Origin of the sequence: Bacillus mesophilum, assembly GCF_008923265.1 — a bacterium.
In the GTDB taxonomy this organism is placed as follows: domain Bacteria; phylum Bacillota; class Bacilli; order Bacillales; family Cytobacillaceae; genus Cytobacillus; species Cytobacillus mesophilum.
Genome location: NZ_WBOT01000011.1, coordinates 1 through 56,559, shown reverse-complemented (window position 1 = coordinate 56,559; position 56,559 = coordinate 1). Strand labels below are relative to the sequence as shown.

Here is a 56,559-nt window from a genome sequence, read left to right as displayed (position 1 = left end):
AAATTGTCATGACTGATGACTCTTGGTATGTTGTCAGAAATACACCAGGTGTAACAGGTTTCGTAGGTTCTGCTGGCTCAGGGTCAAAACCAACCCCATTGCTGCCGGAAGAAGTCCAGGTCATCCTTAAGCGCATGGGTGTGGACGAAAAACGAGTGGATGTTAACTTCGAGCTTGGTGAAACGGTACAAGTTCAAGAAGGTCCTTTTGCTAACTTTACAGGTACGATCGAAGAAATTGATAAAGATAAAGCAAAAATAAAAGTGCTTGTTAACATGTTTGGCCGTGACACTCCAGTCGAACTTGATTTTTCTCAAATTGAAAAAATTTAAGTTCAGCGTTTCTGCGGGTTTTTAAGAAAGAAAGTGGCGTTTTTCCTTTTTTTAGGGCCTTGTGCAGATGGGTAACTTCATATATTTTCAAAAAAACTTGAAATCAGTTTAGGAAAGTGGTAGAATTTCAAAGGTCAGTATGTCTCGGAACGAGACCGGACAATTGTTAGTTCTTTATCTTAATATAAAGAATATGAGTTGAGTGGGAGGGTTTATTCCCTATTACCACATCACGGACTTTAAGGAGGTGTGTCTCGTGGCTAAAAAAGTAATCAAACTTGTTAAGTTGCAAATTCCTGCAGGTAAAGCGAATCCAGCACCGCCGGTAGGTCCTGCACTTGGTCAAGCCGGTGTTAATATCATGGGATTCTGTAAAGAGTTTAACGCTCGTACAGCTGAACAGGCTGGCTTAATCATTCCTGTTGAAATCACGGTGTTTGAAGACCGTTCATTTACATTTATTACGAAAACTCCGCCCGCTGCTGTTCTTCTTAAGAAAGCTGCAGGAATTGAGTCTGGTTCTGGTGAACCAAACCGTAATAAAGTAGCAACAGTCAAGCGTGACAAGGTACGCGAGATTGCTGAAACAAAAATGCCTGATCTAAACGCTGCAAGTGTTGAAGCTGCAATGCGTATGGTTGAAGGTACTGCACGCAGCATGGGTATTGTTATCGAAGACTAATCCCTGCTGTAATTAATGAGGTTGCGACGCTGAATTTGGTTTCACGCGCAACCTTTATTAGTGCGGACGCTTTATAAGTTGTCCGGACGCTTTCTTCTAATGAGAAAGCTGTTTCGTCACGTGGGAGGTTATTCCGCTAAAACCACAATATAGGAGGAAATATTAAAATGGCTAAAAAAGGTAAAAAGTTTATCGAAGCTGCGAAGCTTGTAGATAACACTAAAGCATACCCGGTTGTTGAAGCAATCGAGCTTGTTAAAAAAACAAACTTTACTAAATTTGATGCAACTGTTGAAGTGGCATTCCGTTTAGGTGTAGATCCTAAGAAAGCTGACCAGCAAATCCGTGGAGCTGTTGTGCTTCCAAACGGAACTGGTAAAACTCAACGCGTTTTAGTTTTCGCTAAAGGTGAAAAAGCAAAAGAAGCAGAAGCTGCTGGTGCAGATTATGTTGGCGATGCTGAATTCATCAACAAAATCCAACAAGGCTGGTTCGAGTTCGACGTAATCGTTGCAACTCCAGACATGATGGGTGAAGTTGGTAAACTTGGACGTGTATTAGGACCTAAAGGCTTAATGCCAAACCCTAAAACTGGCACAGTAACATTTGACGTTGAAAAAGCGGTAAATGAAATTAAAGCTGGTAAAGTTGAATACCGTGTTGATAAAGCTGGAAACATCCACGTTCCAATCGGAAAAGTATCTTTTGAAGATGCTAAACTAGTTGAGAACTTCAACACAATCTTCGATACTATGCTTAAAGTTAAACCTTCTGCTGCTAAAGGCACATACATGAAGAACGTTTCTGTTACTTCAACAATGGGCCCTGGCGTTAAAGTAGATCCATCTTCTGTAACAGTTAAGTAAGTTTACGAAGTTGGATAAAAAAGGATTTGACAAACAATAATACATTTAGTAATATGTATTTTGTTGTAAAAAATAAATAACCATTTGTACCGAAGACAGCAGGTGCTATTAGCTTAATTCCCTGCCGAGGTCATACGATAGATTGATATGCTTACATTAGCTATTGTATACTTCCTCCATGTCTGTTTCGGATATGGAGGTTTTTTATAGCCGGTATAAATGTAGAATTTCTACAGGAGGTGTAAGGATGAGCAGCGTAATCGAACAAAAGAAACAAATCGTAGAAGAGATTGCTGATAAATTTAAATCAAGTTTATCAACAGTTGTTGTTGACTACCGTGGTCTTTCTGTTGCAGAAGTAACTGAACTTCGTAAACAGCTTCGTGAAGCTGGCGTAGAATTTAAAGTTTACAAAAACTCTTTAACTCGCCGTGCAGCTGAAGCAGCTGAGCTTAGTGGCTTAAACGAGTCACTTACTGGCCCGAATGCAGTAGCATTCAGCACAGAAGATGTTGTTGCTCCAGCGAAAATCCTTAACGATTTCGCGAAAAAGCATGAAGCATTAGAGATCAAAGCAGGTGTTATTGAAGGCACAGTTGCTACAGCAGAAGATGTTAAAGCTCTTGCGGAACTACCATCCCGCGAAGGTTTACTATCTATGCTACTCAGCGTACTTCAAGCTCCAGTCCGCAACCTTGCTCTTGCTGCAAAAGCTGTTGCAGATCAAAAAGAAGAACAAGGCGCGTAAGTTAGAATACTCGTTAAACTAATAGATTCAAACCAAAAATAAGGAGGAAACATACTCATGACTAAAGAACAAATCATTGAAGCAGTTAAAAATATGACTGTTTTAGAACTTAACGACTTAGTAAAAGCAATCGAAGAAGAATTTGGTGTAACTGCTGCTGCTCCTGTAGCAATGGTTGGCGGAGCTGCTGCTGGCGGTGCTGCTGAAGAGAAAACTGAATTTGATGTAGTTCTTGCTTCTGCAGGAGATCAAAAAATCAAAGTTATCAAAGTTGTTCGTGAAATCACAGGCCTAGGTCTTAAAGAAGCGAAAGAACTTGTTGATAACACTCCTAAAGCTCTTAAAGAAGGCGTTTCTAAAGAAGAAGCTGAAGAAATCAAAGCTAAGCTTGACGAAGTTGGAGCTGGCGTAGAAGTTAAGTAATAATGTTTAAAAAGCCCGCTTTTATAGCGGGTTTTTTCTACTTTTCATATATTTTCTTCTATAATATATGAATTTCTCCGTCCTAGATTGTATGATCATTCTTCATTTTATTCCCCGCCGGAGGTGATATTGTGTCTGAGCATTACTATTCCCAAACTCAAAAGGTAGAAAGTCAGCCGAAAACATGGCGTTATACATTGAATGGAAGGTCTTTTGTTTTTAAAACAGACAATGGTGTCTTTTCAAAAGCAGAAGTTGATTTTGGTTCTAAGCTGCTGATCGAAACATTTGTTGAGCCTCAAATAGAGGGCAACATTCTTGATGTTGGCTGCGGTTATGGACCAATTGGTTTGTCGGTAGCTCAAAAGTTGAGTGATCGTACAGTCCACATGGTTGATGTAAATGCAAGAGCTCTTGGTCTTGCTAAGGAAAATGCTGAGTTAAATCACATTGAAAATATTAATGTGTATGAAAGCGACCGCCTTGAAAAAGTAAAAGGCAATAAGTTTGCTGCTATTTTAACAAACCCGCCCATTCGTGCAGGAAAAAAAGTAGTACATGATATTTTTGAACAGAGTTTTGAAGCATTACTTCCGGGAGGAGAGCTCTGGATTGTCATTCAGAAAAAGCAGGGGGCACCTTCAGCGATTGAAAAATTAAGCGCGCTTTTCCCTGAAGTAGAGACAATTGAGAAGAAGAAGGGCTATTTTATTATTAAAGCAAAAAAAGATTGACTTGACATTTTCGCTATGATAGTATTGTAAAATGCCAACATATTATATTTCTGATATAAACTAAATTAATCAACTCTTGTATAAATTTGGTTTTATTGGAAATGCTAATAAAATAATAGTCGTATTGTGGAAATGTGGTTTTATGACTAAAACCCTTTTTCTTTTTGTCTTATGAGTATCGGCTTGCTTGCGGTTCAAAAGGTGTTTTATATACTAAAACATATTTTACAGCAAGTGTTTATGTATTAGAAGAATAAGTATGAATCTGATTAGTGCTTTTGTGCCTCGGTTTTCTGAAACTAAGATCCAGCGTGTAATAAATAATATCGCTGGATATCATTATGTGTTTCGAGCCAATGCGGGTACCTTGCGCTTTTCTAAATAAATTAGCTTGATTTGAGGGGTGAATCAGTTGACAGGTCAACTAGTTCAGTATGGACGACACCGCCAACGTAGAAGTTACGCGCGAATCAGTGAAGTTTTAGAATTACCAAATCTAATCGAAATCCAAACCTCTTCTTATCAATGGTTTCTTGATGAGGGTTTACGTGAAATGTTTCATGACATTTCACCGATTGAAGACTTTACTGGTAATTTGTCGCTTGAATTTATTGATTACAGCCTTGGCGAACCAAAATATTCCGTTGAGGAATCGAAAGAACGAGATGTTACATACTCTGCACCACTGCGTGTAAAAGTGCGTCTTGTAAACAAAGAAACAGGCGAAGTGAAAGACCAGGATGTCTTTATGGGTGATTTCCCGTTAATGACAGAGACAGGTACGTTCGTAATTAATGGAGCGGAACGTGTCATCGTTTCCCAGCTTGTGCGTTCTCCTAGCGTATATTACAGCGGGAAGCTTGATAAAAATGGAAAGAAAGGTTTTACTGCGACAGTAATTCCGAACCGCGGCGCTTGGCTTGAGTATGAAACAGATGCCAAAGATGTCGTATACGTTAGAATAGATCGTACTCGGAAACTGCCCGTTACGGTTCTTTTGCGTGCACTTGGGTTCGGCTCTGATCAAGAGATCATTGATTTAATTGGGGATAATGAATACATCCGCAATACGCTTGAAAAAGATAACACGGAAGGGATCGATAAAGCGCTATTAGAAATTTATGAGCGTCTCCGTCCGGGTGAACCGCCAACTGTTGAAAATGCTAAAAGTCTTCTATTGTCAAGATTCTTTGATCCGAAGAGATATGATTTGGCAAATGTTGGTCGTTACAAGATTAATAAAAAGCTTCATATTAAAAATAGATTATTTGGTCAGAGATTGGCAGAAACTCTTGTTGATCCAGAAACTGGCGAAATTATCGCGGAAAAAGGTGCGACTTTAGACCGCCGTACATTAGACCGTATTTTGCCTAACCTTGAAAAGAATATCGGTTTCAAATCTGTAAATCTTTTAGGCGGAGTTATTTCAGATGATGTAGAACTTCAGTCTATTAAAATTTATGCACCTAATGAAGATGGGGAAAAAGCTATTAACGTCATTGGAAATGCATACGTTGAGGAAGCAGTGAAGAACATTTCACCTTCTGATATTATTGCGTCCATCAGTTATTTCTTTAACCTGCTGCATGGTGTAGGTGATACAGATGATATCGATCACTTAGGAAACAGACGTCTGCGTTCTGTTGGAGAATTGCTTCAAAACCAATTCCGTATTGGTTTATCCAGAATGGAACGTGTGGTTCGTGAAAGAATGTCAATTCAGGATACAAATACGATTACTCCACAGCAGTTAATCAATATTCGTCCTGTTATTGCATCTATTAAAGAGTTCTTCGGAAGCTCTCAGCTTTCCCAGTTCATGGATCAGACAAACCCATTAGCAGAATTGACACATAAACGCCGTTTATCTGCCCTAGGGCCTGGTGGTTTGACACGTGAGCGTGCAGGCTTTGAAGTTCGTGACGTTCACTACTCTCACTACGGCCGTATGTGTCCAATTGAAACACCAGAGGGTCCGAACATCGGTTTGATCAACTCTCTTTCATCTTTTGCAAAAGTAAATCGTTTCGGCTTTATTGAAACACCTTACCGCCGTATCGACCCTGATACAGGTAAAGTAACATCCCGAATCGACTATTTAACAGCTGATGAAGAGGATAACTATGTTGTTGCACAGGCAAACGCTGTTTTAGGCGAAGATGGCTCTTTCCTTGATGAAGAAGTTGTTTCTCGTTTTAAAGGTGAGAACACAGTTGTAAGCCGAGATCGCATCGATTACATGGATGTATCTCCTAAACAGGTTGTTTCTGCCGCAACAGCATGTATTCCGTTCCTTGAAAACGATGACTCTAACCGTGCCCTTATGGGAGCGAACATGCAGCGTCAAGCGGTTCCTCTTATGCAGCCGGAAGCTCCTCGTGTAGGAACAGGAATGGAATATGTATCAGGGAAAGACTCTGGTGCTGCTGTCATCTGTAAGCATGAAGGTATTGTTGAGCATGTGGAAGCACGCGAGGTTTGGGTGCGCCGCATTAATGTCGTAGATGGCCAAGAAGTAAAAGGCGATCTTGATAAGTACAGAATGTTAAAATTCATTCGTTCCAACCAAGGAACTTGCTATAACCAGCGCCCAATCGTTGCTGTAGGAAACCGTGTAACAAAAGGGGAAATCCTTGCTGACGGTCCATCTATGGAACTTGGGGAATTAGCATTAGGACGAAATGTTCTTGTAGCGTTTATGACTTGGGATGGATATAACTACGAGGATGCTATCATTATGAGTGAGCGCCTTGTAAAAGATGATGTATATACTTCTATTCATATTGAAGAATATGAATCAGAATCTCGTGATACAAAACTTGGACCTGAAGAGATTACAAGAGATATCCCTAACGTTGGGGAAGATGCTCTTCGCAACCTCGATGAACGCGGAATTATCCGTACAGGTGCAGAAGTAAAAGATGGTGATCTTCTTGTTGGGAAAGTAACTCCTAAAGGGGTAACAGAACTAACGGCAGAAGAAAGATTATTACATGCGATCTTTGGTGAGAAAGCTCGTGAAGTCCGTGATACTTCTCTTCGTGTGCCACATGGCGGCGGCGGAATTGTATTGGATGTAAAAGTATTTAATCGTGAAGATGGAGACGAACTGCCTCCAGGTGTAAACCAGCTCGTTCGCGTCTATATTGTTCAGAAGCGTAAGATTTCTGAAGGAGATAAAATGGCCGGACGCCACGGAAACAAAGGGGTTATATCCAGAATCTTACCAGAAGAGGATATGCCTTACCTTCCAGACGGAACACCTGTTGACATCATGTTAAACCCACTTGGGGTTCCATCTCGTATGAACATCGGTCAGGTGCTTGAGCTTCATCTTGGTATGGCTGCAAGAGCATTAGGCATCCACGTTGCATCTCCAGTATTTGATGGAGCAAACGAGGAAGATGTTTGGGAAACAATTGAAGAAGCTGGTATGGCAAGAGATGCTAAAACGGTTCTTTACGATGGCCGTTCAGGTGAGCCTTTTGACAACCGTGTATCTGTAGGTGTCATGTACATGATTAAACTTGCACACATGGTTGATGATAAGCTCCATGCCCGTTCAACAGGACCATACTCTCTAGTTACGCAGCAGCCGTTGGGCGGTAAAGCTCAATTCGGCGGACAGCGTTTCGGTGAGATGGAAGTTTGGGCACTTGAAGCATACGGTGCAGCCTATACACTTCAGGAGATCTTAACGGTTAAATCTGATGATGTTGTAGGCCGTGTGAAAACATACGAATCAATTGTTAAAGGTGAAAATGTCCCTGAGCCAGGTGTACCTGAATCGTTTAAAGTATTAATCAAAGAACTTCAAAGCTTAGGTATGGATGTAAAAATCCTATCTGGTGATGAAGAAGAAATTGAAATGAGAGACCTTGAGGACGAAGAAGAGATTCAGCAAGCTGAATCCCTTACAATTGCTCCAGATACAGCAAACGAAGAATCTGAAAAGGTTGCTGCAAAAGAATAATGAAGTATGCGGAGTGAGGGCGATCACGTCCTCCTCCATTCCATAATAATTTAGGCAAAATGGGTAAAATCCGGAGATCAAAAGGGAGGTAGGCCCCTTGCTAGATGTAAATAATTTTGAGTATATGAAAATAGGTCTAGCTTCACCTGACAAGATTCGTTCTTGGTCACATGGTGAGGTAAAAAAACCTGAAACGATTAACTATCGTACATTAAAGCCAGAAAAGGACGGTTTGTTCTGTGAACGCATTTTTGGTCCTACAAAAGACTGGGAATGTCATTGCGGAAAATACAAACGAGTTCGATACAAAGGTGTAGTTTGTGACCGATGCGGCGTTGAAGTAACGCGTGCAAAAGTCCGTCGTGAAAGAATGGGTCATATTGAGCTTGCGGCTCCTGTTTCTCATATTTGGTACTTCAAAGGGATCCCTAGCCGTATGGGTCTTGTTTTGGATATGTCACCGCGTGCATTGGAAGAGGTTATTTACTTCGCATCCTATGTAGTGACAGATTCTGGTGATACAGCGCTTGAGAAAAAGCAGCTGTTATCCGAAAAGGAATACCGTGCATACCGTGAAAAATACGGAACAAAGTTCCAAGCATCAATGGGTGCTGAATCCATTAAAAAACTTCTTTCAGATATCGACCTAAATAAAGAGGCTGATACCCTTAAAGAAGAACTGCGCACTGCTCAAGGGCAGCGTCGTACACGTGCAATTAAAAGATTAGAGGTAATTGAAGCATTCCGTGGTTCTGGCAATGAACCTTCTTGGATGATTCTTGATGTTCTTCCTGTTATACCACCAGAGCTTCGCCCAATGGTACAGTTAGATGGCGGACGTTTCGCAACTTCTGACTTAAACGATCTTTATCGTCGTGTTATCAACCGTAATAATCGTTTAAAACGTTTATTAGACCTTGGTGCTCCAAGCATCATTGTTCAAAACGAAAAACGTATGCTTCAAGAAGCGGTTGATGCATTAATCGATAATGGCCGTCGCGGCAGACCGGTCACTGGACCAGGTAACCGCCCATTAAAATCATTGTCACATATGCTAAAAGGTAAGCAAGGACGTTTCCGTCAAAACCTTCTGGGTAAACGTGTTGACTACTCAGGCCGTTCCGTTATCGTTGTAGGACCGAATCTGAAAATGTATCAGTGCGGATTACCAAAAGAAATGGCATTAGAGCTATTTAAGCCTTTTGTTATGAAGGAATTGGTTGAAAAAGGTCTTGCTCATAATATTAAATCGGCAAAACGCAAAATTGAAAGAGTACAGCCGGAAGTTTGGGATGTGCTAGAAAGTGTTATTAAAGAACATCCAGTTCTTCTTAACCGTGCCCCAACTCTGCATAGACTTGGAATTCAGGCATTTGAGCCTACACTTGTAGAAGGCCGTGCAATCCGTCTGCATCCGCTCGTATGTACAGCTTATAACGCTGACTTTGACGGTGACCAAATGGCAGTTCACGTTCCGCTTTCTTCAGAAGCTCAAGCTGAAGCAAGACTTCTAATGCTAGCGGCACAAAACATCTTGAATCCGAAAGATGGAAAACCAGTTGTAACACCTTCTCAGGATATGGTTCTAGGTAACTACTACTTAACTCTTGAAAGAGAAGGAGCAGTTGGAGAAGGAATGATCTTTAATGATACGAGTGAAGCTCTATTAGCATACCAAAATGGATATGTTCATCTTCACACGAGAGTAGCAGTTAATGCTTCTTCATTAAACAATCAAACCTTTACAGAAGAGCAAAACAACCAGCTATTAATTACGACAGTTGGAAAACTGATCTTTAATGAGATTTTACCTGAGACATTCCCATTCATTAATGAGCCTACAAAAACAAACTTAGAAGAAGAAACACCTAAGAAGTATTTTGTAGATCCTGGTACAGACGTACCTGCAGCAATCAAGGAAATGCCGCTTGTAGATCCGTTCAAGAAGAAAATTCTAGGTAATATTATCGCCGAAGTATTTAAACGCTTTAAGATTACTGAAACATCCAAAATGCTTGACCGCATGAAAAATCTTGGATTCCGCTACTCTACAAAAGCCGGTATTACAGTTGGTGTATCCGACATCGTAGTATTAGGTGATAAAGAGCAGATCATCCAAGAAGCACAAAACAAGGTTGATAATGTCACAAAGCAATTCAGACGTGGTTTAATCACAGAAGATGAGCGTTATGACAGAGTTATTTCCATCTGGAGTGCTGCGAAGGATGATATTCAATCAAGATTGATGAAATCCCTTGATAAATCGAACCCGATATTCATGATGAGTGATTCCGGAGCCCGTGGTAACGCGTCTAACTTTACACAGCTTGCTGGTATGCGCGGACTAATGGCCAACCCGGCTGGACGTATCATTGAACTTCCGATTAAATCAAGTTTCCGTGAAGGTCTAACAGTATTGGAATACTTCATCTCCACTCACGGTGCGCGTAAAGGTCTTGCCGATACAGCTCTTAAGACAGCTGACTCCGGTTACTTAACACGCCGTCTTGTTGATGTTGCTCAAGATGTTATCGTTCGTGATGATGATTGTGGTACTGACCGCGGTCTTGAGATTTCAGCCTTAAAGGATGGAACAGAAGTAATTGAAGCACTTGACGAGCGTTTAATTGGACGTTATGCAAGAAGAACTGTGAAACATCCTGAAACAAAAGAAGTAATGGTCGCTGAGAATGATCTAATTACAGAAGACATCGCCGTTCAAATTATTGATGCAGGCATTGAGACTGTATGGATCCGTTCAGCATTTACTTGTAATACTCGCCACGGTGTATGTAAGAAGTGTTATGGCCGCAACCTTGCAACAGGTCAAGAGGTTGAGGTTGGAGAAGCAGTTGGTATCATTGCTGCTCAATCCATCGGTGAGCCAGGTACACAGTTAACAATGCGTACATTCCATACAGGCGGGGTTGCGGGAGACGATATCACACAAGGTCTACCGCGTATCCAGGAGATCTTTGAAGCGCGTAATCCTAAAGGTCAGGCAGTCATTTCTGAAATTGATGGTGTGATCGTAGGCATTAATGAAGGCCGCGACCGCCAGCATGAAATCGTTGTTCAAGGTGAAGTTGAATCACGCACTTATAATGCGCCATACACAGCGCGTTTAAAGGTTGCTGTCAACGATCGAGTTGAACGCGGACAGGAATTAACAGAAGGTTCAATTGACCCGAAAGAGTTAATCAAAGTCAAAGATGTTACAGCAGTTCAAGAATACTTACTGCGTGAGGTACAGAAAGTTTACCGTATGCAAGGGGTTGAAATTGGGGATAAGCATATCGAAGTAATGGTACGCCAAATGCTTCGTAAAGTTCGTGTCATTGATGCGGCTGAAACAGATGTGCTTCCAGGTACATTGCTTGATATCCACCAGTTCACTGATGCAAACGAAAAAGCTCTTCTTGCAGGGAAAATTCCTGCGACTGGCCGCCCAGTATTGCTTGGAATTACAAAAGCTTCACTCGAAACGGATTCATTCTTATCTGCTGCATCCTTCCAAGAAACAACAAGAGTTCTTACGGATGCTGCAATTAAAGGAAAACGTGATGAGCTGCTTGGCTTGAAGGAAAATGTTATCATCGGTAAGCTTGTACCTGCCGGAACAGGCATGCAGCGTTACCGTACAGCAGAGCCCTATACTGCCAACGAAGCTGCTGAAGATGCAGTAACAGTTGAATAAATAATAGAAATGCGGTATTTGCTTTCTCGAGCAAATACCGCATTTAAATGATATTTATCTGCCCAGTTTGAAATCTTTGTTGACATTAAGTTTTAAAGATGCTAATATAGCAAAGGTGCTCCTATTAACTGGATACTTTGGAGGATATGAATGATGTCTTATGAAAAAGTATTGCAGGCAAAAAACTTTGTAGTAGGAACAAAGCAAACAGTAAAGGCTCTAAAAACAGGAACAGTCCAAGAAGTTATATTGGCTGCTGATGCTGATCGACATGTACTGGCAAAAGTAGAGAATACAGCGAAGGAATTACTTGTTCCGATTCAATATGCAGATTCGATGAAAAAACTCGGAAAAGCATGCGGAATACAAGTTGGAGCAACTGCTGTTGCGATAATTAATTAAAAACTGTTTTTGCGGAAGACTTCTGCAAGAACTTTGTTTTTGCTTCAAAATGAACCACCTGGATGTGTGGGCTTACACGAAAAGATGAAGGGAGGAAAACAATCATGCCTACTATTAACCAATTAGTGCGCAAGCCTCGTAAAACGAAAGAGGAGAAGTCAAATTCACCTGCGCTTAACAAAGGTTACAACAGCTTCAAAAAAGTACAAACAAATGTTTCTTCACCACAAAAACGCGGTGTATGTACACGTGTTGGTACAATGACTCCAAAGAAACCGAACTCGGCGTTACGTAAATATGCACGTGTTCGTTTAACAAACGGAATTGAGGTTAACGCTTATATTCCTGGTATCGGCCACAACCTTCAAGAACACAGCGTTGTTCTTATCCGTGGAGGACGTGTAAAAGACTTACCGGGTGTACGTTACCACATCGTACGCGGTGCTTTAGATACAGCTGGTGTTAACAATCGTATGCAAGGCCGTTCTAAATACGGTGCTAAGCGTCCGAAAGCAGCTAAGAAATAATAAAACAAACAACCTAAAATACAACCCTTTCTGAAAGGAGGAAAATTAAATGCCACGTAAAGGTCCTGTAGCAAAAAGAGACGTATTGCCAGATCCGATTTACAACTCAAAGCTTATCAGCCGTTTAATCAACAAAATGATGATCGATGGTAAGAGAGGGAAAGCGCAAGCGATCCTATATTCTGCATTTGATACTATTCAAGAACGCACTGGCAAAGAGCCAATGGAAGTTTTTGATCAAGCGTTAAAAAACATCATGCCTGTACTTGAAGTTAGAGCGCGCCGTGTTGGTGGAGCTAACTACCAAGTACCAGTTGAGGTGCGTCCTGACCGCCGTACGACTTTAGGTCTTCGCTGGTTAGTGAACTACTCACGTCTTCGCGGTGAAAAAACAATGGAAGAGCGTTTAGCTAACGAAATCCTTGATGCAGCTAACAACACTGGTGCATCTGTTAAGAAACGTGAAGATATGCATAAAATGGCTGAAGCAAACAAAGCGTTTGCTCACTATCGCTGGTAAGATAACCTTATTAAATAAAATAACCCTTATACTAGGAAGGAGAAAGACCCAATGGCAAGAGAGTTCTCCTTAGAAAATACTCGTAATATTGGTATCATGGCTCATATTGATGCTGGTAAAACAACAACAACTGAACGTGTACTTTACTACACTGGCCGTATTCACAAAATCGGTGAAACACATGAGGGTGCTTCACAGATGGACTGGATGGAACAAGAGCAGGAGCGCGGAATTACAATTACTTCCGCTGCTACTACTGCTCAATGGAAAGGTCACCGTGTAAACATCATCGATACACCGGGACACGTAGACTTCACTGTTGAAGTTGAACGTTCACTTCGTGTACTTGATGGTGCTGTAGCAGTACTTGATGCTCAATCTGGTGTTGAGCCTCAAACTGAAACTGTTTGGCGTCAAGCAACAACATATGGCGTTCCACGTGTTGTTTTCGTAAACAAAATGGATAAGCTTGGAGCTGACTTCTTATACTCTCTAGGCACATTGCATGACCGTCTGCAAGCAAACGCTGCAGCTATTCAATTACCGATTGGTGCTGAAGATCAATTCGAAGGTATCATCGACCTAATTGAAATGAAAGCTACGTTCTATGGCAATGACCTTGGTACAGATATCGAAGACCGTGAAATTCCTGCTGAATACATGGATCAAGCTGAAGAATACCGTGAAAAGTTAATTGAAGCGGTAGCTGAGCTTGATGAAGAATTAATGGAGAAATACCTTGGTGGAGAAGAAATCTCTAACGAAGAGCTAAAAGCGGTAATTCGTAAAGGTACAGTAAACGTAGAATTCTACCCTGTAATCTGTGGATCAGCTTTCAAAAACAAAGGTGTTCAAAAAATGCTTGATGCAGTAATTGATTACCTTCCATCTCCAGTAGATGTTCCTGCAATTAAAGGAACTCTTCCTGATACTGATGAAGAGGTAACTCGTCCTTCTAGCGACGATGCTCCATTTGCTGCACTTGCATTTAAAGTAATGACTGACCCTTATGTTGGTAAGTTAACATTCTTCCGTGTGTATTCTGGAACATTGAATTCTGGTTCATACGTACAGAACTCTACAAAAGGTAAGCGTGAGCGCGTTGGACGTATCCTGCAAATGCACGCTAACTCTCGTGAAGAGATCTCAATCGTACACGCTGGAGATATCGCAGCAGCTGTAGGTCTAAAAGATACTACAACTGGGGATACTCTATGTGATGAAAAAGAATTAGTAATCCTTGAATCTATGGAATTCCCAGAGCCGGTTATTCAACTATCTATCGAGCCGAAATCTAAAGCCGACCAAGATAAGATGACAACTGCTCTACAAAAACTACAAGAAGAAGATCCAACATTCCGTGCGCATACTGACCAGGAAACTGGACAAGTTATTATCGCAGGTATGGGTGAGCTTCACTTGGATATCCTAGTTGACCGTATGCGTCGTGAATTTAAAGTGGAAGCAAACGTTGGTGCACCTCAGGTTGCATACCGTGAAACTTTCCGCACTTCTGCTCAAGTAGAAGGTAAATTTGCACGTCAATCTGGTGGACGCGGACAATTCGGACACGTTTGGATTGAATTCTCTCCAAACGAAGAAGGAAAAGGCTTTGAATTCGAAAACGGCATTGTTGGTGGTGTAGTTCCACGTGAATACATCCCTGCAGTTCAAGCTGGTCTTGAAGACTCTCTAGATAGAGGGGTTCTTGCTGGATATCCACTTGTTGATATTAAAGCTAGATTATTCGATGGATCTTACCATGATGTTGACTCATCTGAAATGGCGTTTAAAATTGCTGCATCAATGGCACTTAAGAATGCTGCTTCAAAATGTAACCCAGTAATTCTTGAGCCGATTATGAGAATAGAAGTAATCATCCCTGAAGAATACCTTGGAGACATTATGGGTAACGTTACATCACGTCGCGGACGTGTTGAAGGTATGGATGCTCGTGGAAACGCACAAGTAGTTCGTGCAATGGTTCCACTTTCAGAAATGTTTGGTTACGCAACTTCATTGCGTTCTAGCACGCAAGGTCGCGGTGTGTTCTCAATGCACTTTGATCACTATGAAGAAGTACCAAAATCAATTTCTGAAGAAATCATCAAAAAAAATAAAGGTGAATAATTGATTTTACCTTTTCAATCAAGTATAACTACTATTGTAGGCTATTAGACTGCCGGGAGTTATCTTCCGGCCGTCATTAAAAAATACTTAACTTTTACAATCCGAAGGAGGACTTTTAAAATGGCAAAAGCTAAATTTGACCGTTCAAAACCCCATGTTAACATCGGTACTATCGGACACGTTGACCATGGTAAAACTACTTTAACAGCTGCTATCACTACTGTTCTTTCAAAAGCAGGCGGCGGTGAAGCACGCGGATATGATCAAATCGACGCAGCTCCAGAAGAGCGCGAGCGTGGAATCACAATCTCAACTGCACACGTTGAGTACGAAACTCCAAACCGTCACTATGCACACGTTGACTGCCCAGGACATGCTGACTATGTTAAAAACATGATCACTGGTGCTGCACAAATGGACGGCGGAATCCTAGTTGTTTCTGCTGCTGACGGCCCAATGCCACAAACTCGTGAGCACATTCTTCTTTCTCGTCAAGTAGGTGTACCTTACCTTGTTGTATTCATGAACAAATGTGACATGGTAGATGACGAAGAGCTTCTTGAGTTAGTAGAAATGGAAGTTCGTGACCTTCTTTCTGAATATGAGTTCCCTGGCGATGACATCCCAGTTATCAAAGGTTCTGCTCTAAGAGCTCTTGAAGGAGATGCTCAATGGGAAGAGAAAATCAACGAGCTTATGGCTGCTGTTGATGAGTATATCCCAACACCAACTCGTGACACTGACAAGCCATTCATGATGCCAGTTGAGGATGTATTCTCTATTACTGGACGTGGAACAGTTGCTACTGGACGTGTTGAGCGTGGAGTAGTTAAAGTTGGAGACGTTATCGATATCACTGGTTTCACTGAAGAGCCAAAATCAACAACTGTAACAGGTGTTGAAATGTTCCGTAAGCTTCTTGATTATGCTGAAGCTGGTGACAACATTGGTGCACTTCTACGTGGTGTTGCACGTGAAGATATCCAACGTGGACAAGTACTTGCTAAGCCAGGTACTATCAAGCCACACACAAAGTTCAAAGCAGAAGTTTACGTATTATCTAAAGAAGAGGGTGGACGTCACACTCCATTCTTCACAAACTACCGTCCTCAGTTCTACTTCCGTACAACTGATGTAACTGGTATTTGTAACCTTCCTGAAGGCGTAGAAATGGTTATGCCTGGGGATAACATCGAAATGCACGTTGAGCTAATCGCTCCAATCGCTATCGAAGAAGGTACTAAGTTCTCTATCCGTGAGGGTGGACGTACTGTAGGTGCTGGAGTAGTAGCTACAATCATTGAATAATTAAACTAAGAGCCGGGAGGGATTCTCCTGGCTCTTTTTTACAAAAAAACTTCATTATTCTTTTAGCTGCAGCCCCTATAACAGGAGCTGCAGCTTTTTTTACTTTATATATGTAATAAAGCAAAAGGAAAACAAGCTCTATCATTTCATAATTAACGACATAAATTATTCCTTGACTGTTTTAATTAAAGAAAAGCTAAAAGGATAATATCTATACGTAAAACTTTGAAGAGTCACTTATACTTGTGTAATGATATGTACAATGATCTAATGAGAAAAATAAACTGGCGCACATTAATTCTATTCTGAATAGAAAATTCTCAATGTATCTATAACTTATATTAATAAAAAGGAAAACCGTCTTGAAGAAGGATCTGCGAACTAAGGGATATAAAGTTATGGTATTTATGCAACTATTATATAGAAGAAACACATCAATATTCTGATGATAAAATAGAAATTGCTGTTAGTTGAAAGAACTACTTGAAATAAGGTTCATAAGTAGATATAATTAAAAAAGTGCGCGAAACGGAAATGAATCAATATTTATGTTGCATTTCATTTATAGTTTCTGTATAATAGACAATGTTGGTCTTTGACTGCGATGAAGTGAAAGGTTGCTGACACACCCGGCCGCTTTGCCATGGCGAGTGTGTGGGAAATTTTCACGGAGAATGTCTATATTAAAATAGGCGAAAAGGAGGGAAAATAATGGCAAAACAAAAAATTCGTATTCGTTTAAAAGCGTATGATCACAGAATCCTTGATCAATCTGCTGAGAAAATTGTAGAAACTGCAAAACGCTCTGGTGCGGCTGTATCTGGTCCAATCCCATTGCCAACTGAAAAGTCAATCTACACAATTCTTCGTGCGGTGCATAAGTATAAAGATTCTCGTGAGCAATTCGAAATGCGTACGCATAAACGTCTAATCGACATCATTAACCCAACACCACAAACGGTTGATTCTCTAATGCGTTTAGATCTGCCATCTGGTGTGGATATCGAAATTAAGCTTTAATTTAATAAATAACTAACATATTGTAGGAGGTGTGACTGAAATGACCAAAGGAATCTTAGGAAGAAAGATTGGTATGACTCAAGTATTTGCTGAAAACGGTGATCTAATCCCGGTAACAGTTGTTGAAACTGCTGGAAACGTTGTTCTTCAAAAGAAATCTGCTGAAACAGACGGATACGAAGCGATCCAAATCGGTTTCGAAGACAAACGCGAAAAGCTTTCAAACAAACCTGAAAAAGGTCACGTTGCAAAAGCAAGCACTGCTCCTAAGCGCTTCGTTCGTGAATTCCGCGACGTAAACTTAGCTGAGTATGAAGTTGGTCAAGAAGTCAAAGTAGAAATTTTCGCTGAGGGCGAAACTGTTGATGTAACAGGAATCTCAAAGGGTAAAGGTTTCCAGGGTGCTATCAAACGCCACGGACAATCTCGCGGGCCAATGGCACACGGTTCACGTTACCACCGTCGTCCTGGTTCAATGGGTCCTGTAGCTCCAAACCGTGTATTCAAAGGTAAATTATTACCAGGACGCATGGGCGGCGAGCAAATCACAGTTCAAAACCTTGAAATCGTTAAAGTGGATGCAGAACGCAACCTTCTTTTAATTAAAGGAAATGTGCCAGGTCCTAGAAAAGCACTTCTTAAAATTAAAAGCGCGGTAAAAGCGAAGTAATTACACTGGAAAGGAGGAAACATAAATGCCTAAAGTAGCATTATATAACCAAAGCGGTTCTAAAGTTGGTGATATCGAACTTAACGAATCAATCTTTGGTATTGAGCCTAATAACCACGTAATGTTCGAAGCAGTAGTTATGCAAAGAGCTTCATTACGTCAAGGAACTCATAAAACTAAAATTCGTTCTGAAGTAGCGGGCGGTGGACGTAAGCCATGGCGCCAAAAAGGTACTGGCCGTGCTCGTCAAGGATCTATCAGATCTCCACAATGGCGCGGAGGCGGTACTGTATTCGGTCCTGTACCACGCAGCTACAGCTATAAATTACCTAAAAAAGTTCGCCGTTTAGCAATTAAATCTGCACTTTCTTCTAAAGTATTAGATGAAAATGTACTTGTATTAGAAGGTTTAGCTTTTGAAGCTCCAAAAACAAAGGATTTCAAAGGTCTTCTAAAAGGTCTATCAGTTGATTCCAAAGCACTTATCGTAACAGCTGACCTTGATGAAAACGTAGCATTATCTGCACGTAACATTCCTGGTGTAACTGTTGTAACTGCTGCTGGAATTAGTGTGTTAGATGTTTTAAATCATGATAAATTAATCATGACGAAACAAGCGGTTGAAAAAGTAGAGGAGGTGCTTGCATAATGGATGCACGCGATATCATTAAGCGCCCCGTTATCACAGAACGTTCTACTGACATCATGGCTGAGAAAAAGTATACTTTCGAAGTAGATGTAAGAGCTAACAAAACACAAGTTAAAGACGCTGTTGAAGAAATTTTTGACGTGAAAGTTGAAAAAGTCAACATCATGAACTACAAAGGTAAATTCAAGCGTATGGGCAAATTTGGCGGATACACAAACAAACGCCGTAAAGCGATTGTTAAATTAACTGCCGACAGCAACGAAATCGAGATTTTCGAAGCATAATATTATTGATCTAACTAGAAGAGGAGGGAAACGAAATGGCGATTAAAAAGTATAAACCTACCTCTAATGGTCGTCGCGGCATGACGGTTTCTGATTTCGCTGAAATCACAACAAATAAACCGGAAAAATCTTTACTTGCTCCTATTAAGCGTAAAGGTGGTCGTAACAACCAAGGTAAGTTGACAGTTCGTCATCAAGGTGGCGGTCATAAGCGTCAATATCGTCTAATCGATTTTAAACGCAACAAAGATGGCATTCCAGGCCGCGTTGCTACAATCGAGTATGATCCAAACCGTTCAGCAAACATTGCATTAATTAACTATGTTGATGGAGAAAAGCGTTACATCCTAGCTCCTAAGAATTTAGAAGTGGGTATGGAAGTAATGTCTGGTCCTGAAGCAGATATCAAGGTGGGTAACGCATTACCACTTTCAAATATTCCTGTGGGTTCTGTAATCCACAATATCGAATTAAAACCTGGTAAAGGCGGACAATTAGTACGTTCTGCTGGAACAAGTGCACAAGTGCTTGGTAAAGAAGGCAAATACGTATTAGTACGTTTAAACTCTGGTGAGGTTCGTATGATTCTTGCTACTTGCCGTGCTACAATCGGTCAAGTTGGTAATGAGCAGCATGAGCTTATTAACATTGGTAAAGCAGGTCGTTCACGTTGGTTAGGCAAGCGTCCTACAGTTCGTGGATCTGTAATGAACCCTAACGATCACCCACACGGTGGTGGTGAAGGTCGTGCACCAATCGGACGTAAGTCTCCAATGACTCCTTGGGGCAAACCGACTCTTGGATTCAAAACTCGTAAGAAAAACAACAAATCAGATAAATTTATCGTGCGTCGCCGTAAAAAATAACGGGATTGAACTACGGTTCCAGTACAGGGCCGTAGAACAATCACGAAGGGAGGTTCAATCATGGGTCGCAGCTTAAAAAAAGGACCTTTTGTTGACGAACATTTAATGACAAAGATCGAAAAGCTTAACGAAACCGAAAGCAAATCTGTTACAAAAACTTGGTCTCGTCGTTCTACGATCTTCCCGCAATTCATCGGACATACTATTGCAGTATATGATGGTCGTAAACATGTGCCTGTATATATCACAGAAGACATGGTAGGACACAAGCTTGGAGAATTCGCTCCAACTCGTGCATACAAAGGCCATGGCAATGATGATAAGAAAACAAGACGTTAATGAGAGGAGGGCATTCAAATGCAAGCTAAAGCTGTTGCAAGAACAGTTCGTATTGCTCCTCGTAAAGCTCGTTTAGTCGTAGATTTAATTCGAGGAAAGCAAGTTGGTGAAGCGGTAGCGATTCTTAATCTGACTCCAAAAGCAGCTTCTCCAATCATAGAAAAAGTACTAAAATCTGCATTGGCAAACGCTGAGCATAACTACGAAATGGACGTAAACAATTTAGTAGTAGCTCAAGCATTCGTTGACGAAGGACCAACTTTAAAACGTTTCCGTCCTCGTGCAATGGGTCGTGCAAGCGCAATTAACAAGCGCACTAGCCACATCACTATCGTTTTATCAGAAAAGAAGGAGGGATAATCAGTGGGTCAAAAAGTAAATCCAGTCGGTTTGCGTATCGGAGTTATTCGTGATTGGGAATCTAAATGGTATGCAGGCAAAGACTATGCTGATCTTTTACACGAAGACCTAAAAGTGCGTGAGTATATCACTAAGCGCTTAAAGGATGCTTCTGTTTCTAAAGTAGAAATCGAACGTGCTGCTAACCGCTTGAACATCACTGTCCACACTGCTAAGCCAGGTATGGTAATTGGTAAAGGTGGTACTGAAGTTGAAGCGCTTCGTAAGTCTCTTAACTCACTTACTGGCAAACGTGTTCATATCAACATTCTTGAAATCAAAAAAGCTGACATCGATGCGAAATTGGTTGCGGAAAACATTGCTCGTCAATTAGAAAACCGCGTATCATTCCGTCGTGCTCAAAAACAAACAATTCAACGTGCTATGCGCGCTGGCGCTAAAGGTATCAAAACAATGGTATCTGGTCGTCTTGGCGGTGCTGATATTGCTCGTTCTGAATCATACAGTGAAGGAACAGTTCCACTTCATACACTTCGTGCTGATATCGACTATGCTACAGCAGAAGCAGATACTACTTACGGTAAATTAGGCGTAAAAGTATGGATCTATCGTGGAGAGGTCCTTCCAGCAAAGAAGAAAACTGCGGAAGGAGGCAACTAATATGTTAGTACCAAAGCGCGTCAAATATCGTCGTGTACACCGTGGGAAAATGCGCGGTCAAGCAAAGGGCGGAACTGAAGTAACATTCGGTGAATATGGTCTACAAGCATTAGAAGCTTCTTGGATCACTAACCGTCAAATCGAATCTGCACGTATCGCAATGACTCGTTACATGAAACGTGGCGGTAAAGTTTGGATTAAAATCTTCCCACATAAGCCTTATACTGCAAAGCCTCTAGAAGTCCGAATGGGTTCTGGTAAAGGTGCTCCAGAAGGCTGGGTAGCTGTTGTTAAACCTGGAAAAATCATGTTTGAAATCGCTGGTGTTTCTGAAGAGATCGCTCGTGAAGCACTTCGCCTTGCATCACACAAACTTCCTGTAAAATGTAAGTTTGTAAAACGAGAAGAAATTGGTGGTGAATCAAGTGAAAGCTAATGAAATTCGTGACCTTACCACTGCAGAAATTGAACAAAAAGTGAAATCTTTAAAAGAAGAGCTTTTTAACCTTCGCTTTCAATTGGCGACTGGACAACTGGAAAATACAGCTCGCATTCGTGAAGTTCGCAAGGCGATCGCTCGTATGAAAACTGTTATCCGTGAAAGAGAAATTGGTTTTAGCAAGTGATATTGAGAGGAGGTTCGCACAATGAGTGAACGCAACCAACGCAAAGTTTACACTGGACGTGTGGTTTCTGACAAAATGGATAAGACTGTTACTGTTTTGGTTGAAACATATAAAAAGCATGCTCTTTATGGTAAACGCGTTAAGTACTCTAAAAAGTTTAAAGCTCATGATGAGCAAAACGAAGCAAAAATTGGCGATATCGTTCGTATTATGGAAACTCGTCCACTATCTGCGACTAAACGCTTCCGTCTAGTAGAAGTTGTTGAGAAAGCAGTTATTATCTAATTGTTCGGTAGGGAGTCTGATCCCGAAGGGAGGTTACACACATGATTCAACAAGAATCACGTTTAAAAGTTGCTGACAACTCTGGTGCTCGTGAAGTACTAACTATCAAAGTTCTTGGCGGTTCAGGCCGTAAAACTGCAAACATTGGTGATGTCATCGTTTGTACAGTGAAACAAGCAACACCAGGTGGCGTTGTTAAAAAAGGTGACGTTGTTAAAGCTGTAGTTGTTAGAACAAAAAGCGGTGTTCGCCGTAATGACGGTACTTACATTCGTTTTGATGAAAACGCATGTGTGATTATTCGTGATGATAAAGGTCCTCGTGGTACTCGTATTTTCGGACCTGTTGCGCGTGAACTTCGTGACAACAACTTCATGAAAATTGTTTCATTAGCTCCAGAAGTATTATAAATCTAAATCAAATTGCCTTTAAGGAGGTGCGCACAGATGCATGTAAAAAAAGGTGATAAAGTTATGGTCATCTCTGGTAAGGATAAAGGCAAGACTGGTGTTATCCTAGCAGCTTTCCCTAAACAAAGCCGAGTGCTAGTTGAAGGAGTAAACGTTGTTAAGAAACACGCTAAGCCATCCCAAGTGAATCCGCAAGGCGGAATCATCAGCCAAGAGGCACCTGTTCATGTATCAAACGTTATGCCTGTTGACCCTAAGTCTGGTGAACCAACTCGTGTAGGCTACAAGACGGTTGATGGCAAAAAAGTACGTGTAGCAAAAAAATCCGGTGAAGTTCTAGATAAATAGTTAATAGAAGAAGGGAGGTACTATGAATGAACCGCCTAAAAGAAAAACACAGTAAAGAAATTACACCTGCTCTAATGAGCAAGTTCAACTATAGTTCAGTAATGCAAGTTCCAAAGCTTGAAAAAATCGTTGTCAACATGGGTGTCGGTGATGCAGTTTCTAACTCAAAAGCATTAGATAATGCTGTTGAAGAACTAGCACAAATCACTGGACAGAAACCACTTGTGACTCGTGCGAAGAAATCAATCGCTGGCTTCCGTCTTCGTGAAGGCATGCCGATCGGTGCTAAAGTTACACTACGCGGTGAGCGTATGTACGAATTCTTTGATAAATTAGTATCGGTTTCTCTTCCACGTGTACGTGACTTCCGCGGTATTTCTAAAAAGTCTTTTGACGGCCGTGGAAACTACACTCTTGGTGTGAAAGAACAATTAATCTTCCCTGAGATTGATTACGATAAAGTAAGCAAAGTTCGTGGTATGGATATCGTTATCGTAACTACAGCTAATACTGATGAAGAAGCTCGTGAACTTTTAACTCAATTTGGAATGCCATTCCAAAAGTAATCGCTAAATAGAGGGAGGCGAAAACGTGGCTAAAAAGTCAATGATTGCGAAGCAAAAACGCACGCCTAAATACAAGGTACAAGAATATACACGCTGCGAGCGTTGCGGCCGTCCACATTCTGTATACCGTAAATTTAAGCTTTGTCGTATTTGTTTCCGTGAATTAGCATATAAAGGTCAAATACCTGGTGTGAAAAAAGCTAGCTGGTAAAACCCAAAGTTGGGAAGGAGGTAAAAACAATGGTCATGACAGATCCAATTGCAGATTTGCTTACTCGCATCCGTAATGCGAATATGGTTCGTCACGAAAAATTAGAAGTTCCTGCTTCTAATATCAAGAAAGAAGTTGCTGAAATCCTTAAGCGTGAAGGATTCGTGCGTGATGTTGAGTTTATCGAAGACAATAAGCAAGGCATTATCCGCATTTTCTTAAAATACGGTGCAAACAACGAGCGCGTTATTACTGGTCTTAAGCGTATCAGTAAGCCTGGTCTTCGTGTATACGCAAAAGCTGATGAAGTACCTCGTGTACTTAACGGTTTAGGTATCGCACTAGTTTCTACTTCTCAAGGAGTTCTTACAGATAAAGAAGCTCGCGCTAAACAAGTTGGCGGAGAAGTACTAGCATACGTTTGGTAATAGAGTTTCTTAATGAATGGAGGTGCAATAAATGTCTCGTATAGGTAAAAAGCCAATCGAAATTCCATCTGGCGTAACAATTACAATTGATGGAGCAACAGTAACAGTTAAAGGTCCTAAAGGTGAACTTTCCCGTTCATTTAACCCTGATATCGAAGTGAAAGTGGAAGAGAACATCATTAACGTTGTTCGTCCAACTGAATCAAAAGAGCACCGTGCTCTTCACGGAACTACTCGTGCATTGATCGCTAACATGGTTGAGGGAGTTTCCAAAGGCTTTGAAAGAGGTTTAGAGCTTATCGGTGTCGGTTACCGTGCTCAAAAACAAGGGAAAAAGCTTGTGTTAAACGTTGGTTATTCTCACCCTGTAGAAATCGAGCCTGAAGAAGGTCTTGAAATCGAAGTACCATCTAATACAAAAGTTATCGTTAAAGGAACTAACAAAGAACGTGTTGGTGCTTTAGCAGCTAACATCCGTGACGTTCGTCCTCCAGAGCCTTACAAAGGTAAAGGGATCCGTTATGAAGGCGAATATGTGCGCCGTAAAGAAGGTAAAACAGGTAAGTAATGCCGCTTAGGTAAACGAAAGGAGTGACCGAAATGATTACGAAGGCTGATAAAAATGCAGTTCGTAAAAAAAGACACGCACGTGTTCGTGCAAAGCTTTCTGGAACTGCGGTTCGTCCTCGTTTAAATGTGTTTCGTTCAAATAAACACATTTACGCTCAATTAATTGATGATGTAAACAAAGTAACGATTGCAAGTGCGTCATCACTTGATAAAGATGTTAACCTTGATTCTACAAGCAATGTTGATGCAGCTGTTAAAGTTGGAGAACTAGTTGCGAAACGCGCTGTTGAAAAAGGAGTTAATTCTGTAGTATTCGACCGTGGAGGATACCTCTATCATGGCCGCGTAAAAGCATTAGCTGATGCTGCACGCGAAAACGGGTTGGAATTTTAATAGACAAAGGAGGGACACAAAAAGATGCGTCGTATTGATCCAAACAAACTTGAACTTGAAGAGCGCGTAGTTACGGTTAACCGTGTTGCGAAGGTTGTTAAAGGTGGACGTCGTTTTAGATTCTCTGCTCTTGTAGTAGTAGGTGACAAAAACGGTCACGTTGGCTTTGGAACTGGTAAAGCACAAGAGGTACCGGAAGCTATCCGTAAAGCAATTGAAGATGCGAAGAAAAACCTAATCGAAGTACCTATGGTTGGAACTACAATTCCTCACCAAGTAATCGGTCATTTCGGTGCTGGCGAAATTCTTCTAAAACCTGCATATGAAGGTACTGGAGTTATCGCTGGTGGTCCTGTCCGTGCGGTTCTTGAGTTAGCTGGTGTTGGCGATATCCTTTCTAAATCTCTAGGAACAAACACACCAATTAACATGGTTCGCGCTACATTGGACGGACTGAACCAATTAAAACGTGCTGAAGACGTAGCAAAACTACGTGGTAAATCAGTAGAAGAACTGTTAGGATAAGGAGGGAAATCAGATGGCGAATAAACTAGAAGTGACCCTCACTCGCAGCGTGATTGGCCGCCCGCAGGACCAACGCGAAACAGTTAAAGCCCTTGGCTTGCGTAAAATGCACCAAACAGTTGAGCACCAGGATAATGCAGCAATCCGCGGTATGATCAATAAGGTAGCTCACCTTGTTACGGTAAAAGAAAACTAATTATCACTCTTCTATAAAATAAGGAGGTGCCAACATGAAACTTCATGAATTAAAACCTGCAGAAGGTTCTCGTCAAGAACGTAAGCGTAAAGGTCGCGGAATCGGTTCTGGTAATGGTAAAACTGCTGGTAAAGGTCATAAAGGTCAAAACGCACGTTCAGGCGGCGGTGTACGTCCTGGTTTTGAGGGTGGTCAAACACCTTTATTCCAACGCTTGCCAAAACGCGGATTTACAAACATCAATCGTAAAGATTATGCTGTTGTAAACCTTGACGCCCTAAACCGCTTCGAAGACGGAACTGTGGTCTCACCAGAGCTTCTAATCGAAACTGGTGTAGTCAGCAAAGAAAGAGCAGGAATTAAAATTCTTGCTAAAGGCAAAGTTGAGAAAAAGCTTACAGTTAAAGCTCATAAATTCTCCTCTGCTGCAAAGGAAGCTATTGAAGCTGCCGGCGGTCAAACAGAGGTGATTTAATGTTTAAGACAATCTCCAATTTTATGCGCGTGGGTGATATAAGAAACAAGATTATATTCACCCTTTTAATGCTGATTGTTTTTCGCATCGGTACGTTCATACCTGTGCCAGGTGTGAATGCCGATGTACTGCAAGCACAGGATTCACTAAATGTATTTGGTGTGCTTAATACATTTGGCGGCGGTGCACTTCTAAACTTCTCTATTCTTGCTATGGGGATCATGCCGTATATCACAGCATCAATCATTGTGCAGCTTCTGCAAATGGATGTTGTGCCTAAATTTACGGAATGGTCTAAGCAAGGAGATGTTGGGCGCCGTAAGTTAGCACAGTTTACTCGCTATTTTACTATCGTGCTTGGATTTATCCAGGCTCTTGGTATGTCTTATGGGTTTAACAACCTGGCAGGCGGTATGCTAATTGAGAATACTGGTATAGCTTCTTACCTGCTTATTGCAACAGTATTGACCGCTGGAACTGCATTTTTAATGTGGCTGGGCGAGCAAATTACTGAAAAGGGAGTAGGAAACGGAATTTCCATTATCATTTTTGCTGGGATCGTTGCTGGTATTCCAAATATCGTCAATCAGATCTATGCACAGCAATTTGAAAATGCGGGTGACCAATTATTCCTTCGCATCATTACAATGGTGCTGATCCTTATTGCAGTTATTGCTATAATCGTTGGTACAATTTTCATCCAACAGGCTTTAAGGAAAATTCCTGTGCAATATGCAAAACGGGTATCAGCAGGCAATGCTTCTGCTGGTATGCAAAACACACATTTGCCATTGAAAGTTAACGCAGCTGGAGTTATTCCAGTAATCTTCGCTGTATCATTTATTGTTACGCCAAGAACAATTGCGGGCTTCTTTGAGTCAAATAGTGTTACAGACTGGATAATCACTGTATTTGATTACACAGAGCCAATTGGTATGGTAATCTATAGTGCGCTGATTATTGCATTTACGTATTTCTATGCTTTCATTCAAGTTAACCCAGAGCAAGTCTCTGAGAACTTAAAGAAGCAGGGCGGTTATGTACCAGGTATCAGACCAGGTAAAAATACGCAGGAATACTTAACACGCGTTCTCTACCGTTTAACATTTGTTGGTGCATTATTCCTTACCGCGATTTCGATTGTGCCGATGTTTTTCATTAATATCGCAGGATTACCAGAATCAGCGCAAATTGGAGGAACAAGCTTACTAATTGTTGTCGGTGTTGCACTTGATACAATGAAGCAGCTTGAGTCACAGCTTGTTAAGCGTCATTATAAAGGCTTTATAAAATAATTTGGTTAAAGGGGACTTGTGTTCCCTATAACCATTTTCAGACTAGGGGGAATTCACTTGAATCTAGTATTAATGGGGCTCCCTGGTGCCGGAAAAGGTACACAAGCAGAGAAAATTGTACAAAAATACGGCATCCCTCATATTTCCACAGGAGATATGTTCCGCGCAGCCATTAAAGGAGAAACGGAACTAGGCCTGCAAGCTAAATCGTTCATGGACAAAGGCGAACTCGTTCCTGATGAAGTTACGATCGGCATTGTACGCGAGCGTTTAAGCGAATCAGACTGTGAAAAAGGGTTTTTGCTTGATGGGTTTCCAAGAACGGTACCTCAAGCTGAAGCACTTGAAAACATCCTTTCTGAGCTAAACAAAACAATGGACTATGTTATTAATATTGATGTAGATCAAGAGATCTTGATGGAGCGCCTCACTGGCCGCAGAATCTGCAAAAGCTGCGGAGCTACTTATCATCTTGTATTTAATCCTCCTGCTAAGGAAGGCGTTTGCGACCGTTGTGGCGGAGAATTATATCAACGTGCAGATGATAATGAAGAAACTGTGAAAAATCGCCTTGATGTTAATATTAAACAAACAAAACCATTACTTGGTTTTTATGAATCTAAAGGCTATTTACGCAATATTGATGGCCAGCAAGAGATCGGTAAAGTATTTTCTGATATTGATGTTCTACTCGGAGATTTGTCTAAATGATTATTTGCAAAACCGAGCGAGAAATTGCGATTATGCGTGAAGCCGGAAGAATTGTTGCACTGACGCACGAGGAACTGAAAAAGCATATTGCCCCTGGAATAACTACGAAAGAGCTTGATAGAATTGCTGAAAGCTTTATAAAAAAGCATGATGCATTTCCGTCATTTAAAGGCTATAACGGGTTTACAGGAAGTATATGTGCTTCAGTAAATGATGAACTTGTTCATGGTATTCCTGGTGATCGGGTCTTAAAAAATGGCGATATTATCAGCATCGATATTGGCGCCAAATATAACGGTTATCATGGTGATTCTGCCTGGACGTATGCTGTCGGCCGCATTGATGATGATACGAAACGCTTATTAGACGTAACGGAGCAGTCATTATATACAGGCCTTAAAGAAGCGATTCCAGGAGAACGGTTATCGAACATCTCTCATGCGATTCAAACATTTGCGGAATCAAATGGTTTTTCTATTGTACGTGAGTATGTCGGGCATGGGATAGGGCAAGACTTACATGAGGAGCCGCAAATTCCACATTATGGTCCCCCGAATAAAGGACCTCGTTTAAAACCGGGCATGGTACTTGCTGTCGAACCGATGGTAAACGCCGGAAGCCGCTATGTGAAAACGCTGGCTGACCAGTGGACCGTTGTTACGGTTGATGGGTCTAGGTGTGCTCATTTTGAGCATACAATAGCAATCACAGAAACAGGTTATGAAATTCTAACAGTCATTTAGACATAAGGTTTCATGAAAAAATTCTGGACAATTTGCGTGCAAAAAGAATTTTCTCTTTTTACAAGACGTAAACATAGTCAGTATGCTATAATTATAAGGTTGTTGATTGGTTGTGCTGAATTTAATCGGCAGCCATAAGCAGGACAATAATTTAGTAACTCTTCAGGTTTGGAGCAGATCTTTTAGAAACCTGACCGCGTAGTTTTACAAAGAAAAGCTAATGTCTTAGGTTAATCTAAGCATTTAAGATTTCGTATTTTGATTAAGAAGGGAGACGCGTTCGATGGCAAAAGACGATGTAATCGAGATAGAAGGCACAGTAGTTGATACTTTGCCAAATGCAATGTTTAAGGTAGAATTAGAAAATGGTCATACAGTGTTAGCTCATGTGTCCGGTAAAATTCGTATGCACTTCATCCGTATCTTACCTGGAGATAAAGTAACTGTTGAGCTTTCTCCATATGATTTAACTCGTGGAAGAATCACATATCGCTTTAAGTAATCATTGCGCTCCGTACTATTAAGGAGGTTAGGATAATGAAAGTAAGACCATCAGTTAAGCCGATCTGCGAAAAGTGCAAAGTCATCCGCAGACGCGGCAAAGTAATGGTTATCTGTGAAAACCCTAAACACAAACAAAAACAAGGTTAATAACAAGGAGGTGCGCGTATAAATGGCACGTATTGCTGGTGTAGATGTACCACGTGAGAAACGTGTGGTTATCTCATTAACTTATATCTATGGTATTGGTAGAAATACTTCTTCAAAGATTCTTGCTGAAGCTGGTGTATCTGAAGACACTCGCGTTCGCGATCTAACAGAAGATGAATTAAACAAAATCCGTGAGCAAATCGACAAATTAAAAGTTGAAGGTGATCTTCGTCGTGAAATTTCACTTAACATCAAACGTTTAATGGAAATCGGAAGCTACCGCGGTCTTCGTCACCGTCGTGGATTACCTGTTCGTGGACAAAACACGAAAAACAACGCACGTACACGCAAAGGTCCTCGTAAGACTGTAGCGAACAAGAAGAAATAATCTGTAAAGGAGGTACTTTAAATGGCTCGTAAAACTAATACACGTAAACGCCGTGTCAAAAAGAATATTGAAACTGGTATTGCACATATCCGTTCTACTTTCAATAACACAATCGTAACTATTACAGATGCACATGGAAATGCTCTTTCTTGGTCAAGTGCTGGAGCTTTAGGGTTCAGAGGTTCTCGTAAATCTACTCCTTTCGCAGCACAAATGGCAGCTGAAACAGCAGCTAAAACTTCCATGGAGCATGGTATGAAATCTTTAGAGGTAACTGTTAAAGGACCTGGTGCAGGTCGTGAAGCAGCTATTCGTGCTCTTCAAGCTGCAGGACTTGAAGTTACTGCAATTAGAGACGTAACTCCTGTTCCGCATAACGGATGTCGTCCACCAAAACGCCGCCGTGTATAATTTTACTGTATAGATTTTGTATCCTTGTCTATAATGGGATATGATACAATTTTCGTTTTTATACAGAATAATTATTCCAGTTGTTGTGCACAAAACGGGAACGTATACATGGGGGAATTTCGGTTAGAAAAAACTAGCCGGGGTTTCGACGTTTTGAAGGAGGGTATATTTTGATGATCGAAATAGAAAAACCAAAAATCGAAACGGTTGAGATCAGCGATGATGCCAAGTACGGGAAGTTCGTCGTAGAGCCACTAGAGCGTGGATATGGTACAACTCTGGGTAACTCCTTACGTCGTATTCTTTTATCCTCACTCCCAGGTGCCGCTGTCACATCGATCCAAATTGATGGGGTACTTCATGAGTTCTCAACAATTGAAGGCGTCGTAGAAGATGTAACATCTATCATTTTAAACATTAAGAAGCTAGCACTGAAAATCTACTCCGATGAAGAAAAAACACTTGAAATTGATGTGCAAGGCGAGGGTGTTGTTACAGCAGCGGATGTCACGCATGACAGTGATGTAGAGATTCTGAATCCAGATCTTCATATCGCTACACTTGGTTCAAACGGCCATTTACACATGCGCTTGACTGCAAAACGCGGAAGAGGCTATACGCCTGCTGTCCAAAACAAACGCGAAGATCAGCCGATCGGTGTTATTCCGATTGATTCGATCTATACACCAGTTGCTCGTGTCTCCTATCAAGTAGAGAATACACGTGTAGGGCAAATGACTAACTATGATAAGTTAACATTCGATGTTTGGACTGACGGAAGTACAGGTCCTCAAGATGCGGTTGCACTTGGAGCGAAGATCTTAACTGAGCATTTAAATATCTTTGTCGGTTTAACTGATGAAGCACAAAATGCTGAAATCATGGTTGAAAAAGAAGAAGATCAAAAAGAAAAAGTACTTGAAATGACTATTGAAGAACTTGATCTTTCTGTTCGTTCTTATAACTGCCTAAAGCGTGCAGGCATCAACACTGTTCAGGAATTGGCTAACAAGACTGAAGAAGATATGATGAAGGTTCGTAACTTAGGAAGAAAATCACTTGAAGAAGTGAAACATAAATTAGAAGAGCTTGGTTTAGGCTTGCGTAAAGACGATTGATCAATAAGCAAGTTTTTACAGCTCGGGGAATGACTTCAACAAAGGAGGGAAACTCTCATGGGATACAGAAAGTTAGGACGTACTAGTGCTCAGCGTAAAGCGATGCTACGTGACTTAGCAACAGACTTAATCATCAATGAGCGTATTGAAACAACAGAAGCTCGTGCAAAAGAACTTCGTTCAGTTGTTGAAAAAATGATCACTCTTGGTAAACGTGGTGACCTTCACGCACGTCGTCAAGCTGCTGCTTTTATCCGTAATGAAGTTGCAAATGCTGAAGAGAACCAAGATGCTGTTCAAAAATTATTCAGCGATGTTGCTTCTCGTTACGAAGAGCGTCAAGGCGGATACACTCGTATTATGAAACTTGGACCTCGCCGCGGTGACGGTGCTCCAATGGTAATCATCGAGTTAGTATAATAAAACCTTAGCGAATGAACAGACTTAGTCTCCTGACTGAGCTGCTCGACGCACAACAACAAGTGGGGCGCTGGACAGTTTAAGTACAAACTTGTTCTTTGCCCCCTTTTTGTAAATGGGCTTGCTTCCTGATATTGCTAAGCCCAGCAATAAGCCAATCTGAGTGTTATGATGAGCGTGTGTGTAGCTTACTTTTGTAAGCTACTGTAAAAAATAAAGATAGCAGCAGGGCTTATAAATAGCTCTTAAAGTTAAACTTGGTATATAGCTTGTTTAATTCTTTCTTTCGCGACTCGTCTAGCTCGTTGCATCTCCTCCTTATAGCTTTAGCGGACAAACAGGATGGCCTGTTTTGGAGGGGATGCAGGCTTTATTTTAATTGTAAGCAAAGACTTAATGTAGCTGCATCATGAGCTTTAAATAGGGAGGCAGCATGATTCTACACGCTTAGAAATTCATGTAGATACTGTTACTATGTGAAGTACAAGCTTAAATATGCTATAGTCTTACTATTCAAGCTCGCCAAGTTGGCGGGTTTTTTGTTTTAATAAATTATGTATTTGCTAATAAAGTTGTTTTTGTATACTGTAACTACCATACGTATACAGCTATGGCGAGCTCTTATCAGAACTTGTCATGCAACAAGCGAGGATAGCTGAGAATAGAAGAGATTAGAAAGGCTGAGAGGAGCGTATTTGGATGAATGAACTTGTCCGTTTACAGGATATTTCTTTTCGATATGATGAGGAGGCAGATTATGCCTTAAAAGGAGTATCTTTTTCTATATATGAAGGAGAATGGCTTGCTATTGTTGGTCATAATGGTTCGGGTAAATCAACATTGGCCAAGCTGTTAAATGGGCTGCAATATGCACAGGAGGGAACGATTTCTGTAGATGGCATGCTGCTTTCAGAGGATACCGTTTGGGAAATCCGCAAAAAAATTGGCATGGTTTTTCAAAATCCAGATAATCAGTTTGTAGGAACAACTGTGCAGGATGATGTGGCTTTTGGTTTAGAAAATCATGGAGTGGCAAGAGAAGAGATGGTGGATCGTGTTTTACATTCACTTGAAAAGGTCAAAATGGACCAGTTTCTTGATCAAGAGCCGCACCATTTATCAGGCGGTCAGAAGCAGCGAGTAGCCATAGCAGGTGTCATAGCGCTGAGACCCAATCTGATCATTTTGGACGAAGCAACCTCCATGCTTGACCCTCGAGGCCGGGAGGAAGTTTTGGATACTGTCAGAGAACTTAAACAGGATCATCAGATGACTGTTATTTCAATCACACATGATCTAGAGGAAGCTGCCAAAGCGGACCGGATCATTGTCATGAACAAAGGGAAACTGTACAGAGAAGGCTCGCCTGCTGAAATCTTTCAAATGGATGAAGAGCTTGTACAGCTGGGGCTTGATATTCCTTTTCCAGTTAAGATGAGCAAGTTGTTTAAGGAAAAAGGAATACCTTTGACGAAGTATCATTTAACAGAAGAGGAGTTGGTGAATGAGTTATGGACATCACACTCCAAAATGTAGAATACCGCTATCAGGCAAATACACCGTTTGAACGGCTTGCGATTGAAGATGTTTCAATTGATTTGCCGGCAGGTACTTTTTTAGCGCTCATTGGTCATACAGGCTCAGGGAAATCAACCGTACTGCAGCACTTGAATGCGCTGATTAAACCAACAAAAGGTTCTGTAAAGATTGGTGAGACAACCATCACACCAAATAAAAAACAGAAAAACTTGAAACATGTGCGTCAAAGGGTAGGCATTGTTTTTCAATTTCCAGAGCATCAGCTTTTTGAAGAAACCGTTGAAAAAGATATTTGCTTTGGTCCCATGAACTTTGGTGTATCCGAACAGGAGGCAAAGGCGAGAGCCCGCCGAGCAATCCAGCAGGTAGGATTGTCAGAAGAAATCTTATTAAAGTCGCCTTTTGAGCTTTCTGGCGGGCAAATGCGTCGTGTTGCGATTGCCGGTGTACTGGCAATGGAGCCGGCTGTCATTGTTCTTGATGAGCCAACAGCGGGTCTTGATCCAAGAGGAAGACAGGAAATCATGAATATGTTCGCCTCCCTTCACCGTGAAAGAAACCTTTCTACTGTGCTTGTGACACATAGTATGGAGGATGCTTCCCGCTACGCCGATCAAATTGTCATTATGCATAATGGCAAGGTCGAGAGGAAGGGAACGCCTTCAGAAATTTTTTCAAATCCAGAAAGGCTGCTGGAACTGGGACTCGATGTTCCTGAGGTTGTGAAGCTGCAGCATAAGCTGGAGTCTGCATTTGGAAGAAAGTTTGCGAAGACGTGCTTATCTATGGAAGATCTCGCTGAAGAAGCAATGAAGCTTTTGAAGGGAGGAGATTCTTTATGATGGAAAAAATGATTTTTGGGCGCTATGTCCCGGCACAATCTATTATCCATCGGATGGACCCCCGCTCAAAGCTAATTCTCATTTTTTTGTTTGTCTGTGTTGTCTTTATTGCTAATAATGTCTATACGTATGCTGCACTCATTATCTATACATTTGCTATGATCCTGTTATCAAAAGTGCCAGTGCGATTTATTATAGCAGGATTAAAACCGGTCTTTCTGCTTGTTATTTTCACGCTGATGCTGCATTTGTTTCTAACACGGGAAGGTGCCGTCATTTTTGAGCTTGGACCGATTACCATTTATGAAGAGGGACTTAGACAAGGGATTTTCATCTCATTGCGTTTCTTTTTGTTAATCCTAATGACTTCAATTTTAACGCTAACGACCACACCGATAGAAATAACGGACGGTCTTGAAACACTGTTAGGTCCTCTTAAAAAGGTGAAGTTTCCGGTTCATGAGTTGGCCTTAATGATGTCGATTTCTCTCCGGTTTATTCCAACCCTTATGGGAGAGACTGATAAAATCATGAAAGCGCAAACCGCACGTGGTGTTGATTTTTCTGGCGGTCCAATTAAGGAGAGAGTAAAAGCAGTGATTCCTCTATTGATTCCCTTGTTCGTCAGCTCTTTTAAGAGAGCGGAGGAGCTTGCTACCGCCATGGAGGCACGAGGCTATCGCGGCGGTGAAGGAAGAACAAAATATAGACAGCTAAGCTGGAGAATGACGGATACAATGATGCTGCTTCTGCTGGCAGCTCTAACAGTCATTTTAATCCTGCTGAGAACATAATGGAGCTTGATATTCATGAAAAGAATGAAATGTACAGTTTCATATGATGGCACTAGTTTTGCCGGCTACCAGGTGCAGCCGGGCAAACGTACAGTGCAGCGGGTGATCGAAGACGCATTGACTAAGCTTCATAAAGGAGCTGAAGTGAAAATAACAGCATCCGGCCGTACCGATGCCGGGGTACATGCAAAAGGACAGGTCATCCACTTTGATACTCCGCTGGAAATCCCGGAAGATAGATGGACGATTGCACTTAATGCGCTGCTGCCGGCTGATGTTGCCGTCACACGCACAGAATGGACGTCTGACACCTTTCATGCCCGTTTTGATACAAGTGGCAAGGAGTATCGCTATTTTGTCCAGAGAAGGGCGCAGAGAGATCCGTTTCAGCGTAACTATGCATCGTTATATCCATACAAGCTGGATGTGTCAGCAATTAGGAAGGCGATCCCATTCTTAATCGGTGAATTTGATTTTACAAGTTTTTGTTCAGCTAAAACAGAAGTGGAAGATAAAGTGCGCAGAATTACCTCGATTGATGTAAAGGAAGACGGAGATCTGCTGATTTTCAGCTTTAAAGGGAATGGCTTTTTATATAATATGGTCAGAATTTTAACAGGCACCTTGCTGGCGGTTGGAAATGGACAGCTGCCGGCAGATGAAATACCGGCAATTCTTGCAGCAAAAGACCGCACCAAAGCGGGAAAAACAGCACCTCCGCAAGGATTGTATTTATGGAAAGTTTTTTATGAGAATGAAGGAAAATAGTAGAGAGAACCGCTAGGTAGCGTTGTGATGGGATTTATATATAAAGATAAGCAAGCATAAAATTTTTGGACTTAGAACAATGTCCAGCTCCAGCGCCTAGCCCCTCGAGGTCTTAAGCCAAGCCAGTCAAAAGGTCAAAGAACGACCTTCTGCCTGGCTCGTCTTAAGCTTGTCGGGGCTGAGCAAGGCGCTTGCGCTATTCTTCTAAAAAAGTTTTCTAAAACAACTAATCCAGGTGTAACATTTTCTTGACATTGTTCTCCCAAAGTTATATTATAGCATATGGTATTGTTATTAAACCCACGATAAGCCCCGGAACTTATTGTGTGATATATGAAACCAAAAAACGAATGAATAATGGAATTATTAGGAGGGAATATCGATGCGTACAACGTTTATGGCGAATTCAAATAATATCGAACGTAAATGGTACGTGATTGATGCTGAAGGACAAACTTTAGGTCGTCTTTCTAGTGAAGTTGCATCAATCCTACGTGGTAAACATAAACCAACTTTCACACCGCATGTTGACACAGGTGATCATGTAATTATTATCAATGCTTCAAAAATCCACTTAACTGGTAAAAAGCTAACTGACAAGATTTACTACCGTCACAGCATGCACCCAGGCGGATTAAAGTCTAGAACTGCTCTTGAAATGCGTACGAACTACCCTGAGAGAATGTTAGAGCTTGCAATCAAAGGCATGCTTCCAAAGAACTCTCTTGGCCGTCAAATTTTCAAGAAGTTAAATGTATATGCTGGTAGCGAGCATCCGCACCAAGCTCAACAACCTGAAGTTTACGAACTTCGTGGATAATTTTTAAAGGGAGGTTATTATCTTGGCACAGGTTCAATATATTGGTACTGGTCGTCGTAAAAGCTCCGTTGCACGTGTTCGTTTAGTTCCAGGCGACGGAAACATCATCATCAATGGTCGTGAAATCACTGACTACATCCCATTTGCAGCTCTTCGTGAAGTTGTAAAGCAGCCACTTGTTGCTACTGAAACAGTAAGCAGCTATGACATTCATGTAAATGTTAATGGTGGTGGGTACACTGGTCAAGCAGGCGCAATCCGTCACGGGATCTCTCGTGCATTGCTTCAAGCTGATCCAGAATTCCGTCCTACACTTAAGCGTGCTGGACTATTAACTCGTGACGCTCGTATGAAAGAACGTAAAAAATACGGTCTTAAAGGCGCTCGTCGTGCACCTCAGTTCTCAAAACGTTAATTTTACGTTTCAAAAGGCTCTCAACCATTTGGTTGGGGGTCTTTTTTTTATAACAAGAAATTCAAGCGGCGTGGATCTCTGCTTTTTTTACTTACAAAAAGCTTTCCTTTGTACTGCAAATATTATAATAAAAGTTAGCATGTTTTTTTGTGCGTTTCATTTGGATTCACAAGTGGAGACTGCTTAAGCCCATTAAGCTTAGCAGTCTCTTCTCATTTAATCTGTCATTTTATCCATAATATAAATAATACTTGCCTGGAGGTTGTTATGAAAAAGCCTAAAATTAGTTTACAAGCGGTCATTATTCTATTTGTATGCATTGTTGTGGCGCTGTCACTTGGAATAACGGATTTGCTCATTAGCAGAGGGATTACTTCCAGTGTTGAAGATACACAGAAAGACAAGGCGCTAAATGTGGCAAGGATGGTGGCAATCAGTCCCCAAGTTATCCGTGCACTTGAAGAACCAGCGAATCAGGAAAATGTTCAGCCGTTTACCAATGAAATAAAAGAACTGACAGAGGTTAACTTTGTTGTGGTAATGAATATGGAGGGAATCCGCCTTTCCCATCCGGATCCTAACGAAATTGGCAGGCATTTTAGGGGAGGAGATGAAGGGCCAGTTCTACAAGGGAAAGAGTATGTGTCGACCGCAAAAGGTTCACTCGGTCCTTCGTTAAGAGCGTTTACTCCTATTAAGAATGCGCAGGGCATTCAAGTTGGGGCAGCTGCGGTTGGAATTTCATTAGATACCGTTACGAAGGCCGTACATAAAGGTCAAATGGTTATGGTAATTGGTACTTTAATTGGCATCTTGATCGGTATTATCGGGGCAGTAGGGCTGGCAAAGTATATTAAAAAAATCCTTTTAGGACTTGAACCATCTGTGATTGCAAAGCTCCTGGAAGAGCGGAGTTCTATGCTCCAGTCAGTAAGAGAAGGCATTATCGCAATTGACCAGGAAGGGAAAATTACTTTGGTGAATCGAGCAGCATCGAGGCTTTTTAAAAAAGCGGGCATTGAAGGAAACCCTATGGGCCATAGCATTGAAAATTATCTGCCAGAGACTAGGTTGACGCGCATTATCAAATCCGGGCAAACGGAGCTGGACCAAGAGCAAAAGTTAAATGGAGTCACCATTCTCGTTAACAGAGTTCCAGTAGTTGTTGATAACGAGCCGGTAGGAGCAATCGCTACATTCCGTGATAAAACAGAGGTTCAGCTTCTTGCTGAACAGCTCACGGGTGTCCGTAATTATGCTGATGCTCTCCGTGCACAGGCACATGAATTTATGAATAAACTTCATGTTATTTTAGGGTTGGTTCGTACAGAGCAGTATGAGACACTCACTAACTATGTGAGTGAAACAGTCAGTCACCGCGAAACGGAAGTCAGTTTTGTTACGAAAATGGTTCTTGATCCAGTCCTTGCGGGGTTTCTAATTGGGAAGCTTAGCTTTGCCAGAGAATCTGGTGCTTCCCTATCCATTGAATGCACGAATAAAATTCCAAAGCCAGCCTATTCAAAAACAACTAATGAGCTCATTACAATTATAGGTAATCTGATCGATAATGCATTAGAGGCAGTTGCAGACTGTCCTAATAAGAAAGTCGAACTTATGCTGGATTATGCAGAAGAGATTTTAACAGTCGAGGTTAAGGATACAGGAAAGGGCATGGAACACGCCATTCAGGATCAGATCCTTGAAAAGGGATTTTCGACAAAAGGTGAAAACCGCGGATTCGGACTCTATCTTCTGCAGATGGCAATTGAAAGGCTGGAAGGGGATTTAATTGTCTCATCTAAAATAGGCAAGGGGACGAATTTTGCTGTATATATTCCGTACAAGGAAGAAGGTGAATCAGTATGATTTCAGTCATGATTGTGGAAGATGACCCGATGGTAGCGGAAATTAATAAGCAATATCTTTCAAAGATTGATGGTTTTCGCTTAACTGCAACCGCAGGCTCAGTCGATGAAGCGGTTCATTTGCTGGAGCTCAATGACATTCAGCTGATTCTGTTAGATCTTTTTATGCCTGGGAAGGTAGGACTAGAACTGCTGACATATCTAAGAAAGAATGAGCTTGAAATAGACGTCATCATTATTTCTGCTGCATCGGATTTGGAACGTATTCAAAAAGCATTGCGGTATGGAGTGGCAGATTACTTAATTAAACCGTTTGAGTTTGAGAGATTCAATGCAGCACTTACAAGTTACCGGCAAAAAACAATGCTGGCTCATAAGCAGAATGCAGTCAGTCAGCAGGAACTTGATCATTTACTTTTAAATAGAGAAGAAAGTGCCATAGCAGAAGAGCTCCCAAAGGGACTGACGAAAGATACATTAAAGCAAGTATGGGAATCGATTCAGGGTTTGAAGGATGAAGCTTTTTCTACTGATGAGGTGGCAAATCATGTAGGCATATCAAGAGTGTCAGCTAGAAAATATCTTAACTTTCTAAAGGAAATCGGCATTCTGGATGTAAAGGTGATATACGGGACGATCGGCAGGCCTGTTTATCAGCATGAATACAACCGCTTTAAAGAGCATCTAATAAAAAACTTTTTGTAAGCAGTGCATTTTGCTGCTTACTTTTTTTATTTACAAAAAGAAAGAATTAACTTTCATAATCTTTGAAAACGGTTTACTAAATAATATGATGAACCAGTAACAATTCAAAGGGGGGTTTATGTATGGCACAAACAGCTAAGAAATTGGAATCGCTTACTCCTATTCCTGGAGGTTCTGGTGAAAAAAGTAAATTTAATTTACTTCATATAAATATCGGAGTTATTCCATTACCGCTTTATCTTTGTATCGCTACAGTAGTTTATCTTGCTACAGTATATGAAGTATTGCCTACAGACATGATTGGCGGCTTCGCCATTATTATTACAATGGGGATTCTGCTGGGGGAAATTGGGATGAAAATTCCAGTCTTAAAGGATATTGGCGGACCTGCTATTATGGCTTTGCTCGTACCATCCATATTAGCGTATTTTAATCTTATTAATGAAACAGGTATGACAGCAGTAACGCAATTAATGAAATCATCGAACTTTCTATATCTTTATATCTCAATTCTTGTAGCCGGAAGTATTCTTGGCATGAATCGCAAAGTGCTTCTCCAAGGCTTCTCTAAAATGTTTGTACCGCTTGTTCTTGGTACGCTTGCTTCTGTTGGTGCAGGAGTTCTTGTTGGTATGCTGTTCGGCTATTCTGCGAAGCACACATTATTCTTTATCGTCGTTCCAATTATCGGTGGAGGAATTGGTGAAGGGATACTGCCGCTCTCCATTGGCTACGGGCAGGTTTTAGGTGCTGATGCAGAAACCTTTGTTGGACAGTTAATCCCAGCAGCGGTCATCGGCAATATTGCAGCCATCATTTGCGCTGGTCTTCTTTCCCGCTTAGGAACAAAGAAACCGCATTTAACTGGAAATGGTACTTTGGTTAAATCAAAAGGCGGAGATGGCATTACAGAATCAACAACGATTAATAAACCAGTTGATTTTCCATTAATGGGTGCAGGTCTATTAATTGCATGTACATTCTTTATTGTGGGAGGACTTGGCCATATGGTACTGGGAATGCCTGGTCCTGTCTTAATGATTGTTGCTGCTGCATTGGTTAAGTGCTTCAAACTTGTTCCGGCAAAGATTGAACAAGGTGCACACAATATGTATAAATTTGTGTCTTCAAGCTTAACGTGGCCATTAATGGTTGGTCTTGGTCTTTTGTACATTCCATTAGAAGATGTTGTAAAGATTGTTACTCCTTCATACATTGTTGTCTGTGTGGCGGTCGTTGTTGCTATGGTTGCAACGGGTTACTTTGTCGGAAAGCTTATGAACATGCACCCAATTGATTCGGCTATTGTTACAGGCTGTCATAGCGGACTTGGCGGAACTGGAGATGTTGCGATTCTCTCGGCATCCAACCGTATGTCATTAATGCCTTTTGCACAAATTGCGACAAGACTTGGCGGTGCAGCTACTGTCATTCTTGCGATCATGCTTTTAAAACTGGTAAGCTAATCTTAAAAAGACAAATGCAAAGCAGGCAGCATTCATACTGTCTGCTTTGTTTAGTCAAAAAATAATATAAATAAGGTAATTACCTATAAGTAGAATTCAAAGGTTATGAACATGTTAAAATAAGATAATAGACAACCTTATTATAGAGAAAGAAGGAAATTTCATGAGTGCTTCTAAGGATATTATTATCACACCATTAAAAGGGAAAGAAATTCTCTCTAATCCTTATTTGAATAAAGGGATTGCATTTACAAAAGAGGAAAGAGAAGATCTGGGTCTGAATGGACTGCTGCCATCACAGGTGCTTACATTAGAGGAACAAGTGAGCAGAGCTTATGAGCAATACTCCATGAGAACGACTGATTTATTCAAAAATGGACTGCTATATGATTTATATAACCGCAATGTTGTTTTATTCTATCGGCTTTTAAAAGAGCATTTAGCAGAAATGCTGCCGATTATCTATACTCCTACGGTCAGCGATGCGATTCAGTCGTATTCACATACTTACCGTCGCCCAGGCGGCTTATACCTTTCTATTGATGATCCAAAGGGAATTGAAGAAGCTTTTCAAAACCTTGGACAGCCTAAAGATGGAATCGATTTAATCGTTGTTACAGACTCCGAAAGTATTCTTGGCATCGGAGATCAAGGGGTAGGCGGAATTAATATTGCCATTGGAAAACTTGCTGTATATACTGCAGCTGCTGGAATTGACCCTAGCCGTGTTCTGCCGGTTGTGCTTGATGTGGGTACAAACAATCAGGAGCTAATTGCTGATCCTCTATATGTGGGGAATAAAATCCCTCGTGTTCGCGGTGAGCAATATGATGAATTTATTGATTTGTTTATTGAGTCTGCCAGAACGCATTTTCCGGAAGTTCTTCTTCACTGGGAGGATTTTGGCAATGTAAATGCCCGAAAAATCTTAGATAAATATGGTGATAAGATCCTTACGTTCAATGATGACATTCAAGGTACAGGTGCAGTTACGCTAGCTGCAATCATGTCAGCATTGAAAGTGACAGGAACTTCTATGAAGGATCAGCGGATTGTAGTCTTCGGGCCGGGGGCTGCTGGAATTGGAAATGCTGATCAAATTGCCGATGCTATGATTCTTGATGGACTGACAAAAGAAGAGGCATATAGCCAATTCTGGGCTATTGATTATAGAGGCTTGCTGACAGATGAAACACCTGATGTTTTTGACTTCCAAAAGCCTTATGTTAGATCAGCAGCTGAAGTAGATGGCTGGGACCGCAATGAGGATGGACTTATCACTTTAAAAGAAGTGGTGCAGAGAGTAAAGCCAACGATTTTAATCGGTACTTCTGGACAAGCGGGTGCGTTCACAGAAGAGATTATTAAAGAAATGGCGAAGCATGTGGAACGCCCGATTATCATGCCGATGTCTAATCCGACTTCTCTTGCGGAGGCAGTGCCTGAAAATCTGATTAAATGGACAGATGGAAAAGCGCTTATTGCCACTGGCAGTCCGTTTAATAATATCGAACATAATGGGATCACATATGAGATTGGTCAGTCAAACAATGCGTTTGTATTCCCGGGGCTGGGACTTGGCGCTATTGTGGCTAAGGCAGAAGTCATTTCAAAAGGGATGTTTGCTGCCGCTTCAAATGCCGTTGCCGAAATGTCTGACAGCAGTCAGCCTGGTGCATCTCTTCTTCCGTCCATTGAGCATTTGCATGAAGTATCTATTTATGTGGCAGTTCAAGTAGCAAAAGCGGCCATGGAAGAGGGAATTGCAAGAGCAGAAATAACAGATCCAGCTAAAGCTGTAAACGATGCCGTATGGGAACCAGAATATAAAGAAATCAGAAGTGTGGGAGTTTGGACGAGAATTTAATAACCACACTTCACTTTGATGCTAAAAAAAGCTAAAGATCCCCTTAATGGGGATCTTTTAAATTTACCATTTACTCTTCTAAAAATATCTCCTCAAGCGAAGGTTCATCAACACTGACACGGTAAACATCGATTTTTTTCTGATTAAAAGCACGGATGACTTCTGCAATTTTTTTCTCATGATCAAGGGTGAGCGTTACTTGTGAATCAGCAGCAGAAACATCTGTGCCAACTGATTGGAGCCATTCCATCATTGTATGCTGATCTCCTTTAGACATAGGAGAATGCTTAACCGTTACAGTCAGTGTAGAACGGTAAAAAGTCCGCAGCTCCTCCATCGTACCAATTTTGCCAACCTTGCCTTCTTTCATGATGGCAATTCGGGTACACACTTTTTCTACCTCATCTAAATTGTGGGAAGTCATAAAAATGGTCTTTCCGCGCATTTTTAAATCATGAATCAGCTTATGAATATGAAGAACGGATTCTGCATCTAATCCAGACGTTGGTTCATCGAGAAAAATGAGCTCCGGGTCATGAATGATTGCCTGGGCAATACCAAGCTTCTTTTTCATGCCAAAAGAAAATTTAGAGGTTTTAACATGTGCATGCCCATCTAATCCGACAGACCGCAAGACCGCCATACAATGTTGTTTTCCAGTAGGTTTTCCAGAAAGTGCAGACAGAAACTTTAAATGATCAAATGCTGTTAGAGATTCATAAAAAGTAGAGTAGTCAGGCATTACACCAACCCGTTTCTTTACTTTCTCAACAGAACCATGAACGCCAAGCAGCGAAAAGGTGCCGGATGTTGGCCGGATAATGCCTGTCAGCATATTAATGAATGTTGACTTTCCGGCACCATTGCGGCCAAGAAAACCAAAAACTTCACCCTTTTCTATAACCAGATCAATTCCCTTCACTACTTGATGTGCTCCATATGCCTTTCTTAACTGATTTGTTTCAATCGCAGTCATTAAAATTCCCTCCTTTTGAAAATGACAGCTGAGATAAACAGCAAAAATGCCGCCAGTATATTAATAATCAAGAATAAATAGTTATCATGCTCTAAATAGTAAAATGGAGTGACAAACTTAAGCCAGCTTACCCATTCATTTGACGTAAACGTAATCCACATCCCGAAAATCGGAAAGGCGATACCGAGCAGAATGCCAAGAAACATGGTAATGCCTGGTTTTGGAATGATTGTAGAAAGCAGAATCGTCAATGAAATCTGGTAGATTAAGAGACTCATGACTTGAAAAAAGCTGAAAAAATCGAACTGCCTGGCAAAAATGCTGATGATCAAAAACGAAATGGTGACACAGACTGTCCAAAAGAGAACGATTCCCAAAAATTTCCCGAACAAAATAGACAATCTGGATGTTCTTGTTACTAAAAAACGCATCGTCCGCTCATGTGTTTCTCTATTTATGCAATCATGTGAAAGTCCTAATACAAATAACTGTCCAAACAATAGCAATAATGAAAGCAGTCCAATTGTATGAACATAGTTCATTTCATCTGCAGTAAAGTCTACGACATTCGTTAATGCGTTTGAGAATTTGGAAGAATAATAAGCAGTTGCCAATAAAATTGCGATAATGATAATGGATTTTATACTTTTAAATAAACTGAAAAACTCCCTTTTGCTGATTACATACATAATTTTTACAATACTCCCTTCACAAATGTGTAATTGATATTCAGTATAAGGACTCAATCTTATGTAAGAAGAAACTTCACCTTAATTCAACCTTAATTCTTCCATCCGAAATCACATCTAATGTTAAGATGGGGATGTAAGTAAAAGAGGTGAATAGATTTATGCAAGAACATATATTAATTGTCGATGATGAAAAAGCCATTGTACAAATGCTAAAAATCATTTTAACAAAAGAATCCTTTAAACATATTGATACGGCAGGTACAGCAGAGGAAGCACTATCCCTTTGTAAGATGAAACGGTACGATTTGATTCTGCTTGATGTAATGCTGCCCAATCGGAGCGGCTTCGAAATTTGTCCTTTAATTAGAGAAACGACGGATGCTCCTATTTTCTTCTTAACAGCAAAATCAACTGATTTAGATAAACTTTCAGGATTTGCTCTGGGAGCGGATGACTATATTACAAAACCGTTTAATCCGTTGGAAGTTGTGGCCAGAGTGAAAGCTCATCTGCGCAGGAGTACGTTAAGAACAATCCCTGCACAAACAAACTATCAATTTGGATATTTGGCTGTAAATGCCTCGTCTGGAGAAGTAAAAGTAAAAGGGAAACAGGTTGAGTTGCCTGCACAAGTATATCAGCTGCTGCTATTCTTTTGTAAGCATCCGAACCAGCTGTTCAGCAAAAGCCAGCTCTATGAACGAGTGTGGGGCGAAGCGTTTCTAGGTGAAGATAATACGATTATGGTACATATTAGAAAGCTTCGTGAAAAGATTGAAGCGAACCCAAGTAAACCTAAGTACATTGTAACGGTCCGGGGACTCGGTTATAAATTTGTTCCGGACGGGGTTCGTCATGAACATTTATAGACGTTTTATCGTCCAGTTTTTATTTCAGATTATAATAGGCTTTATTCTGCTGCTTCTCCTATTCATAGCGATCTGGGGAATGATTGGCTTTTCGATTAGCAGCGCTGACATTGAGAAGGATTTGTCCAAGGGTGATTCGTTTTATTTTTCCGAGGCCATCTCTATGAAAGATGGAAAGGCTGTATTTAATGACAAATTGAAACAGCTAGTAAAAAATCAGGATATGGAACTGATCGTTTTCACAAAAGAAGGTCAAATTGCTGGTTCTTATCCTGCGTTAGAAACAGATCTTTCTCCGATAGAGCAAGGTGAATTAGCTTCACTAATTTTAGGAGGAACAGGGGAACATTCATTTATTGATTTGGTTGATTGGAAGGATATGGACCCCTACTATTTATTGATTAGAAAAGGAAATGCTTTGCAAGATCTGCTAACACAGACCCAAAGGCTGGCAGAGTGGGATAAACAGAAACTAAACTTAACGGATCGCGCAATCGACAAATTGAATAAAGAACACAGCTGGGTTCAACTTATCAATCCGGCTGGCGATGTTGTGGATGAATTTGCAGCAGAAGCACAGCCTAGCCATTACAGTTTCGAGGAACTTACATTCATCTCAGAACATGACAAAAATACAGCGAGTGCTTACTTCCATGAAGAGACAGGACAAACGCTTATCGTAGGCATAGGTCGCAATGACCCAGCAGCGTCCACCGATGAGAGCTTCTATAAACATATCAGTCAAAGTTTCCTGATTGCTTTTGTGATTCTGTTTTTATTGCTTCTATTGGGAACGTTCTGGTATGCGCGCAAATTTGGCATTCCTTTGATTACAATGATGAAATGGATCAAAAATCTTGGTGATGGTATTTTTGAAGAACCACAGGATCTCCATCAGCAATCTGTTCTAATGAATAAGAAGGGAAAGCTAAAAAAGAAATACCGATTATATAAAGATTTTATTCTGGCTCTTCATCAGCTAACGAAAACGTTAAAAGATAATGAATCTGAGCGGCTGAAAATGACGAAGACAAGAGAAGAGTGGATCAGCGGGATATCACATGATTTAAAAACTCCGCTTGCATCCATAGCAGGTTACTCTCAAATGCTTAAATCGCCAAATTATTCTTGGTCTGAACAGGAAACAAAGGATTTTGGAGAAATTATCACTGACAAGTCAGCTTATATGATGGAATTACTTGAGGACCTGACACTGACTTACCGGCTGAGGAATCAGGCACTCCCTATTGTAAAAGAAGAAGTGGATCTAAATGAATTTATCCGCAGAACCATCATTTATTTTGTTAATGATCCAAACAACAGGGACCTAAACCTGATATTTAATCCTTCTCCTAAGAGAATATCAGCTCATATTGACCCCAAATGGTTTCAGCGGATACTGGACAATTTAATTCAAAACGCCATCAAATATAACCCGGCTCATACATCTATTACTGTTTCAGTTTCTTTGATTGAACAGCATTTTATTGTGATTAAAGTAGAAGATGATGGAATTGGCATGGATCAGGAAACACTTGATAAGCTATTTCAGCGGTACTACCGGGGCACTAATACAAGTGATACGAGTATGGGAACAGGGCTTGGCATGGCGATTGCCAAACAACTTGTACAACTGCATGATGGCACCATTCAAGTAAACAGCACACCGAATAAGGGCACCTTCATTCGGATCTTAATTCCGGCAATGGAGAATGCAAAAGAGTATAAGTAGTGAATACGCTAAAGAAGGAGACATTGAATGACTGACGAAGAAAAACCAGCAGTCAAACAGTGTCTCTTTCATTTGCATAAGAAAATATCTGCAGCCTTTTTCTCATTGACCATTAAATAGAGGCAAGGTATAATTAATTTACGGAACATTGTTCCATAATATGAAACTATGAGTATGTAAAATAAATACAATAAGAAGTATGGAGTTAAATCAGTGAGGTGGATATAAAATGGGGAAGAGGATCGTAACAATCGGCGAAGCAATGGGCTTGTTTGTTTCTGATGAATTTGGCCCGCTGGAAAAGGTGCAGAAATTTACGCGCTCGATTGCTGGAGCAGAGCTAAATGTAAGCGTTGGCATGGCGAGACTTGGCCATGAAGTGTATTATGCCACTCAAGTGGGAAATGATCCTTTAGGCAAATCGATTAAAAGATTTATTGAAAGTGAACATATAAGCAGTTCATTCGTTTTTGAGAGCAATGACTATGTTACAGGCTTGCAGATGAAAGAAAAGGTGGCAGAAGGAGATCCTCATGTCGCCAGTTTCCGTAAAGGAAGTGCCGCTTCCAGAATTGGACTGGATCAATTTAAGGAGGTAGACTTCTCTAAGTTTGATGTTGTGCATCTAACGGGTGTATTTTTGGCACTTTCCTCTGAGACAAAGACTGTTTCTCACTTTTTTGCAGAAGAAGGCAGAAAGGCCGGGGCTACCATATCGTTTGATCCGAATCTGCGTCCAAATTTATGGAATAGTCAAGAAGAGATGGTTCGAAGCATTAATGACCTAGCTGCTAAATGCGATGTGGTTCTGCCAGGCATTTCAGAAGGAAAAATCTTAACGGGCTTTGATACACCAGAGGAAATTGCTGAATACTATCTGCGTAAAGGTGTAAAGCTGGTTGTCATTAAGCTTGGGGAAAAAGGCGCCTATGCCAAAGGGCAGGATTATGAAGGAACTTATATTAAAGGCTTTAAAGTGGATGAAATTATTGACACTGTTGGAGCAGGAGATGGATTTGCAGCAGGAGTGATCAGCGGATTATCAGAAGGATTGTCCATTGAAGATAGTGTCATACGCGGTAATGCCATTGGTGCCATTCAGCTCAGCTCTCCGGGAGATAATGAAGGCCTGCCGACAAGAGAGAAATTAGAGCATTTTATCCAATCCGCAGGTTCTATGAAAACAGCAAACTAATAGAAAGGAATGAAAGTAAAATGAAAAAAATAAACACCTTGCAGCAGATCGCACAATCAAAAATTGTCGCTGTCATCCGCGCAGATTCTTCTGAAGAGGCTATACAGATTACAAAAGCTTGTATTGAAGGTGGAATCACGTGTGTGGAGCTGACATACACAATCCCTGGTGTAGAAGATGCTATTAAATCACTGGTCTCTGAATATAAGGATGACAGCAGAGTTGTTGTCGGAGCCGGAACCGTATTGGATGAGACAACAGCAAGATTAGCGATTATGGCAGGAAGTGAATTTGTTGTCAGTCCTGCTTTCAGCAAACAAGTTGCGAAGCTTTGTAACTTATATGGTATCCCGTATATGCCAGGATGCGTAACCATCACTGAAATGCAGGAAGCACTCACTTATGGGACAGATGTGATTAAGCTTTTCCCAGGCAGCTTGGTGGGACCGGATTATATTAAAGCAGTAAAAGCGCCATTGCCTCATGTAAATATTATGCCAACAGGCGGAGTAAGTCTGGATAATATTCAAGAGTGGCTTGATAATGGCTGTGTGGCTGTTGGAATAGGCGGAAACCTAGTCAACGCAGCAAAAGCGGATGGAGATTATCAGAAAGTGACAGAATTGGCTCGCCAATATGTTGAAAAAATAAACTAGTGGATCGTGAGCAAGCCGTACTTATAACAGGAGTGCTCACTAAGAAAGCCTTGCAAGAATAATGCAAAAGCGATGCTTTAGTGCTATGTAATTGTTTTTTGGTTATCCTTCCATTTATAAAAGGCTCATTGATCACTAGATGTGAACAATGAGCCCTTTTTATATTATACCCAATGAATAATATCCTCTGCCTGCTGTCTGGATTTTGGACGATGCGGATCTTGTGCCCGATATCCGAATGCAACGAAGCAGGAGAGGCCGAAGTCATCGATTAGAATGCCTTCTTCTTTTAAGATAGCCTCTGCTTTTCCTTTATCAAAGCCCTCAATTGGACATGAGTCAACGCCAATCATGGCTGCGGCTGTCACCATATTTCCGAGGGCAATATACGATTGTCTCGATGCCCACTGAAAGAACAGTTCGTCAAAGGCATTAAGCTTAAATTCATTTTCGATAAAGCTGGTGTAGGCTCCCCCGATTCCTTTGACAACTTCGGGCGGCATTTTATGGACATCCTTCATGATATGCTGAATATAATCAGATTCTGGGGTAAGACTTTGTTTTACTCGGCTCAGAATAAGAACGAAGTGACTGGCTGTTGGAAGTGTTTTTTGTGCACCCCAGGAAACGGCTCGCAGCTTTTCTCTTATGTGTTCATTTTGCAGAACAACAAATTTCCAAGGTTCAAAGCCGAATGAAGATGGAGAAAGTCTTGCAGTTTCTAGAATGAATGCAAAATCCTCTTCTGTAATTTTTTGCGCGGGATCGAATTCCTTGCATGCATGGCGAAATTGGAACGCATTTAGGATGTCTTCTTTACGAATACTTGGTTTGTGTGGCATCTATTTCACTCCTTTTAGATGATTAACAAAAGTATAATATAGTGCACGCATTTTATGTTGCAGGCAGTATTTTGCATAACTGACTTCTATTCTGCACCAAGTAAAATAAAAAATAGCGGCAAATTGGCCGCTATTAGTTTTATTAAGAAAATAAACCTTAGATTTTTCTCTTCCGAAGTCTTGTAAACACGAACCAAATAAGAAATAGTGCAATCGGGATCAGAAGATAGTTCGCATATTGAGCAAAGATGGCTCCAGCTCTTTCCCATTGCGGCCCTAAAGCATAGCCTAAATAAACGTAAATGGCTGTGACAGGAAGCATGGCAACATATGTATAGATGATAAATTTCCAAATATTCATCTTAGCCATCCCGCATGGAATGGAAATAGCTGTGCGCACCCCAGGAATAAATCGTCCTAAAAAGGCAACTGCTCCTCCATACTTTGCAAAAAATACATCCGCTTTATCAATATGCTCTTCTTTTACTAAAAAATACTTTCCAAATTTTAAAACAACTGGACGGCCGCCATATCGGCCTAATGCATATAATGTCAATGGACCGAGAACACCGCCGATGGAACCGGCAATAATCGCTCCATATAAATTCATGTCCCCTTCATATACCCAAAAGCCAGCTAGCGGCAGTACAAGCTCAGCTGGAACAAATTCAAATGTTAAGGCCAGCATGATGCCAAAGTAAGATAATCCTTTAAAAGCCTCAATCATTTCTAAGATCAGAGCTTCCAACCGGACACCTCCTTCAAATAGTCTTTTATTTATAACCAAGACATAAGTATATCATAAGTCCATCTTTCTCTATAGTATTTACCTATAGCCCCATGCTTTTACATTGGAAAAGAATCGCAGAAAAATGGCAAATGAATCAATGCTGATTTCTGCATGGCTGCCTAAGAACAGTTAAAGAATATCTTCAAGGGGTGAATACATTTGACTGTCATCACGACATTTACAGAAAAAAGACGAGAAAAGCAAGTCAAATATGAGAAATCGGTTCTGAAGGAACTGTCTATAAAGGAATTAAAAGAAAAGGTAAAACATTTTTTTGGATCATCCAGATTGGTAACAAATTTACTCATGAATGCAGGAATCGAGGAAGCTTGTTATGATGTAGCCATTGAAGCGTATTTACTTGGCGCTCAGTACAGCCGGTTTGGCATGCATGGAGAAACAAATGAACAAGTCATGGAACGCTGCAGTGAAGAACGTCTCCATTTTACTGATACGCTCTATCATTTTTTCCTGTACTGGAGTCACGGGGAGGAAGGAGCAATGAGTGAATCCCTTTATTATTTGTGCGAGCAATATGTCAACAGCTGGTGGCATGAAGGCTTTAACAAAGGGCAGCGCAGACAGAAGCTTCGTCTGCATTAACTAGAAGCACTCTTCTTTTCATGTTCTAATTCCTCATCTTGTCCCATATATTGAATGGAGGACAAGCGGGGAGTTGATGTGGCTTATATGAATAAAAAAATAAAAGCTGGCGCATTTATTATTGGTTTAACCATTTTGTTTTTTATTCTGCAATACGATTTCTCTGAGGATGACTCCTGGGAATCGTGGAACTTACCTTTAACAGGGAAGATTATCCTTTTAGATCCTGGTCATGGAGGTCCTGATGGCGGAGCTGGAGATGAAGTAGCTCTCGAAAAGGACATTGCTTTAGATGTCTCTTTAAAGATAAGAGATTATCTTCAAGAGCAAGGCGCGCTTGTTCTTATGACGCGAGAAGAGGATCGGGACTTAGCTCCTGAAGGTACAAAAGGATACAGCAGAAGAAAAGTCGAGGATCTCAAAAAGCGGCTGGAGCTAATCAATGATTCTAATGCAGAATTCTATGTCAGCATTCATCTTAATTCCATCCCATCGCCGCGATGGAGCGGAGCGCAAACCTTTTATTCAAATCACTTGATTGAAAACGGAAGATCAGCGAAGTTTATCCAAGATGAGCTACGCAGAAACCTCGAGAATACAACAAGAAAAGCCAAACCAATCAATAATGTTTATATAGTAGAAAATGCGGAAAAGCCAGGTGCTCTTGTTGAAATCGGGTTTTTATCAAATCCTGAAGAAAAATCCCGTTTGAAAACTGAGGACTATCAGGATAAAGTCGCTGCTTCTGTTTATAATGGGATTCTCCGCTATTTTACAAACGAAGCAGAGTTAAAAGAGGAAGAATAGTTTCCGTTAAGGTGCTCATGATCATGAGCACCTTTTCGATGTCGATTTGGTTAAGGCTAATATAGCGTTTTCATTGAAGCTGTCACCAGCTGCTGAATAATTCATATAAGTGTGATATTTGTTTACTATTTATTGGGGGTAAACATGTTATAGTAGAATTAATGTATGGATTTTACCCATGCTAATACTTAGAGTGATATTACATAAGGAGGGGCTACGATGTTAACAGAACAAAGCATGAAAGACGCAATCAGCGGACTGAGAGAACCATTTTTACATAAAACATTAGGCGAGTTAAACGCAATTGAGGAAATAAAAATAAAAGAAGAAAAAGAACATGTAAGTGTGAAGATTTTAATTGCTAAAACGGGAACAGCCGAACAGATGCAGCTGCAGACAGAAATCGTCAATCGCTTAAAAGAGGCAGGAGCAGCAACTGTAGGCATTCGTTTCAGTGAACTTCCAGAAGAGATTCTTGCTCAATATAGACAAGCTAACGCAGACAGTGGAGCTGGCCTGCTATCTCCTGGAAACAAGACACAATTTATTGCGATCGCCAGCGGCAAGGGCGGCGTTGGGAAATCAACCGTTTCTGTTAACCTCGCCATATCGTTAGCCCGCCTGGGGAAAAAAGTCGGATTGGTGGATGCCGATATATATGGATTCAGTGTACCGGATATGATGGGTATCACTAAACGCCCTGTTGTAAGAGGAGAGCAAATTATCCCGGTTGAAAGATTTGGCGTAAAAGTGATTTCAATGGGATTCTTTGTAGAAGATAACGCTCCTATTATCTGGAGAGGGCCAATGCTTGGCAAAATGCTGAATAGTTTCTTTAACGAGGTGGAGTGGGGAGAACTTGATTATTTGCTGCTTGACCTGCCTCCGGGAACAGGAGATGTGGCACTTGATGTCCATACAATGCTGCCATCCTGTAAAGAAATTGTTGTTACAACACCGCATGCTACAGCAGCTTTTGTAGCTGCCCGGGCAGGAGCAATGGCTTTAAGAACAGAGCATGAAATTTTAGGCGTGGTAGAGAATATGGCCTACTTTGAAAGCAAGCTAACGGGTGAGAAAGAGTATGTATTTGGCCAAGGGGGCGGACAGAAGCTTGCTGAAGAATTACGGACAGACGTTTTAGGACAGCTTCCATTAGCACAGCCGGATTATAATGAGGAAGATTTTGCTCCTTCGGTATATGATCAAGACCATAAGCTTGGAAAGATTTATGGAGATATTGCTAAGAAAATTGTAGAAGCAACTGAGAAATAATAAAAGCAATAAGGATATGAATATTAATAGCAAAAAAGCGTGGAGCCTGTTATAGCTTCGCGCTTTTTATTAGCTTGGGTTTGATTGGTTCTGATGTATGTAACTCTTAAAGAGACAACCTTTTCTCTTATTGAGAAAAGGCTGTCAAACTTACGCTGCATTAGCTGCCTCCACCGCCGCCAGATTCTTCTTCTCCACCACTTTCTTCTCCGCCTTCCTCTGGCTGTTCTTCACTGCCGCCTCCTTGACCACCGCCACCGCCGCCGGCTTCTTCTGCGGCCTTGAGGAGAATGTCTTGCAGTTTTGCCTTAAACAGTGGACTTTCGAATGTCTCCGTTACAACTGTTTGTAAATGTTCTCGATATTCTTTGCTTTTCAGAACATTGGTCACTTCTTTTTGCAGCTCCGGATCTTTTAAAACTTCAATCATCATCCCGCGGTATTCGGGATCCTTCATTAAGTCTTTTAGTAACTGTTCGTTTCCGTCTTTCATGCTTTTTGCCATGCTTTCAGCAAACTTAGGATCTTCAAAAGAAGTTTTCCAAAACTCAGTGCCTTCTTTAGAAGTGAGAGTTGTCTGAATGGTTTCTGCTACAATGGCTTCATCCATAATAAGTGTTTGCTTAATTTTGTCATCCTCGAGCAGTTCTTGAACCGCCTTTTTGCCATCATCTGTTTTTAATATATCTACAACCATCTTTTTCGTTTGATCATAATCCATTTGACCGCCGGATTCCTCCTGGCCGCAACCGGAGATTATGGCCAAAAAAAGAAGAGGGAATAGTATTCGGGCTATTTTTAACATGTTAAAGACTCCTTTCACAATTATCCTTAACATTAGAATGAAGAAAAAGGACAAATATTATGCGTGAACTATGATGTACCTAGATTTTTCAATGTTTGGTTGGTACAATCATAATTAGGAATTTAATGCTATGGGGGAAAAATAAATTGACTAGCCGGCTTTGGGTAAAATTATTCTTATCAACCCTGTTACTTGGGGGAGTAGTAACGAGCATCACTGGATTTATTGTGCGTTGGGATGAATTCTCTTCAATCTTTATGCCCTTTGATTTTCTTGAGGTTCTTTCCGTATTATTTTGGCTTTTTGGCGTTGGACTGATTTTCAGTATTATTAGCCAGATGGGCTTTTTTGCATACTTAACGATTCACCGCTTCGGCCTTGGAATATTCAAGTCCCATAAATTATGGAACGGTGTACAGGTTGTCTTAATATTATTTGTTCTGTTTGACCTTGTATACTTTCGCTACAACGCATTTGCAGAACAAGGAGATAGCCTGCTTCCATATATAGGATTAGCGGCTATGCTGCTGGCAGCAGGGTTAATAACTGCTTTTCTGAAAGTGAGAATCTCAACAAAAGAAACATTTATACCAGCTTTATTTTTCATGATTGTTGTCACAACGATTGAATGGGTGCCGATTTTGAGGGTAAATGAGTATAGCTGGGTATGGCTGATGATTTTCCCATTAATTATTTGCAATGCGTACCAGCTATTGATATTGCAAAAAATTAATGAACAATCTCGTATGCACCGTCAGCAGCTTGATCAGAAAAAGAATATTCCATTAAAAAAATAAACTGTTCTCCAGCTGCAGAAATATAGTGCAGCTGGAGAACAGTTTTTTAGTTATTTAATCTCATTGGTTTTCGCATCAGCATTGGCAATCATTTCAGATACGGATACCAGTTTATGTCCTTTATTATTAATGTTCTTGACTACATCGGGCAAAGCAGCAGCTGTCTGTTTAGCTGAATCTGAAGCATGGAGCAGGATAATGTCTCCTTTTTTTGCTTTCCCTGTATTTTTAATAATCACTTCTGAGCCGGGATTCGTCCAATCTTTAGAATCAATACTCCAATGAACAACCGTATAGCCTAATCCTTCTGCTATTTTTAATGTGTTTTGATCAAAATGTCCTGTTGGCGCACGCAGCAGTTTAATATTCTTAACATTTAATTTGCCAAAAGCTGTTTGAGCTTTTGCGATATCCTGCCTGACTTTTTCAGGCTCGATTTCAGTATAGTCTTTATATTCATAACCTAGCATGCCTATTTCATATCCTTCTTTTACGATTCTCTCCACAATATCAGGGTGGCTCTCTGCCCAGGCGCCAGATAGAAAGAAAGTAGCAGCCTTAACATTTTCTTTTTTCAGGACATCGAGAATCGGCTCAGCTTTTTCATCGCCCCAGCCAATATTAAAGGTGAGTGCCACGTTTTTTTCTCCTTTATAGATGGCTTTCGGTCCATCCTTAACGGAGAATGCCGGCATATGAATAAGGTTCTGAAAGTAAAAAATCCAAGCGGTAAAAAAAGCGGCAGTCATGATTATAATCATCTGTTTTACACGTTTTCCATTTAGTACATAGAAAAAATTCATCTAACTATCACCTCGTCCATTCCGTTGCTTGCTACATATGTATGCTGTGCTTGTCTAGAAAATGCAAAAAATACTTATAATAAAAGTACGTGTGGAAAATACTACTAGAACTAAAAAAGAGCTGGAGGAAGATATATGATCGGATTTCTAATCAATCAAAAAGAAGTGCAAGAGATGGAGTACTTAATCAAAAGGGAGCTTGATGAAATCCTATTTGATTTGAAGGATGAAAGAATTGATTCTATGGTAAAAAGAGCAATGAACGAGAGGTATAAAATATTATTTCAATTATTTACCCGGATTGCGTCACCTAAAGAATGTTTAAAGTACACGCGCAGCAGCAGCATTTATAAGCAGTAATATCGGTCATACATAATCTATTTTATTTTTTTTGTGAAAATTGTTGACTTCGTTATCGTAAGTTGGTATATTAATAAACGTCGCTGCTGACACACAACTTGATTGTTAAAAAAACATGAAAAAAGTTGTTGACAGAAACGACGGTCCATGTTAAATTAATAAAGTCGCTTTTGAGCGGCGGAGTTAATAAAATTGCTCTTTGAAAACTGAACGAACAATAAAACGTCAACGTTTAAAAAAAGATTCTTCGGAATCAACAATGTACATTATGTACACAAGAGCTAATCAACTCTTTCTTGGAGAGTTTGATCCT

The 56,559-nt window shown here is 40.8% G+C and carries 67 protein-coding genes, 1 pseudogene and 1 other annotated feature (1 of these 69 only partly in view); of the genes and pseudogenes, 62 read left to right on the top strand and 6 right to left on the bottom strand.

Going from position 1 to position 56,559, the window contains the following annotated elements; genetic code table 11:
- From nusG to F7732_RS20675, 53 genes are all read left to right on the top strand, one after another.
- Positions 1 to 332: the 3' portion of a transcription termination/antitermination protein NusG gene (gene nusG, locus F7732_RS20935; protein ID WP_066441609.1), read on the top strand. Its footprint begins 202 nt before the window's first position; 332 of the gene's 534 nt are visible here — the last part of the coding sequence; its start codon lies beyond the left edge, outside the window; the stop codon is at positions 330 to 332.
- Between the two features lie 256 nt (positions 333 to 588).
- Positions 589 to 1,014, top strand: a complete 426-nt coding sequence (gene rplK, locus F7732_RS20930) for a 50S ribosomal protein L11 (RefSeq protein ID WP_009336545.1) — start codon at positions 589 to 591, stop codon at positions 1,012 to 1,014.
- A 167-nt stretch (positions 1,015 to 1,181) separates the two neighbouring features.
- Positions 1,182 to 1,880: a 50S ribosomal protein L1 gene (gene rplA, locus F7732_RS20925; RefSeq protein WP_151575971.1), complete on the top strand. Its 699-nt coding sequence runs from the start codon at positions 1,182 to 1,184 to the stop codon at positions 1,878 to 1,880.
- Positions 1,881 to 1,951: 71 nt separating this feature from the next.
- Positions 1,952 to 2,095, top strand: a sequence feature (ribosomal protein L10 leader region).
- A gap of 32 nt (positions 2,096 to 2,127) precedes the next feature.
- Entirely contained in the window at positions 2,128 to 2,628 is a 501-nt protein-coding gene (rplJ, locus tag F7732_RS20920; protein ID WP_151575970.1) for a 50S ribosomal protein L10, read from the top strand.
- Between the two features lie 57 nt (positions 2,629 to 2,685).
- Positions 2,686 to 3,051: a 50S ribosomal protein L7/L12 gene (gene rplL / locus F7732_RS20915; RefSeq protein ID WP_066441601.1), complete on the top strand. Its 366-nt coding sequence runs from the start codon at positions 2,686 to 2,688 to the stop codon at positions 3,049 to 3,051.
- A 131-nt stretch (positions 3,052 to 3,182) separates the two neighbouring features.
- Positions 3,183 to 3,785 carry a class I SAM-dependent methyltransferase gene (locus F7732_RS20910; RefSeq protein ID WP_151575969.1) on the top strand — a complete coding sequence of 201 codons (603 nt, stop codon included), beginning with the start codon at positions 3,183 to 3,185 and terminating at the stop codon, positions 3,783 to 3,785.
- A gap of 412 nt (positions 3,786 to 4,197) precedes the next feature.
- A complete protein-coding gene (gene rpoB, locus F7732_RS20905) occupies positions 4,198 to 7,758 on the top strand; it encodes a DNA-directed RNA polymerase subunit beta (RefSeq protein WP_066441595.1) in 3,561 nt (1,186 codons plus the stop codon).
- A 97-nt stretch (positions 7,759 to 7,855) separates the two neighbouring features.
- The gene (rpoC, locus tag F7732_RS20900) at positions 7,856 to 11,455 is read left to right on the top strand and encodes a DNA-directed RNA polymerase subunit beta' (protein WP_151575968.1); all 3,600 of its coding nucleotides are present in this window, start codon (positions 7,856 to 7,858) and stop codon (positions 11,453 to 11,455) included.
- A gap of 153 nt (positions 11,456 to 11,608) precedes the next feature.
- A complete protein-coding gene (locus tag F7732_RS20895; RefSeq protein WP_066451217.1) occupies positions 11,609 to 11,857 on the top strand; it encodes a 50S ribosomal protein L7ae-like protein in 249 nt (82 codons plus the stop codon).
- A gap of 104 nt (positions 11,858 to 11,961) precedes the next feature.
- The gene (rpsL, locus tag F7732_RS20890; RefSeq protein WP_066441591.1) at positions 11,962 to 12,384 is read left to right on the top strand and encodes a 30S ribosomal protein S12; all 423 of its coding nucleotides are present in this window, start codon (positions 11,962 to 11,964) and stop codon (positions 12,382 to 12,384) included.
- Between the two features lie 49 nt (positions 12,385 to 12,433).
- Complete coding sequence (rpsG, locus tag F7732_RS20885) at positions 12,434 to 12,904, top strand: 30S ribosomal protein S7 (protein WP_066441590.1); 471 nt, start codon at positions 12,434 to 12,436, stop codon at positions 12,902 to 12,904.
- A 51-nt stretch (positions 12,905 to 12,955) separates the two neighbouring features.
- Positions 12,956 to 15,034 carry an elongation factor G gene (gene fusA, locus F7732_RS20880; RefSeq protein WP_066441588.1) on the top strand — a complete coding sequence of 693 codons (2,079 nt, stop codon included), beginning with the start codon at positions 12,956 to 12,958 and terminating at the stop codon, positions 15,032 to 15,034.
- Positions 15,035 to 15,154: 120 nt separating this feature from the next.
- Positions 15,155 to 16,342: an elongation factor Tu gene (gene tuf, locus F7732_RS20875; protein ID WP_151575967.1), complete on the top strand. Its 1,188-nt coding sequence runs from the start codon at positions 15,155 to 15,157 to the stop codon at positions 16,340 to 16,342.
- A 711-nt stretch (positions 16,343 to 17,053) separates the two neighbouring features.
- Positions 17,054 to 17,362 carry a 30S ribosomal protein S10 gene (rpsJ, locus tag F7732_RS20870; RefSeq protein ID WP_009791329.1) on the top strand — a complete coding sequence of 103 codons (309 nt, stop codon included), beginning with the start codon at positions 17,054 to 17,056 and terminating at the stop codon, positions 17,360 to 17,362.
- 40 nt (positions 17,363 to 17,402) lie between these two features.
- Positions 17,403 to 18,032, top strand: a complete 630-nt coding sequence (gene rplC / locus F7732_RS20865; RefSeq protein WP_151575966.1) for a 50S ribosomal protein L3 — start codon at positions 17,403 to 17,405, stop codon at positions 18,030 to 18,032.
- 25 nt (positions 18,033 to 18,057) lie between these two features.
- Entirely contained in the window at positions 18,058 to 18,681 is a 624-nt protein-coding gene (gene rplD, locus F7732_RS20860) for a 50S ribosomal protein L4 (RefSeq protein WP_066441580.1), read from the top strand.
- Positions 18,678 to 18,965 carry a 50S ribosomal protein L23 gene (gene rplW / locus F7732_RS20855; RefSeq protein WP_192913072.1) on the top strand — a complete coding sequence of 96 codons (288 nt, stop codon included), beginning with the start codon at positions 18,678 to 18,680 and terminating at the stop codon, positions 18,963 to 18,965. The genes rplD and rplW overlap by 4 nt, the downstream gene beginning before the upstream one ends.
- Positions 18,966 to 19,000: 35 nt before the next feature.
- Entirely contained in the window at positions 19,001 to 19,831 is an 831-nt protein-coding gene (rplB, locus tag F7732_RS20850; protein ID WP_066441571.1) for a 50S ribosomal protein L2, read from the top strand.
- 60 nt (positions 19,832 to 19,891) lie between these two features.
- Positions 19,892 to 20,170, top strand: a complete 279-nt coding sequence (gene rpsS / locus F7732_RS20845; RefSeq protein ID WP_066441566.1) for a 30S ribosomal protein S19 — start codon at positions 19,892 to 19,894, stop codon at positions 20,168 to 20,170.
- A gap of 18 nt (positions 20,171 to 20,188) precedes the next feature.
- Positions 20,189 to 20,530, top strand: a complete 342-nt coding sequence (gene rplV, locus F7732_RS20840) for a 50S ribosomal protein L22 (protein ID WP_151575964.1) — start codon at positions 20,189 to 20,191, stop codon at positions 20,528 to 20,530.
- A gap of 3 nt (positions 20,531 to 20,533) precedes the next feature.
- The gene (gene rpsC, locus F7732_RS20835; RefSeq protein WP_066441563.1) at positions 20,534 to 21,190 is read left to right on the top strand and encodes a 30S ribosomal protein S3; all 657 of its coding nucleotides are present in this window, start codon (positions 20,534 to 20,536) and stop codon (positions 21,188 to 21,190) included.
- A 1-nt stretch (position 21,191) separates the two neighbouring features.
- Complete coding sequence (gene rplP, locus F7732_RS20830) at positions 21,192 to 21,626, top strand: 50S ribosomal protein L16 (protein ID WP_066441560.1); 435 nt, start codon at positions 21,192 to 21,194, stop codon at positions 21,624 to 21,626.
- Positions 21,616 to 21,816, top strand: coding sequence for a 50S ribosomal protein L29 (gene rpmC, locus F7732_RS20825; RefSeq protein WP_009336588.1), 201 nt, complete (start codon positions 21,616 to 21,618; stop codon positions 21,814 to 21,816). The genes rplP and rpmC overlap by 11 nt, the downstream gene beginning before the upstream one ends.
- 21 nt (positions 21,817 to 21,837) lie before the next feature.
- Positions 21,838 to 22,101 carry a 30S ribosomal protein S17 gene (gene rpsQ / locus F7732_RS20820; protein WP_066441558.1) on the top strand — a complete coding sequence of 88 codons (264 nt, stop codon included), beginning with the start codon at positions 21,838 to 21,840 and terminating at the stop codon, positions 22,099 to 22,101.
- A gap of 41 nt (positions 22,102 to 22,142) precedes the next feature.
- Positions 22,143 to 22,511 (top strand): 50S ribosomal protein L14, encoded by a 369-nt coding sequence (gene rplN, locus F7732_RS20815; RefSeq protein WP_066441555.1) that lies wholly within the window; start codon positions 22,143 to 22,145, stop codon positions 22,509 to 22,511.
- Positions 22,512 to 22,547: 36 nt separating this feature from the next.
- Positions 22,548 to 22,859 carry a 50S ribosomal protein L24 gene (gene rplX, locus F7732_RS20810; RefSeq protein ID WP_066441552.1) on the top strand — a complete coding sequence of 104 codons (312 nt, stop codon included), beginning with the start codon at positions 22,548 to 22,550 and terminating at the stop codon, positions 22,857 to 22,859.
- Positions 22,860 to 22,885: 26 nt separating this feature from the next.
- Complete coding sequence (rplE, locus tag F7732_RS20805) at positions 22,886 to 23,425, top strand: 50S ribosomal protein L5 (protein ID WP_151575963.1); 540 nt, start codon at positions 22,886 to 22,888, stop codon at positions 23,423 to 23,425.
- A gap of 25 nt (positions 23,426 to 23,450) precedes the next feature.
- Complete coding sequence (gene rpsN, locus F7732_RS20800) at positions 23,451 to 23,636, top strand: 30S ribosomal protein S14 (protein ID WP_009499044.1); 186 nt, start codon at positions 23,451 to 23,453, stop codon at positions 23,634 to 23,636.
- 29 nt (positions 23,637 to 23,665) lie between these two features.
- Positions 23,666 to 24,064, top strand: coding sequence for a 30S ribosomal protein S8 (gene rpsH, locus F7732_RS20795; protein WP_066441538.1), 399 nt, complete (start codon positions 23,666 to 23,668; stop codon positions 24,062 to 24,064).
- 31 nt (positions 24,065 to 24,095) lie between these two features.
- Complete coding sequence (gene rplF / locus F7732_RS20790) at positions 24,096 to 24,632, top strand: 50S ribosomal protein L6 (protein WP_151575962.1); 537 nt, start codon at positions 24,096 to 24,098, stop codon at positions 24,630 to 24,632.
- Between the two features lie 32 nt (positions 24,633 to 24,664).
- On the top strand, positions 24,665 to 25,027 hold the full coding sequence (gene rplR, locus F7732_RS20785) for a 50S ribosomal protein L18 (RefSeq protein WP_066441536.1): 363 nt from the start codon (positions 24,665 to 24,667) through the stop codon (positions 25,025 to 25,027).
- A 24-nt stretch (positions 25,028 to 25,051) separates the two neighbouring features.
- Positions 25,052 to 25,552, top strand: a complete 501-nt coding sequence (gene rpsE / locus F7732_RS20780) for a 30S ribosomal protein S5 (RefSeq protein WP_066441535.1) — start codon at positions 25,052 to 25,054, stop codon at positions 25,550 to 25,552.
- A 13-nt stretch (positions 25,553 to 25,565) separates the two neighbouring features.
- On the top strand, positions 25,566 to 25,748 hold the full coding sequence (rpmD, locus tag F7732_RS20775) for a 50S ribosomal protein L30 (protein ID WP_066441532.1): 183 nt from the start codon (positions 25,566 to 25,568) through the stop codon (positions 25,746 to 25,748).
- A 34-nt stretch (positions 25,749 to 25,782) separates the two neighbouring features.
- Positions 25,783 to 26,223 carry a 50S ribosomal protein L15 gene (rplO, locus tag F7732_RS20770; RefSeq protein ID WP_066441530.1) on the top strand — a complete coding sequence of 147 codons (441 nt, stop codon included), beginning with the start codon at positions 25,783 to 25,785 and terminating at the stop codon, positions 26,221 to 26,223.
- A complete protein-coding gene (gene secY, locus F7732_RS20765; protein ID WP_151575961.1) occupies positions 26,223 to 27,518 on the top strand; it encodes a preprotein translocase subunit SecY in 1,296 nt (431 codons plus the stop codon). The genes rplO and secY overlap by 1 nt, the downstream gene beginning before the upstream one ends.
- 57 nt (positions 27,519 to 27,575) lie before the next feature.
- Positions 27,576 to 28,229 (top strand): adenylate kinase, encoded by a 654-nt coding sequence (locus F7732_RS20760; protein WP_066441526.1) that lies wholly within the window; start codon positions 27,576 to 27,578, stop codon positions 28,227 to 28,229.
- Positions 28,226 to 28,972, top strand: coding sequence for a type I methionyl aminopeptidase (gene map, locus F7732_RS20755; RefSeq protein WP_066441523.1), 747 nt, complete (start codon positions 28,226 to 28,228; stop codon positions 28,970 to 28,972). The genes F7732_RS20760 and map overlap by 4 nt, the downstream gene beginning before the upstream one ends.
- Positions 28,973 to 29,255: 283 nt before the next feature.
- Positions 29,256 to 29,474: a translation initiation factor IF-1 gene (gene infA, locus F7732_RS20750; protein WP_009336604.1), complete on the top strand. Its 219-nt coding sequence runs from the start codon at positions 29,256 to 29,258 to the stop codon at positions 29,472 to 29,474.
- A gap of 35 nt (positions 29,475 to 29,509) precedes the next feature.
- Positions 29,510 to 29,623, top strand: coding sequence for a 50S ribosomal protein L36 (rpmJ, locus tag F7732_RS20745; protein WP_000868344.1), 114 nt, complete (start codon positions 29,510 to 29,512; stop codon positions 29,621 to 29,623).
- A gap of 22 nt (positions 29,624 to 29,645) precedes the next feature.
- Entirely contained in the window at positions 29,646 to 30,011 is a 366-nt protein-coding gene (rpsM, locus tag F7732_RS20740; protein ID WP_066441520.1) for a 30S ribosomal protein S13, read from the top strand.
- Between the two features lie 21 nt (positions 30,012 to 30,032).
- A complete protein-coding gene (gene rpsK / locus F7732_RS20735) occupies positions 30,033 to 30,422 on the top strand; it encodes a 30S ribosomal protein S11 (protein WP_151575960.1) in 390 nt (129 codons plus the stop codon).
- Between the two features lie 173 nt (positions 30,423 to 30,595).
- Positions 30,596 to 31,540, top strand: coding sequence for a DNA-directed RNA polymerase subunit alpha (locus F7732_RS20730; protein WP_066441514.1), 945 nt, complete (start codon positions 30,596 to 30,598; stop codon positions 31,538 to 31,540).
- 57 nt (positions 31,541 to 31,597) lie between these two features.
- Positions 31,598 to 31,960 (top strand): 50S ribosomal protein L17, encoded by a 363-nt coding sequence (gene rplQ, locus F7732_RS20725; protein WP_066441511.1) that lies wholly within the window; start codon positions 31,598 to 31,600, stop codon positions 31,958 to 31,960.
- Positions 31,961 to 32,659: 699 nt separating this feature from the next.
- A complete protein-coding gene (locus F7732_RS20720; protein WP_151575959.1) occupies positions 32,660 to 33,496 on the top strand; it encodes an energy-coupling factor ABC transporter ATP-binding protein in 837 nt (278 codons plus the stop codon).
- A complete protein-coding gene (locus F7732_RS20715; protein ID WP_151575958.1) occupies positions 33,472 to 34,341 on the top strand; it encodes an energy-coupling factor ABC transporter ATP-binding protein in 870 nt (289 codons plus the stop codon). The genes F7732_RS20720 and F7732_RS20715 overlap by 25 nt, the downstream gene beginning before the upstream one ends.
- Positions 34,338 to 35,135 (top strand): energy-coupling factor transporter transmembrane component T family protein, encoded by a 798-nt coding sequence (locus tag F7732_RS20710; RefSeq protein WP_151575957.1) that lies wholly within the window; start codon positions 34,338 to 34,340, stop codon positions 35,133 to 35,135. Before F7732_RS20715 ends, F7732_RS20710 begins: the two co-directional genes overlap by 4 nt.
- Positions 35,136 to 35,150: 15 nt before the next feature.
- Positions 35,151 to 35,903 (top strand): tRNA pseudouridine(38-40) synthase TruA, encoded by a 753-nt coding sequence (gene truA, locus F7732_RS20705; RefSeq protein WP_151575956.1) that lies wholly within the window; start codon positions 35,151 to 35,153, stop codon positions 35,901 to 35,903.
- 382 nt (positions 35,904 to 36,285) lie between these two features.
- Complete coding sequence (rplM, locus tag F7732_RS20700; protein ID WP_066441500.1) at positions 36,286 to 36,723, top strand: 50S ribosomal protein L13; 438 nt, start codon at positions 36,286 to 36,288, stop codon at positions 36,721 to 36,723.
- 22 nt (positions 36,724 to 36,745) lie between these two features.
- Positions 36,746 to 37,138, top strand: a complete 393-nt coding sequence (gene rpsI / locus F7732_RS20695) for a 30S ribosomal protein S9 (RefSeq protein WP_066441499.1) — start codon at positions 36,746 to 36,748, stop codon at positions 37,136 to 37,138.
- Between the two features lie 267 nt (positions 37,139 to 37,405).
- A complete protein-coding gene (gene dcuS / locus F7732_RS20690; RefSeq protein WP_151575955.1) occupies positions 37,406 to 39,007 on the top strand; it encodes a DcuS/MalK family sensor histidine kinase in 1,602 nt (533 codons plus the stop codon).
- On the top strand, positions 39,004 to 39,711 hold the full coding sequence (locus F7732_RS20685) for a response regulator (protein WP_151575954.1): 708 nt from the start codon (positions 39,004 to 39,006) through the stop codon (positions 39,709 to 39,711). Before dcuS ends, F7732_RS20685 begins: the two co-directional genes overlap by 4 nt.
- A 122-nt stretch (positions 39,712 to 39,833) precedes the next feature.
- Positions 39,834 to 41,177 (top strand): 2-hydroxycarboxylate transporter family protein, encoded by a 1,344-nt coding sequence (locus F7732_RS20680; protein ID WP_151575953.1) that lies wholly within the window; start codon positions 39,834 to 39,836, stop codon positions 41,175 to 41,177.
- Between the two features lie 163 nt (positions 41,178 to 41,340).
- Positions 41,341 to 43,044, top strand: a complete 1,704-nt coding sequence (locus tag F7732_RS20675; protein WP_151575952.1) for an NAD-dependent malic enzyme — start codon at positions 41,341 to 41,343, stop codon at positions 43,042 to 43,044.
- Positions 43,045 to 43,114: 70 nt separating this feature from the next.
- Here F7732_RS20675 and F7732_RS20670 read toward each other — a convergent pair whose 3' ends face one another.
- Both F7732_RS20670 and F7732_RS20665 read right to left on the bottom strand, forming a co-directional pair.
- On the bottom strand, positions 43,115 to 44,020 hold the full coding sequence (locus tag F7732_RS20670) for an ABC transporter ATP-binding protein (protein ID WP_151575951.1): 906 nt from the start codon (positions 44,018 to 44,020) through the stop codon (positions 43,115 to 43,117).
- On the bottom strand, positions 44,020 to 44,709 hold the full coding sequence (locus F7732_RS20665; protein WP_151575950.1) for an ABC-2 transporter permease: 690 nt from the start codon (positions 44,707 to 44,709) through the stop codon (positions 44,020 to 44,022). Before F7732_RS20665 ends, F7732_RS20670 begins: the two co-directional genes overlap by 1 nt.
- Before the next feature lie 161 nt (positions 44,710 to 44,870).
- Here F7732_RS20665 and F7732_RS20660 point away from each other — a divergent pair, with 161 nt between their 5' ends.
- The 4 genes from F7732_RS20660 (at position 44,871) to F7732_RS20645 (ending at position 49,164) form a co-directional block, all read left to right on the top strand.
- Positions 44,871 to 45,581: a response regulator transcription factor gene (locus tag F7732_RS20660; RefSeq protein WP_151575949.1), complete on the top strand. Its 711-nt coding sequence runs from the start codon at positions 44,871 to 44,873 to the stop codon at positions 45,579 to 45,581.
- Positions 45,568 to 47,313, top strand: a complete 1,746-nt coding sequence (locus F7732_RS20655; protein WP_151575948.1) for a sensor histidine kinase — start codon at positions 45,568 to 45,570, stop codon at positions 47,311 to 47,313. The genes F7732_RS20660 and F7732_RS20655 overlap by 14 nt, the downstream gene beginning before the upstream one ends.
- A 229-nt stretch (positions 47,314 to 47,542) precedes the next feature.
- Positions 47,543 to 48,508 (top strand): sugar kinase, encoded by a 966-nt coding sequence (locus tag F7732_RS20650; protein ID WP_151575947.1) that lies wholly within the window; start codon positions 47,543 to 47,545, stop codon positions 48,506 to 48,508.
- Between the two features lie 20 nt (positions 48,509 to 48,528).
- The gene (locus F7732_RS20645; protein ID WP_151575946.1) at positions 48,529 to 49,164 is read left to right on the top strand and encodes a bifunctional 2-keto-4-hydroxyglutarate aldolase/2-keto-3-deoxy-6-phosphogluconate aldolase; all 636 of its coding nucleotides are present in this window, start codon (positions 48,529 to 48,531) and stop codon (positions 49,162 to 49,164) included.
- 164 nt (positions 49,165 to 49,328) lie between these two features.
- Here F7732_RS20645 and F7732_RS20640 read toward each other — a convergent pair whose 3' ends face one another.
- Complete coding sequence (locus F7732_RS20640) at positions 49,329 to 50,006, bottom strand: NAD(P)H-dependent oxidoreductase (protein ID WP_192913071.1); 678 nt, start codon at positions 50,004 to 50,006, stop codon at positions 49,329 to 49,331.
- A gap of 255 nt (positions 50,007 to 50,261) precedes the next feature.
- Positions 50,262 to 50,754, bottom strand: a pseudogene (locus F7732_RS20635) (DedA family protein); the annotation flags it as partial.
- A gap of 201 nt (positions 50,755 to 50,955) precedes the next feature.
- Here F7732_RS20635 and F7732_RS20630 point away from each other — a divergent pair.
- From F7732_RS20630 to F7732_RS20620, 3 genes are all read left to right on the top strand, one after another.
- Positions 50,956 to 51,399, top strand: coding sequence for a YbaK family protein (locus F7732_RS20630; RefSeq protein ID WP_151575944.1), 444 nt, complete (start codon positions 50,956 to 50,958; stop codon positions 51,397 to 51,399).
- An 87-nt stretch (positions 51,400 to 51,486) separates the two neighbouring features.
- Entirely contained in the window at positions 51,487 to 52,206 is a 720-nt protein-coding gene (cwlD, locus tag F7732_RS20625; protein WP_151575943.1) for an N-acetylmuramoyl-L-alanine amidase CwlD, read from the top strand.
- 219 nt (positions 52,207 to 52,425) lie between these two features.
- Positions 52,426 to 53,481, top strand: coding sequence for a P-loop NTPase (locus tag F7732_RS20620; protein ID WP_151575942.1), 1,056 nt, complete (start codon positions 52,426 to 52,428; stop codon positions 53,479 to 53,481).
- 160 nt (positions 53,482 to 53,641) lie between these two features.
- Here the strand turns inward: F7732_RS20620 and gerD are convergent, their stop codons facing one another.
- On the bottom strand, positions 53,642 to 54,286 hold the full coding sequence (gene gerD / locus F7732_RS20615) for a spore germination lipoprotein GerD (RefSeq protein ID WP_151575941.1): 645 nt from the start codon (positions 54,284 to 54,286) through the stop codon (positions 53,642 to 53,644).
- A 146-nt stretch (positions 54,287 to 54,432) separates the two neighbouring features.
- On the opposite strand from gerD, the gene F7732_RS20610 reads away from it, so the two are divergent.
- Positions 54,433 to 55,083: a KinB-signaling pathway activation protein gene (locus F7732_RS20610; protein WP_151575940.1), complete on the top strand. Its 651-nt coding sequence runs from the start codon at positions 54,433 to 54,435 to the stop codon at positions 55,081 to 55,083.
- Between the two features lie 50 nt (positions 55,084 to 55,133).
- On the opposite strand, the gene pdaB is transcribed toward F7732_RS20610, so the two are convergent.
- Positions 55,134 to 55,886, bottom strand: coding sequence for a polysaccharide deacetylase family sporulation protein PdaB (gene pdaB / locus F7732_RS20605; RefSeq protein ID WP_151575939.1), 753 nt, complete (start codon positions 55,884 to 55,886; stop codon positions 55,134 to 55,136).
- Positions 55,887 to 56,021: 135 nt separating this feature from the next.
- Here pdaB and F7732_RS20600 point away from each other — a divergent pair, with 135 nt between their 5' ends.
- A complete protein-coding gene (locus F7732_RS20600) occupies positions 56,022 to 56,246 on the top strand; it encodes a hypothetical protein (protein WP_151575938.1) in 225 nt (74 codons plus the stop codon).
- Positions 56,247 to 56,559 lie beyond the last annotated feature (313 nt).

Coding starts and splice junctions, on each gene's coding strand:
- rplA (WP_151575971.1), top strand. CDS start 1,182: ATGGCTAAAAAAGGTAAAAAGTTTATCGAAGCTGCGAAGCTTGTAGAT.
- rplJ (WP_151575970.1), top strand. CDS start 2,128: ATGAGCAGCGTAATCGAACAAAAGAAACAAATCGTAGAAGAGATTGCT.
- rplL (WP_066441601.1), top strand. CDS start 2,686: ATGACTAAAGAACAAATCATTGAAGCAGTTAAAAATATGACTGTTTTA.
- F7732_RS20895 (WP_066451217.1), top strand. CDS start 11,609: ATGTCTTATGAAAAAGTATTGCAGGCAAAAAACTTTGTAGTAGGAACA.
- rpsL (WP_066441591.1), top strand. CDS start 11,962: ATGCCTACTATTAACCAATTAGTGCGCAAGCCTCGTAAAACGAAAGAG.
- rpsG (WP_066441590.1), top strand. CDS start 12,434: ATGCCACGTAAAGGTCCTGTAGCAAAAAGAGACGTATTGCCAGATCCG.
- fusA (WP_066441588.1), top strand. CDS start 12,956: ATGGCAAGAGAGTTCTCCTTAGAAAATACTCGTAATATTGGTATCATG.
- tuf (WP_151575967.1), top strand. CDS start 15,155: ATGGCAAAAGCTAAATTTGACCGTTCAAAACCCCATGTTAACATCGGT.
- rpsJ (WP_009791329.1), top strand. CDS start 17,054: ATGGCAAAACAAAAAATTCGTATTCGTTTAAAAGCGTATGATCACAGA.
- rplC (WP_151575966.1), top strand. CDS start 17,403: ATGACCAAAGGAATCTTAGGAAGAAAGATTGGTATGACTCAAGTATTT.
- rplD (WP_066441580.1), top strand. CDS start 18,058: ATGCCTAAAGTAGCATTATATAACCAAAGCGGTTCTAAAGTTGGTGAT.
- rplB (WP_066441571.1), top strand. CDS start 19,001: ATGGCGATTAAAAAGTATAAACCTACCTCTAATGGTCGTCGCGGCATG.
- rpsS (WP_066441566.1), top strand. CDS start 19,892: ATGGGTCGCAGCTTAAAAAAAGGACCTTTTGTTGACGAACATTTAATG.
- rplV (WP_151575964.1), top strand. CDS start 20,189: ATGCAAGCTAAAGCTGTTGCAAGAACAGTTCGTATTGCTCCTCGTAAA.
- rplP (WP_066441560.1), top strand. CDS start 21,192: ATGTTAGTACCAAAGCGCGTCAAATATCGTCGTGTACACCGTGGGAAA.
- rpsQ (WP_066441558.1), top strand. CDS start 21,838: ATGAGTGAACGCAACCAACGCAAAGTTTACACTGGACGTGTGGTTTCT.
- rplN (WP_066441555.1), top strand. CDS start 22,143: ATGATTCAACAAGAATCACGTTTAAAAGTTGCTGACAACTCTGGTGCT.
- rplX (WP_066441552.1), top strand. CDS start 22,548: ATGCATGTAAAAAAAGGTGATAAAGTTATGGTCATCTCTGGTAAGGAT.
- rplE (WP_151575963.1), top strand. CDS start 22,886: ATGAACCGCCTAAAAGAAAAACACAGTAAAGAAATTACACCTGCTCTA.
- rpsH (WP_066441538.1), top strand. CDS start 23,666: ATGGTCATGACAGATCCAATTGCAGATTTGCTTACTCGCATCCGTAAT.
- rplF (WP_151575962.1), top strand. CDS start 24,096: ATGTCTCGTATAGGTAAAAAGCCAATCGAAATTCCATCTGGCGTAACA.
- rplR (WP_066441536.1), top strand. CDS start 24,665: ATGATTACGAAGGCTGATAAAAATGCAGTTCGTAAAAAAAGACACGCA.
- rpsE (WP_066441535.1), top strand. CDS start 25,052: ATGCGTCGTATTGATCCAAACAAACTTGAACTTGAAGAGCGCGTAGTT.
- rpmD (WP_066441532.1), top strand. CDS start 25,566: ATGGCGAATAAACTAGAAGTGACCCTCACTCGCAGCGTGATTGGCCGC.
- rplO (WP_066441530.1), top strand. CDS start 25,783: ATGAAACTTCATGAATTAAAACCTGCAGAAGGTTCTCGTCAAGAACGT.
- secY (WP_151575961.1), top strand. CDS start 26,223: ATGTTTAAGACAATCTCCAATTTTATGCGCGTGGGTGATATAAGAAAC.
- map (WP_066441523.1), top strand. CDS start 28,226: ATGATTATTTGCAAAACCGAGCGAGAAATTGCGATTATGCGTGAAGCC.
- infA (WP_009336604.1), top strand. CDS start 29,256: ATGGCAAAAGACGATGTAATCGAGATAGAAGGCACAGTAGTTGATACT.
- rpmJ (WP_000868344.1), top strand. CDS start 29,510: ATGAAAGTAAGACCATCAGTTAAGCCGATCTGCGAAAAGTGCAAAGTC.
- rpsM (WP_066441520.1), top strand. CDS start 29,646: ATGGCACGTATTGCTGGTGTAGATGTACCACGTGAGAAACGTGTGGTT.
- rpsK (WP_151575960.1), top strand. CDS start 30,033: ATGGCTCGTAAAACTAATACACGTAAACGCCGTGTCAAAAAGAATATT.
- F7732_RS20730 (WP_066441514.1), top strand. CDS start 30,596: ATGATCGAAATAGAAAAACCAAAAATCGAAACGGTTGAGATCAGCGAT.
- rplQ (WP_066441511.1), top strand. CDS start 31,598: ATGGGATACAGAAAGTTAGGACGTACTAGTGCTCAGCGTAAAGCGATG.
- F7732_RS20720 (WP_151575959.1), top strand. CDS start 32,660: ATGAATGAACTTGTCCGTTTACAGGATATTTCTTTTCGATATGATGAG.
- F7732_RS20715 (WP_151575958.1), top strand. CDS start 33,472: ATGGACATCACACTCCAAAATGTAGAATACCGCTATCAGGCAAATACA.
- F7732_RS20710 (WP_151575957.1), top strand. CDS start 34,338: ATGATGGAAAAAATGATTTTTGGGCGCTATGTCCCGGCACAATCTATT.
- truA (WP_151575956.1), top strand. CDS start 35,151: ATGAAAAGAATGAAATGTACAGTTTCATATGATGGCACTAGTTTTGCC.
- rplM (WP_066441500.1), top strand. CDS start 36,286: ATGCGTACAACGTTTATGGCGAATTCAAATAATATCGAACGTAAATGG.
- dcuS (WP_151575955.1), top strand. CDS start 37,406: ATGAAAAAGCCTAAAATTAGTTTACAAGCGGTCATTATTCTATTTGTA.
- F7732_RS20685 (WP_151575954.1), top strand. CDS start 39,004: ATGATTTCAGTCATGATTGTGGAAGATGACCCGATGGTAGCGGAAATT.
- F7732_RS20680 (WP_151575953.1), top strand. CDS start 39,834: ATGGCACAAACAGCTAAGAAATTGGAATCGCTTACTCCTATTCCTGGA.
- F7732_RS20675 (WP_151575952.1), top strand. CDS start 41,341: ATGAGTGCTTCTAAGGATATTATTATCACACCATTAAAAGGGAAAGAA.
- F7732_RS20670 (WP_151575951.1), bottom strand. CDS start 44,020: ATGACTGCGATTGAAACAAATCAGTTAAGAAAGGCATATGGAGCACAT.
- F7732_RS20665 (WP_151575950.1), bottom strand. CDS start 44,709: ATGTATGTAATCAGCAAAAGGGAGTTTTTCAGTTTATTTAAAAGTATA.
- F7732_RS20660 (WP_151575949.1), top strand. CDS start 44,871: ATGCAAGAACATATATTAATTGTCGATGATGAAAAAGCCATTGTACAA.
- F7732_RS20655 (WP_151575948.1), top strand. CDS start 45,568: ATGAACATTTATAGACGTTTTATCGTCCAGTTTTTATTTCAGATTATA.
- F7732_RS20650 (WP_151575947.1), top strand. CDS start 47,543: ATGGGGAAGAGGATCGTAACAATCGGCGAAGCAATGGGCTTGTTTGTT.
- F7732_RS20645 (WP_151575946.1), top strand. CDS start 48,529: ATGAAAAAAATAAACACCTTGCAGCAGATCGCACAATCAAAAATTGTC.
- F7732_RS20640 (WP_192913071.1), bottom strand. CDS start 50,006: ATGCCACACAAACCAAGTATTCGTAAAGAAGACATCCTAAATGCGTTC.
- cwlD (WP_151575943.1), top strand. CDS start 51,487: ATGAATAAAAAAATAAAAGCTGGCGCATTTATTATTGGTTTAACCATT.
- F7732_RS20620 (WP_151575942.1), top strand. CDS start 52,426: ATGTTAACAGAACAAAGCATGAAAGACGCAATCAGCGGACTGAGAGAA.
- gerD (WP_151575941.1), bottom strand. CDS start 54,286: ATGTTAAAAATAGCCCGAATACTATTCCCTCTTCTTTTTTTGGCCATA.
- pdaB (WP_151575939.1), bottom strand. CDS start 55,886: ATGAATTTTTTCTATGTACTAAATGGAAAACGTGTAAAACAGATGATT.
- F7732_RS20600 (WP_151575938.1), top strand. CDS start 56,022: ATGATCGGATTTCTAATCAATCAAAAAGAAGTGCAAGAGATGGAGTAC.